General features: G+C 62.8%; 46 protein-coding genes and 3 pseudogenes (1 of these 49 running past the window's edge). 27 read left to right on the top strand and 22 right to left on the bottom strand.

Annotation, left to right across the window (positions count from 1 at the left end):
• Positions 1-54 precede the first annotated feature (54 nt).
• From ACXAEK_RS21920 to qhpG, 10 genes are all read right to left on the bottom strand, one after another.
• Complete coding sequence (locus ACXAEK_RS21920; protein WP_475045152.1) at positions 55-1,755, bottom strand: AMP-binding protein; 1,701 nt, start codon at positions 1,753-1,755, stop codon at positions 55-57.
• A 67-nt stretch (positions 1,756-1,822) separates the two neighbouring features.
• A complete protein-coding gene (locus tag ACXAEK_RS21915; protein WP_475045151.1) occupies positions 1,823-3,226 on the bottom strand; it encodes an aldehyde dehydrogenase family protein in 1,404 nt (467 codons plus the stop codon).
• 15 nt (positions 3,227-3,241) lie between these two features.
• Positions 3,242-4,237, bottom strand: coding sequence for a helix-turn-helix domain-containing protein (locus ACXAEK_RS21910; RefSeq protein ID WP_475045150.1), 996 nt, complete (start codon positions 4,235-4,237; stop codon positions 3,242-3,244).
• The gene (qhpE, locus tag ACXAEK_RS21905) at positions 4,234-4,890 is read right to left on the bottom strand and encodes a subtilisin-like serine protease QhpE (protein ID WP_475045149.1); all 657 of its coding nucleotides are present in this window, start codon (positions 4,888-4,890) and stop codon (positions 4,234-4,236) included. The genes ACXAEK_RS21910 and qhpE overlap by 4 nt, the downstream gene beginning before the upstream one ends.
• Positions 4,887-6,509, bottom strand: a complete 1,623-nt coding sequence (locus ACXAEK_RS21900) for an ABC transporter ATP-binding protein (protein ID WP_475045147.1) — start codon at positions 6,507-6,509, stop codon at positions 4,887-4,889. The genes qhpE and ACXAEK_RS21900 overlap by 4 nt, the downstream gene beginning before the upstream one ends.
• A 113-nt stretch (positions 6,510-6,622) precedes the next feature.
• Complete coding sequence (gene peaD / locus ACXAEK_RS21895) at positions 6,623-7,702, bottom strand: quinohemoprotein amine dehydrogenase subunit beta (RefSeq protein ID WP_475045145.1); 1,080 nt, start codon at positions 7,700-7,702, stop codon at positions 6,623-6,625.
• Positions 7,703-7,715: 13 nt separating this feature from the next.
• Complete coding sequence (qhpC, locus tag ACXAEK_RS21890) at positions 7,716-8,039, bottom strand: quinohemoprotein amine dehydrogenase subunit gamma (RefSeq protein ID WP_019297900.1); 324 nt, start codon at positions 8,037-8,039, stop codon at positions 7,716-7,718.
• Positions 8,036-9,460: a quinohemoprotein amine dehydrogenase maturation protein gene (gene peaB, locus ACXAEK_RS21885; protein ID WP_475045142.1), complete on the bottom strand. Its 1,425-nt coding sequence runs from the start codon at positions 9,458-9,460 to the stop codon at positions 8,036-8,038. The genes qhpC and peaB overlap by 4 nt, the downstream gene beginning before the upstream one ends.
• 17 nt (positions 9,461-9,477) lie before the next feature.
• On the bottom strand, positions 9,478-11,001 hold the full coding sequence (peaA, locus tag ACXAEK_RS21880; protein WP_475045140.1) for a quinohemoprotein amine dehydrogenase subunit alpha: 1,524 nt from the start codon (positions 10,999-11,001) through the stop codon (positions 9,478-9,480).
• On the bottom strand, positions 10,977-12,335 hold the full coding sequence (gene qhpG, locus ACXAEK_RS21875) for a flavin-dependent monooxygenase QhpG (protein ID WP_475045139.1): 1,359 nt from the start codon (positions 12,333-12,335) through the stop codon (positions 10,977-10,979). Before qhpG ends, peaA begins: the two co-directional genes overlap by 25 nt.
• A gap of 160 nt (positions 12,336-12,495) precedes the next feature.
• On the opposite strand from qhpG, the gene qhpR reads away from it, so the two are divergent.
• Entirely contained in the window at positions 12,496-13,548 is a 1,053-nt protein-coding gene (gene qhpR, locus ACXAEK_RS21870; protein ID WP_475045137.1) for an AraC-like transcriptional regulator QhpR, read from the top strand.
• Positions 13,549-13,579: 31 nt separating this feature from the next.
• Here the strand turns inward: qhpR and ACXAEK_RS21865 are convergent, their stop codons facing one another.
• Positions 13,580-14,284 carry a GntR family transcriptional regulator gene (locus ACXAEK_RS21865; RefSeq protein ID WP_475045135.1) on the bottom strand — a complete coding sequence of 235 codons (705 nt, stop codon included), beginning with the start codon at positions 14,282-14,284 and terminating at the stop codon, positions 13,580-13,582.
• 142 nt (positions 14,285-14,426) lie between these two features.
• Positions 14,427-16,715 (bottom strand): annotated as a pseudogene (locus tag ACXAEK_RS21860) (Orn/Lys/Arg family decarboxylase).
• 165 nt (positions 16,716-16,880) lie between these two features.
• Here ACXAEK_RS21860 and ACXAEK_RS21855 point away from each other — a divergent pair.
• Both ACXAEK_RS21855 and ACXAEK_RS21850 read left to right on the top strand, forming a co-directional pair.
• Positions 16,881-17,333, top strand: coding sequence for a MarR family winged helix-turn-helix transcriptional regulator (locus ACXAEK_RS21855; protein ID WP_475045133.1), 453 nt, complete (start codon positions 16,881-16,883; stop codon positions 17,331-17,333).
• Between the two features lie 16 nt (positions 17,334-17,349).
• Entirely contained in the window at positions 17,350-20,547 is a 3,198-nt protein-coding gene (locus ACXAEK_RS21850; protein ID WP_475045131.1) for a 2Fe-2S iron-sulfur cluster-binding protein, read from the top strand.
• Positions 20,548-20,638: 91 nt separating this feature from the next.
• Here ACXAEK_RS21850 and ACXAEK_RS21845 read toward each other — a convergent pair whose 3' ends face one another.
• Positions 20,639-21,031, bottom strand: a complete 393-nt coding sequence (locus tag ACXAEK_RS21845) for a hypothetical protein (protein ID WP_475045130.1) — start codon at positions 21,029-21,031, stop codon at positions 20,639-20,641.
• A 53-nt stretch (positions 21,032-21,084) separates the two neighbouring features.
• On the bottom strand, positions 21,085-22,605 hold the full coding sequence (locus ACXAEK_RS21840) for a sulfatase family protein (protein WP_475045129.1): 1,521 nt from the start codon (positions 22,603-22,605) through the stop codon (positions 21,085-21,087).
• A gap of 72 nt (positions 22,606-22,677) precedes the next feature.
• On the opposite strand from ACXAEK_RS21840, the gene ACXAEK_RS21835 reads away from it, so the two are divergent.
• From ACXAEK_RS21835 to ACXAEK_RS21825, 3 genes are all read left to right on the top strand, one after another.
• A complete protein-coding gene (locus tag ACXAEK_RS21835) occupies positions 22,678-23,559 on the top strand; it encodes a LysR family transcriptional regulator (RefSeq protein ID WP_475045127.1) in 882 nt (293 codons plus the stop codon).
• Positions 23,560-23,735: 176 nt separating this feature from the next.
• Positions 23,736-24,938 (top strand): GTP-binding protein, encoded by a 1,203-nt coding sequence (locus ACXAEK_RS21830; protein ID WP_475045126.1) that lies wholly within the window; start codon positions 23,736-23,738, stop codon positions 24,936-24,938.
• On the top strand, positions 24,874-25,200 hold the full coding sequence (locus ACXAEK_RS21825) for a DUF6525 family protein (protein WP_475045125.1): 327 nt from the start codon (positions 24,874-24,876) through the stop codon (positions 25,198-25,200). Before ACXAEK_RS21830 ends, ACXAEK_RS21825 begins: the two co-directional genes overlap by 65 nt.
• Positions 25,201-25,217: 17 nt before the next feature.
• Here the strand turns inward: ACXAEK_RS21825 and ACXAEK_RS21820 are convergent, their stop codons facing one another.
• The gene (locus tag ACXAEK_RS21820; RefSeq protein WP_475045123.1) at positions 25,218-25,595 is read right to left on the bottom strand and encodes a winged helix-turn-helix transcriptional regulator; all 378 of its coding nucleotides are present in this window, start codon (positions 25,593-25,595) and stop codon (positions 25,218-25,220) included.
• Between the two features lie 114 nt (positions 25,596-25,709).
• Here ACXAEK_RS21820 and ACXAEK_RS21815 point away from each other — a divergent pair, with 114 nt between their 5' ends.
• The 4 genes from ACXAEK_RS21815 (at position 25,710) to ACXAEK_RS21800 (ending at position 30,385) form a co-directional block, all read left to right on the top strand.
• Positions 25,710-26,351, top strand: a complete 642-nt coding sequence (locus tag ACXAEK_RS21815; RefSeq protein WP_475045122.1) for an NAD(P)H-dependent oxidoreductase — start codon at positions 25,710-25,712, stop codon at positions 26,349-26,351.
• Positions 26,352-26,551: 200 nt separating this feature from the next.
• The gene (locus tag ACXAEK_RS21810; protein ID WP_475045121.1) at positions 26,552-27,034 is read left to right on the top strand and encodes a hypothetical protein; all 483 of its coding nucleotides are present in this window, start codon (positions 26,552-26,554) and stop codon (positions 27,032-27,034) included.
• 255 nt (positions 27,035-27,289) lie between these two features.
• Positions 27,290-28,969: a 30S ribosomal protein S1 gene (gene rpsA / locus ACXAEK_RS21805; RefSeq protein WP_271906493.1), complete on the top strand. Its 1,680-nt coding sequence runs from the start codon at positions 27,290-27,292 to the stop codon at positions 28,967-28,969.
• Positions 28,970-29,281: 312 nt separating this feature from the next.
• Positions 29,282-30,385: an aromatic ring-hydroxylating oxygenase subunit alpha gene (locus ACXAEK_RS21800; RefSeq protein WP_475045119.1), complete on the top strand. Its 1,104-nt coding sequence runs from the start codon at positions 29,282-29,284 to the stop codon at positions 30,383-30,385.
• A 57-nt stretch (positions 30,386-30,442) separates the two neighbouring features.
• Here the strand turns inward: ACXAEK_RS21800 and ACXAEK_RS21795 are convergent, their stop codons facing one another.
• Both ACXAEK_RS21795 and ACXAEK_RS21790 read right to left on the bottom strand, forming a co-directional pair.
• Positions 30,443-30,640, bottom strand: a complete 198-nt coding sequence (locus ACXAEK_RS21795; protein WP_475045118.1) for a hypothetical protein — start codon at positions 30,638-30,640, stop codon at positions 30,443-30,445.
• A gap of 114 nt (positions 30,641-30,754) precedes the next feature.
• Positions 30,755-32,128 (bottom strand): ammonium transporter, encoded by a 1,374-nt coding sequence (locus tag ACXAEK_RS21790; RefSeq protein ID WP_475045116.1) that lies wholly within the window; start codon positions 32,126-32,128, stop codon positions 30,755-30,757.
• Positions 32,129-32,762: 634 nt separating this feature from the next.
• On the opposite strand from ACXAEK_RS21790, the gene ihfB reads away from it, so the two are divergent.
• The 5 genes from ihfB (at position 32,763) to ACXAEK_RS21765 (ending at position 36,314) form a co-directional block, all read left to right on the top strand.
• Entirely contained in the window at positions 32,763-33,047 is a 285-nt protein-coding gene (gene ihfB, locus ACXAEK_RS21785; RefSeq protein WP_019298084.1) for an integration host factor subunit beta, read from the top strand.
• Complete coding sequence (locus ACXAEK_RS21780) at positions 33,047-33,397, top strand: lipopolysaccharide assembly protein LapA domain-containing protein (RefSeq protein WP_475045115.1); 351 nt, start codon at positions 33,047-33,049, stop codon at positions 33,395-33,397. Before ihfB ends, ACXAEK_RS21780 begins: the two co-directional genes overlap by 1 nt.
• Before the next feature lie 7 nt (positions 33,398-33,404).
• The gene (locus ACXAEK_RS21775; protein ID WP_475045113.1) at positions 33,405-34,058 is read left to right on the top strand and encodes a phosphoribosylanthranilate isomerase; all 654 of its coding nucleotides are present in this window, start codon (positions 33,405-33,407) and stop codon (positions 34,056-34,058) included.
• Positions 34,059-34,557: 499 nt separating this feature from the next.
• The gene (gene trpB, locus ACXAEK_RS21770) at positions 34,558-35,817 is read left to right on the top strand and encodes a tryptophan synthase subunit beta (protein ID WP_475045111.1); all 1,260 of its coding nucleotides are present in this window, start codon (positions 34,558-34,560) and stop codon (positions 35,815-35,817) included.
• Between the two features lie 230 nt (positions 35,818-36,047).
• Complete coding sequence (locus ACXAEK_RS21765) at positions 36,048-36,314, top strand: hypothetical protein (RefSeq protein ID WP_475045109.1); 267 nt, start codon at positions 36,048-36,050, stop codon at positions 36,312-36,314.
• Between the two features lie 28 nt (positions 36,315-36,342).
• On the opposite strand, the gene hmuQ is transcribed toward ACXAEK_RS21765, so the two are convergent.
• The 3 genes from hmuQ to ychF all read right to left on the bottom strand — a co-directional run bounded on the left by hmuQ (position 36,343) and on the right by ychF (position 38,429).
• Positions 36,343-36,663, bottom strand: coding sequence for a heme-degrading protein HmuQ (hmuQ, locus tag ACXAEK_RS21760; protein WP_475045108.1), 321 nt, complete (start codon positions 36,661-36,663; stop codon positions 36,343-36,345).
• Positions 36,664-36,781: 118 nt separating this feature from the next.
• Positions 36,782-37,159, bottom strand: a complete 378-nt coding sequence (locus ACXAEK_RS21755; protein ID WP_475045107.1) for a DUF2237 family protein — start codon at positions 37,157-37,159, stop codon at positions 36,782-36,784.
• 172 nt (positions 37,160-37,331) lie between these two features.
• Positions 37,332-38,429 carry a redox-regulated ATPase YchF gene (gene ychF, locus ACXAEK_RS21750; protein ID WP_475045106.1) on the bottom strand — a complete coding sequence of 366 codons (1,098 nt, stop codon included), beginning with the start codon at positions 38,427-38,429 and terminating at the stop codon, positions 37,332-37,334.
• Positions 38,430-38,634: 205 nt separating this feature from the next.
• Between ychF and ACXAEK_RS21745 the strand changes: the two genes are divergently transcribed.
• The 11 genes and pseudogenes from ACXAEK_RS21745 to ACXAEK_RS21695 all read left to right on the top strand — a co-directional run bounded on the left by ACXAEK_RS21745 (position 38,635) and on the right by ACXAEK_RS21695 (position 49,418).
• A complete protein-coding gene (locus ACXAEK_RS21745) occupies positions 38,635-39,132 on the top strand; it encodes an acyloxyacyl hydrolase (protein WP_475045104.1) in 498 nt (165 codons plus the stop codon).
• Between the two features lie 84 nt (positions 39,133-39,216).
• Positions 39,217-40,008, top strand: coding sequence for a tryptophan synthase subunit alpha (trpA, locus tag ACXAEK_RS21740; protein WP_475045103.1), 792 nt, complete (start codon positions 39,217-39,219; stop codon positions 40,006-40,008).
• A 140-nt stretch (positions 40,009-40,148) separates the two neighbouring features.
• A complete protein-coding gene (locus tag ACXAEK_RS21735) occupies positions 40,149-41,315 on the top strand; it encodes an alpha-hydroxy acid oxidase (RefSeq protein WP_475045344.1) in 1,167 nt (388 codons plus the stop codon).
• Positions 41,316-41,439: 124 nt separating this feature from the next.
• Positions 41,440-42,078 carry a 50S ribosomal protein L25/general stress protein Ctc gene (locus ACXAEK_RS21730; protein ID WP_475045102.1) on the top strand — a complete coding sequence of 213 codons (639 nt, stop codon included), beginning with the start codon at positions 41,440-41,442 and terminating at the stop codon, positions 42,076-42,078.
• Between the two features lie 113 nt (positions 42,079-42,191).
• Entirely contained in the window at positions 42,192-43,433 is a 1,242-nt protein-coding gene (locus ACXAEK_RS21725; RefSeq protein ID WP_475045101.1) for an NAD(P)/FAD-dependent oxidoreductase, read from the top strand.
• A gap of 76 nt (positions 43,434-43,509) precedes the next feature.
• A complete protein-coding gene (gene pth, locus ACXAEK_RS21720) occupies positions 43,510-44,187 on the top strand; it encodes an aminoacyl-tRNA hydrolase (RefSeq protein WP_475045100.1) in 678 nt (225 codons plus the stop codon).
• Positions 44,188-44,205: 18 nt separating this feature from the next.
• Positions 44,206-45,126 carry a nucleoside hydrolase gene (locus ACXAEK_RS21715; protein WP_475045099.1) on the top strand — a complete coding sequence of 307 codons (921 nt, stop codon included), beginning with the start codon at positions 44,206-44,208 and terminating at the stop codon, positions 45,124-45,126.
• 125 nt (positions 45,127-45,251) lie between these two features.
• Positions 45,252-46,250, top strand: a pseudogene (locus tag ACXAEK_RS21710) (integrase core domain-containing protein).
• 190 nt (positions 46,251-46,440) lie between these two features.
• Positions 46,441-47,376 (top strand): LysR substrate-binding domain-containing protein, encoded by a 936-nt coding sequence (locus tag ACXAEK_RS21705; RefSeq protein ID WP_475045098.1) that lies wholly within the window; start codon positions 46,441-46,443, stop codon positions 47,374-47,376.
• A 168-nt stretch (positions 47,377-47,544) separates the two neighbouring features.
• Entirely contained in the window at positions 47,545-48,393 is an 849-nt protein-coding gene (locus tag ACXAEK_RS21700) for a 3-methyl-2-oxobutanoate hydroxymethyltransferase (RefSeq protein WP_475045097.1), read from the top strand.
• Positions 48,394-48,398: 5 nt separating this feature from the next.
• Entirely contained in the window at positions 48,399-49,418 is a 1,020-nt protein-coding gene (locus ACXAEK_RS21695) for a sterol desaturase family protein (RefSeq protein WP_475045096.1), read from the top strand.
• 304 nt (positions 49,419-49,722) lie between these two features.
• Here the strand turns inward: ACXAEK_RS21695 and ACXAEK_RS21690 are convergent.
• Positions 49,723-50,911: pseudogene (locus ACXAEK_RS21690) on the bottom strand (IS3 family transposase).
• Positions 50,912-51,208: 297 nt separating this feature from the next.
• Positions 51,209-51,865: a GntR family transcriptional regulator gene (locus ACXAEK_RS21685; RefSeq protein WP_475045095.1), complete on the bottom strand. Its 657-nt coding sequence runs from the start codon at positions 51,863-51,865 to the stop codon at positions 51,209-51,211.
• Positions 51,866-52,002: 137 nt separating this feature from the next.
• On the opposite strand from ACXAEK_RS21685, the gene dctP reads away from it, so the two are divergent.
• Positions 52,003-52,125, top strand: partial view of a TRAP transporter substrate-binding protein DctP gene (gene dctP / locus ACXAEK_RS21680; RefSeq protein WP_475045093.1) — the 5' end (the start) only. Its footprint extends 864 nt past the window's final position; the window shows 123 of its 987 coding nt (coding positions 1-123); the start codon lies at positions 52,003-52,005; its stop codon lies beyond the right edge, outside the window.

Below are 52,125 nucleotides of genomic sequence, written 5' to 3'. Positions count from 1 at the left end.
GCAGCGGCGATGACAGCTGCTAACCTGGCGCCTGGGCTGCAGAAGCCCGGGTGCTCAATGAGCGAGCTGCCTGACCATCTCCGCACGCATCTTGAATTTCTGCGGTTTGCCGGTGACGGTCATCGGCAGCGTTGCCACAATCCGCACATATTGCGGGATCTTGAAATGTGCGATCTGGCCTTTGCAATGGCTGCGCACCTCCTCTTCCTCCAGGCTGGTGCCCGGTGCGGGCACGATCCAAGCGCAGACCTGCTCGCCGAATTTCTTGTCCGGCACCCCGAACACTTGGGCATCCGCGATCCGCGGGTGGCGGATCAGAAACTCCTCGATCTCGCGCGGATAGATGTTCTCGCCGCCGCGGATGATCATGTCCTTCACCCGCCCTGTGATGCTGCAGAACCCCTCTGCATCAAAAGAGCCAAGGTCGCCGGTGCGCATCCAGCCGTCCCGGATGGCCTCCTCAGTCGCCTCCGGGTCGTCCCAATACCCTTGCATGACTGAGTAGCCGCGTACCAGCAGCTCGCCGCGTTCCCCTGCAGGAACGGTGTGGCCCTTGTCATCCACTGCCTTGATCTCCAGATGCGGATGCGCGCGGCCTACGGTGGTGCAGCGTTTCTCTGCTGGGTCGGTGGTGAGGCTTTGAAAGGAGACCGGCGCGGTTTCGGTCATGCCGTAGCAGATCGTCACCTCCTGCATATGCATGTCGGTATTCACCCGGCGCATGATCTCAATCGGGCAGGGGGCGCCTGCCATGATGCCAGTGCGCAGGGAGGACACATCACGCGGTGTCTGGTCCAGTTCTTGCAACATGGCGACAAACATCGTTGGCACGCCATAGAGCGCGGTGGCGCGCTCCGCGGCGGCGGCTTTCATAACCGCGACTGGTTCAAAGGCCTCGCCGGGGAAGATCATCGCCGCCCCCTTGGACACCGCCCCCAGCACACCCATCACCATGCCGAAACAATGGTAAAGCGGTACCGGGATCAGCAGGCGGTCGGCCGCGGTCACCTTGATGCGGCTGGTGACGAACCGGGCGTTGTTGACGATGTTGAAATGCGTCAGCGTTGCCCCCTTGGGCAGGCCGGTGGTGCCAGAGGTGAACTGGATGTTGATGGCTTCATCCGGGTTCAGCCTAGCAGTGATCTCGTCCAACGCGGCGGTGTTCGCACCCGCGCCCATCTCCTGCAAGGTTTCAAAGGGCAATACGCCAGGACCGGGATCCGCCGCCATCACCACCGCATGGCGCAACGCGGGCAGCCGGACCGCTGCCAGCTGCCCGGGGGCGGCGGCAGCCAGCTCAGGTGCCAGCTCCCGGATCATGCCCAGATAGTTGGAACTCTTGAAGCATTCCGCTGCGATCAGCACCTTGCAGCCGGTCTTGTTGAGCGCATATTCCAGTTCCGCCAGCCGGTAGGCCGGGTTGATCGTGACCAGAATGGCACCGATCCGCGCGGTAGCGAACTGCGTCAGCACCCATTCGCAGCGGTTCGGCGACCAAATCCCGACCCGGTCGCCCTTGCCAACCCCCAGTTCTAACAGCCCTGCCGCCAGTTCATCCGCCTTTTGCGCCAGTTCCGCATAGGTCATCCGGAGGCCCGCATCCGTGAACACCAGCGCCTCGCGGCTGCCATACTGCTCCACCGCCTGACGCAGAAGGGCTGGAATCGTGACGTGCTGCAACGGCGGTTCACTTGGCCCCTGCACATGCGACAGGCCGTCAATCGGAGCGGTGAGGTCAGTTTGCGGGTCAGTCATTGGTGTTCTCTGCTGGGTAAGCGGACCGGGCCGCTGCAACGGCAACCCGGCCGGGTTTCAAAGGGGGTCAACCGCGGGCGACGTTGATCACCTGCATCTGGGTGTATTCCGCCAGCCCCTCGACCGATTGCTCGACGCCGAGGCCGGAGCCCTTGAAGCCGGCCATCGGGATATGCGGGCCGATGTTCAGCTGCTGGTTGACCCAGATGGTGCCGGATTTAATGCGCCCTGCAATCTCGGTTGCCTTGGCAGTATCGCCCGAATGCACCGATCCACCCAGCCCGTAGTCGGAGGCATTGGCCCGCGTGACCACATCGTCGATATCGTCAAACCGGATCACCGGCAGCACCGGGCCGAACTGCTCTTCGTCGACGATCTTCTGCCCGTCGGTCACATCCCGCACGATGGTCGGCGGCACGAAATACCCCGGGCCATCCTTAGCCGTCCCGCCTGCAATGATCTGGCCGCAGGCGCGGGCGTCCTCCAAGTACCCCTTGATCTTGTCGAACTGCGCCTTGTTCTGGATCGGGCCTATGGTCGTCCCCTGCTTCATGCCGTCATCGACCACCGCCTGTTCCGCGAGGGCGGCCAGTTCGGCACAGAACTCCTCGTAGATGTCGCTGTGAACATAGGCACGTTTGACCGCAAGGCAGACCTGGCCGGCATTCAGGAACGCGCCGCCATAGACCTTCTCCGCAGCCGCCTTCACGTCCACATCAGGCAGCACGATCGCCGGGTCGTTGCCGCCCATCTCCAGCGTCACCCGCTTCATGGTGTCCGCCGCATTCGCCATGATCTGCTTGCCGGTCTCCGACGAGCCGGTAAAGCCGATCTTGGCCACATCCGGATGCGCCGTCAGCTTGGGGCCCAGGTCATTGGCATCGGTGATGATATTGACCAGGCCTGCCGGTAAGATACGCGCGCAGATCTCACCCAGCTTCAGCGCCGCAACCGGGGTGGTCGGCGCAGGCTTTAGAACAATGGCATTGCCCGCCATCAGCGCAGGCCCGATCTTCCAGCAGCACAAGAGCAGCGGGAAGTTCCAGGCGATGATGCCCGCGACCACGCCCAGGGGCTTGTGCCGGGTCTCAATGCGGAACTCCGCGTCGTCCTGGATCACCCGGTCCGGCAGCTCCAGCGTCGCGGTATGCGCCAGGTACCCTTGCGACCAGGCCACCTCACCCTGCGCCTCGGGCAGCGGCTTGCCCTGTTCCCGGGTGATCAGCCGCGCCAGCTCATCCGCCTCCTCGCCGATGGCGGCGGCCAGCGCCTCCACCTTAGCGCGCCGTTCCGCCATAGGTGTCTCTGCCCAGCCCCTTTGCGCTGCCTTGGCGGCGGCAACCGCCTGCTCCAGATGCGCCTCAGAGGCATGCGGCACACGGGCAAACACCTCCTCCGTTGCCGGGTTGATCACCTCGATCATGCGCTCCGCCGAAACCTGTTTGCCGTTGATCAGCATGCCATAGTCCATTGCCGTTCTCCCTGTTTAACCGTCAGCCGGATTTGATTGGGAAAGACAACCACGCCCCGGCGGCGCGGTCTTGGGGACGGGTGCCAAAGAATTTGCGTCCTGCGCCAAAATTCCGCCGCGATTGCAGGTGTTGAGAAACCCGCGCGGCGAGCTGCCGAATTGCTGGCGGAAGCTGCGGTTGAAGTGGGAGATATCGCCAAACCCCGCGCCATAGGCGATCTGGGCAATCGGTACCCGGGCGCCCTGCCGTGCCGCATGGCGCAGCTTGCCCGCCACCGCGGCCAGCCGGGTGCGGGTCAGGCACTCGGTGAAGGTGGTGCCGTTTTCCTGAAACTCCCGCTGCAGCTGGCGCCGTGACAGCCCGGTGCGCGCGGCCAGCGTATCCACCGTCAGCCCCGGGTCGGCACTCAGCAGCTCCAGCGTCTCGCGCACCAGACGGAAGCGGTGCTTGCGGCTGCTCAGGCTGCCTGCGCCCGGTGGCACGCCTGCACCGGCAAAGGCCAACGGCACCAGGTCAAAGATATAGCCCGCGTTGTCCTGTGCTCCGACCGCATCCATCAGCCCGCATAGGCTGGCGTGCAGCGGATGCGCCGGAGTGATCTTGCAGCCTGCAGCGGGCATCTCGCGGCGCCGCTCCAGCACCAGCGCCCGCGGCAGATGTGCGGACAGAAAGGCGGCAGGCGTGCCAGTGATGCAAAGCTCTGCCATGCGGGTGGAATTGAGCAGCAGGAACTCCCCTGGCCTCAGCATGGTCTCGCGGCCTGCATGTTGAATTCCGATTTCGCCTTCCAGCTGGCGCAGCAGAAAGAAATGCTCCAGATCGTCGCGCAGGATGCCCTTGCGGGTTCGCTCGATGCGGGCCGCCGGACAGCGGATCTCGGCCACATCGATGCCGCTGCGCTGGCGAAGGATGAACGATCCGGCCCACTCCCGCGCGGACCGGCCCGGGGTTGCATAGTAATGCCCGCAGCTGGCACGCAGGGTGCTGTTCCAGTGGTCAAAACAGATCATGCGGCTTGCGGGCCTCCCGCCCCGATGCGTTCGCGGCCGTTGAAAGAGGGGGACTGCAGCATTGCGTCTGTTCCGCCTTGCCTGCAGGCTAGGGCCAGCAGTCCAGTGAAATGCGCCGCCGCCAGGCTGGCCCCCCGCACCGGTGTGCCGGGACCGCCCGGGCAGGCTCCATAGCGCGCCGTGGCCAGGTTCAAAAGCGACCACTGGCCAACGCCGCAGCGGGCATCTCCCTGCACGGAAAGCACGCCCTCGTACCCCGCCGGATAGACCGGCCCGCCGCGCGCCGGGGCGGAGGCCACCAGCAGTTTCCCCGCAGCCTGCACCGCCGCCACTGCCTCCGCCAGTTGCGGGCTGGCCTCACCATGGCCAAAGGAGCAGTGGACGATCTCCGCCTCCGTCACTGCGGCATGGCGCAGCGCCTCCGCCACGATGGCGAGCGAAGTGGACAGCCTCCCGGGAAAGATGCTGAGCCCCAGGATCTGCGCGTTGGGCGCATTGGCTCGGATGGCAGCAGCCATGTGGCTGGCGTGCAGCGCCGCCGGGCTTTCGGCGGCCCTCGGGTGCAGCTTGCATACATCTGTGCGCGCGATGAGGCCCGGGGTCTCCGCCGCCAGCGGACCGTCAATCAGCGCTATCCGCGATGCGGGGGTCATTCCTGAGCCTCCTCCAGGTCGATTACCATGTCGAACTCCCCGCCCGCCGCCGCGCCGCCATGGGCAGTCAGGATGCGGGTGGCATGGGGAAAGGCTTCGTCGATATGGGCCAGGATCCGGGCGGCGGTGGCGGGATCCACCTCCGACAGCGCCTCATCCAGGATCAGGACGTTAAACGGCACCAGCAGCGTCCGCAGCAGGCACAGCCGCTGGCGCTCACCGCCAGACAGGGTCAGCCCGTTTTCACCCAGCGGGGTGTCCAGGCCCTCAGCCCTGTGGAACCTGTCCGACAGGCCGGACAGCTCCAGCAGTGCCCAGACCTGCGCTTCATTCTCCGCCTTGGACCAGAAGGCTCGGCTTTGGAACAGGTTGTCTCGCAGGCTGGCGCCAACGGTGAAAGGGCGCTGGCCGGCATAAGCCACCCGCTCCGGCAACATGGCCCCGCTCAGCAGGCCCAGATCCGCGCCACCAAGGGTCACATTTCCGGCTATGGGCCGCGCTTGCCCGCACAGCACCGCCAGCAAAGAGGTCTTGCCCGCCCCGCTCGCCCCTCTCAGTGCCACCTTGGCGCCTTCGGGAATGGTCAGGCACAGCGGCCCCAACGGCGCCGCCGCCCCGCGGGAAACGGTCGCGCCTGCCAGCCGCAGATCATACCCCGCAGGCGCAAAACCGGCCGCCCGGGCGGGGCGATCGGCCTGCATCACCGCATCCAGCCGCGCCGCTGCAACCTTGACCCGCGCCTGCGCGTGCCACAGGCCCAGCAGCGACTGCATCGGCCCGGTCATGAAGCCCATATAGGCGATGAAGGCAATGAGCGAGCCCAGCGGCCACTCGCCGCGGATCACCATCAGCCCGCCCGCCAGAAAGATCGCGGACCGGGTCAGCGCCGACAGCAGTACCGGCACCGCGCGGGTGAATTCCCCCCACAGGTTCTGCGCGATCAGCCTCTGGCTCAGCCCGGCATGATCCCGCAGGCTGCGCCGCTGCGCCCATCCTGCACCGCGGGCGGCCTGCAGCGCGGGCAGGCCGAACAGCGTCTCCGACAGCCCCGCGGAATACCGCCCCTGCATCTCGCGCACCGCTGCCGCGTGGCGCTCGGTCCGGGGCCGCGCCCAGATCAGAAAGGCCAGCTCGGCAGGCGCCAAAAGCGCCGTCAGCAGCCCCAGCCGCCAATCCAGCACCATCAGCATCGCAGAGCCGCCAACCAGCCGGATCAGCGCCGAGGAGCCGCCCAAGACTGCGTTGAATGCAAACTTCTGCACCTCCGCCGCGTCGCCATCAATCCGTGCCAGCAGCTCACCCGCGCGCTGGCTGGCAAACCACCCGGCCGGCTTGGCGGCCAGCCGCGACAGCAGCCTCTGCCGCATCCGCGCCAGCATCCGGACCGAGGCGCGCATATGCAGGATGTTGCTCAGTGCACCGGTGCCGGTTGCCAAAAGACCAACTGCAAACAGCGCCGCGGACCAGGTCACCAACTGCGCCGCATCCCCCGCCATCAGCCCGCGGTCGATCACCAGCTTGCTGATATAGGGCGGCAGCAGGCCAAGCGCGGCAGCGGCAAAGCTGATCAGCAGCAGCACCGCCAGCCGCCGCCGGTGCGGGCGCAGCAGCGGCAGCAACCAAGCGGCTGTTGCGGGTGTAAAAAGCGCCGCACCTGCACGCGAAGGCAGGCGCGGCCAGGCCCGGGCAGCGGCACTGCCCGGCTGGGGGGAAAGTTTGGCAGCAGGCCTGGTCATCCCTGCGGCACGACATGCAGGGTGGAGACAGACATATCCCCGCCCGACGGCATCCGGATTTCGCCCACCCGTTCCAGCGTTTCGCTGTCATAGATGCCGATGTCGTCATTGGTGCCCGCAACATAGATCTCACGCCCGTCGCTGGAGACGTTGACGACGTAGTAGGTGTGCGGCAGGTCCACCCGCTTGACCAGCTCCCTGGTCTCTAGGTTGTGCTTGGACAGCTGAGTATAGACGCCGTACAGATGCTTGGGATCCACAGCACTGCGCACGGCGGAGAACATCAGCACCTCGAAGGAGGCGAAATCGGCAATCTCCGTCTCCCCGGTGGTAAGGTCAACAGACTGATATCCCCACACAAAATCCGCCAGCTCCTGCTGGGATTCGTTCGTAAAGACCGCTGCGGTATACATCAGCAGCATCTCGTCGTTCTGGCTGCCAGTCGGCCAGAACGCCAGCACATCCGGCGAGCTGTAGGTGGGGCGGTCCCAGCTGGCATTGGCAATCGCCACCTCTGTTTCACCGTTGGAGGGATCTACCCGGTAGATCTCATGCCCGGCCACATAGACCTGCCCGTTGCGGTCGCTCGCCATCAAGGTGGAGCGGCGCGGCGCCTCGAAGGTGGCGGACGGCTTCGCCTCCAGCCCGGCGCTGGCGTCATAGACGGCGAATTCCGGCTGCATCACCTCATAGCGGTCGGTTTTCTTGCGTACGGGGTTGCGCACCGTGTAGATCTGGCTGCCGTCCTTGGACACTGCCAGCGAGGCCAGCGAGCGGCGGGTCACATCGCCCTCGGACTGGGCGGCGTGAAAGACCTTTTCGCAGGTTTCGATATCGACCCCGACCACATCCTGCCAATGGTTCAGCAGCACATAGGCAATGCGGTTGTCCGGCGACATGGCAATGACACCGGGTGTTACATTCGCCCCCAGTTCGCAGTCAGCTTTGACTGAGCGGTCCGCTGCATCAAAGACATAGAGGTTGGAGGGCCGGGCCACCGTCACCAGAAGGTCGCCAGCGGCCAGCGGCAGGGCTGACGCGCAAAACGCGGCAGCAGCAAAAAGCGCGGATTTCATGATGCGGGTCTCCTCAGGTTTCTGCGTCGGTGGGGTAGGTGGCGCCAAGCGCGCGCCAGTCCTTGGCGGCATTGGGCGCGCCCTCGTCCCAGTTCGGGTGGTTGACCATGATGTCGGGCACCTGCGCGGGCCACCAGCAGGGGTCGGAGCAGCCGTAAAGGTCCGCCTCCATCGGCTGGCAGAGGGCAGCCAGGCCGCCAAAAGGGTCGACCTCCCAGCCCGGGTCGAATGTGGTGGCGCAGCCTGCGGTCACGGTCTGCATCGCGCGGACCTCGTCCATCTGGCCTTCGGCCGCGGCCTGCTGAACGCGTTCGGCTTTCTGATTGAGCGGTTTCATTTTCCAAACGCCCTCCTCGGCGCAACATGGTGGTGAAAATACTGCGGTGCCTGGGCGATCAGCCGGGCATAGGCGGCGACCCCGAAATCAATCCAGTCGCGCATCAGGTCGCAGTAGTGATAGGTCGGCATCATCGGGTCGCTGAAGTGGGCGTAGCTTTCGTGGTAGCAGCCGCCCGCGCACAGGTTTCGGATGCGGCAGGTGGCGCAGCCCTTCTCTGTGCGGTCAGACCGTGCCTTGATGAAGCTCGACAACTCCTTGCGTTTGATGCCGTCATCGACGGTGCCGAACTGGTCCATTTCCGAGCCGGTGAACCGGTGGCACAGGTTCAGCGCGCCATCGTGATTCACTGCCAGCATCCCCACCCCGGCACCGCATGGCAGCGCCTTGGAACGCCCTTCATAAAGGTCGTTCATCATTTGATGCATGTTGGAAAAGCCGATGTTGCGGCCCTGCAGTGCTTCCGCGACATAGAGCCTGCCAAGGGATTTCATCCCCTCGAACACCTCCAGCAGCTCGGCACCGTTGAGGTTGAAGGCATCCATGTCTCCCGAAGTGACTGGCGAAAATCCCACCTCGGCAAAGCCGATATCGTTGATCAGATGATCCCAGATCTCCACGATATTGGTGATCCCCGCCGTCAGGGTGACGCGGGCGCCCACCGACTTGGATTCATACCGCGACAGCAATAGCCGCGCCTTGGCGGCGACGGTGTCATAGGTGCCTTTGCCGCCGACCGTCTTGCGATTCAGGTCGTGCTGCGCCTTCGGCCCGTCGATGGAGACCGTCAGGCCAAAGCGATGGTCGTCCAGCCAGTCGATCAGCGGCTCCGTCAGCAGCGTCGCGTTGGTCGTCAGGCTGAAGTTCACCTCCTTGCCAAGCCCCGCAAAATGCGGCTCGGCCCAGTCCACCACCTGGCGGATCAGCGGCAGATTCGACAGCGGCTCTCCGCCGAAGAACACAATGTTATAGCTGTCCCGGTCCGGGTTCTCGGCCAGTAGCATCTCCGCCGACTTCCGCGCGGTCTCAAAGGCCATCTTCTGCCCCTTCGACGGCACCGCCAGGTCCTCCTTGTAGCAGTAGGAACAGGCCAGGTTGCAGCCGGTGTTGACGTTCAGAACGATGGTGGTCAGCGGGAAGGTCTCGATCTCGATCGGCGGTCGTTCCGGCTGCAGCGGGCGGCCGTCGTTGACGATATCCAGCCGCACCAGCCCGTCGAGCCTTGCCGCTGCATCCTCCTCTGCAAACCGCGCTTCGAACTCGTCCATGGAGAACGCCTGCTCCTGCGCGGCATAATCAAGGATATCCCGGTCCACCCCGTCCATCTCGAAGATCGAGGTGGTCGGGACGTGGAACAGAACCTCGCGCCCCCCGACCTCAACCCGGTGCGCATTGGCCGGTTGATAGTGAAAGTCTTTCATGGTCTCTCTCCCCTGTCTCAGCGGATCGGCGGGTCGATGAAGCGCTGCACAGTGACGATCAGCATCGCCTCCGCCTGCTGGCCCATCGCCTCGGCCTGGACTGTCAGCTCACCCGCATTATTGGCGCTGAAAGGGCGGTCGGGATTGGGGCCGGCAATGGCAGGCGCAAAGATGCCGTTTGCCTGCATTTCCCCCGCAAATTCAGTGTCTTTCATGTGGACTGCGTGCTCATGCGCGTTGGCCACGGTCCATTGCGCCTCTATCCGTCCGATACGTACGTCGTCCTCGGTGCCTGCTTGGCCGTCGGGGCCGTTCCACATGCCAACCGCGTTGAAATAGGCAGGCACGGCGGCCGGTCCTTCCTCGCTGCCGCCGCCCACGCGGGCGATGGTGAACTCCGGCTCCACCCGCAGGCTGTCGAGCGAGATGTAATGGGCGATCTGCCCCTCGGCCCCGCCTGCGCTGAAGGTGACGACGCCATTGCCCTCAGACGCCAGCGAAAGCGTCGCGCCATAGGTGTTCGCAGCCGCATCGCCACTGGAACTGTCCAACCCGCCCAGCCCGGTGCCAACCACCTGCACCTGCGCCTCCCCTGCTGGAACGGCAGAAGGAACCGTGCCTAGGATGACGCTGCCGGCCCCGTCCCGCACACCGCTTAGCGGCGCGCCCAGGGCGTCGTTGCTGCGGTCGAACTGGCGGCCCTGCAGGCTGTTGCCATCCTCCGATAGCGCCAGCACCTGGCGGTAGGCGGTGCCGCCAATGTCTAGATTGGCGCGCCATTCATAGCCGGTGTACAGGTTCATCTGCCCCGACGCCGGATGCGCAGTGCCGTCCGCCGTTAAGAACGCGCCGCTGACCTGATAGGGCGAGGCATCGCCCGTCACCGTCAGCTTGCCATAGGCCTCGCCGATGCCGGGCAGGTCAGTCATCACCACCCAGTCGCCGACCACCGGCTGCTTGTCCGCCGCCAGCCAGTCCGTCCAGGCCGCAGTCTCCAGCGGGTTCTGCTCCGCCAGATAGTCGGCGATCTCGGTCCGGGCGATCTTGTACCACTCCCGGTCGCGGCCAAGCGCCTGGTATTCGATGGTCGGGAAATGGCCGACATGGAAATCCATATGCAGCTCCCACTCCTCCGCGGTGCGGTTCTGCAGCAGTCCCCTCGCGCCGGTATGGCAACGGGAACACATTGAGGCGAAGGGCTCGTCGAAGTTTTCCTGAGCGTTCGGGTCCTTCTCCAGGGCATAGCGGAAAGGCGCTGCTTCGGAGGGGGCGAGGCCCTGGGTGTCCGCCAAATGCTGCACGATGGCGCGGCGGTCCTCGGCACTGATCTCCAGCCCGTGCGACTGCTGCATCCGGACGATGGTCATCATCCAGCCCTCGGGCGTCTTGCGCTGGCCGCTGATCCGGCTCAGCCCGTTTTCCTCTGCCGTGTGGCAGCTGGAGCAGATATTCTGCAGCAGCTCCTCGCTGGCCAGCGCGGGCACGGCGCCCGCCACTGATATCAGAAGTGCAGCCGTCAGGCCGCGGGGTCGTAGTTGCATAAATCAGTCTCCCTGTTTGTGGTGTCCCAGGGGATCTGCGCCCCCTCGGTAAACCCTTGTGACAAAAGCCATTGATGGATTGCCCGCGCCGCCTGCGGCGGGGCCTCGGGCAGAATTGCGCTGTGAAAGCGGGCCGCGTCCGGCAGCGGCTGGCCGTTCAAGCGGTGCAGCAGCGGCACGATCTCCTGTCCGGCGGCAAAAGCCGCACCGCCCGGGGCATCACGGGTGATCAGCACCTCTCGCCGCGCCAGATGCCCGTCCTGCACCACCACCCGCGTGCCCACATGCGGGCTGATGCTGGTGTCATGGGCTGGCGCATCATCCGGCCAGGCCGCGCGCTTTTGCCAGAACGGTGTCTGAAACCCCGCCTCGCGGTAGAAATCTCGACCCACCCGCGCCTGCCGCCAGAAGGTCTCTGTCACCCGGTTGCGGTAGAAGTCGCGAGCCAAGTCCGCCTCCCCCGCAAAAAGCGTGCGCGCGACGGGCACTGCCATCAGCGCCGAGGACACCGCCCAGAACATCCCGTGCCCCGACAGGGGATCCAGCGCCACCGCCGCATCGCCGAGGCGCGGGCAGCGCGGATCCAGATCCGGCGCCGCCAGCCGCGGCGCAATCGCATGAACAACGGGGCGGCGGGGCAGAGGGAGATCCGTCAGCACTGTCTCCCACAGTGCCGCCACCGCTGTCTTGCCGCGTGCCGGTCCCAGCGAGGCCGCAGCGCCCACTGCCTGCAGCCACAATCGGCCCCGGTCCACCGGAACCGACCAGATCCAGCCACCGGGCTGGGCCTCGATCCGCGGCGTCTCCATTTCGCCCGCCCGCGGCGGCACAAATCCGGCAACGGAGATCGTGTCCGGCCCCACCAGCTCAGCCCGGCTCAGATCCGAGCCCTGGCGCGGTGCGCGGCGGCCGCGGGCCTCAAACAGCAGCCGGGCGGTCAGGCAATTGCCATCGGCCAGGCGGATTTTGCCCGCCTCCGGCCGCACGCTGGACACTGCCGCATAGATAACACTGACGCCTTCAGCCCGCGCCGTCTCCAGCAGCCCGGCATCAAAGGCGCTGCGGTCGGCCAGATGCTCGCTATTCTGGCCGCCTTGAAATGCGCCCCAGTTGACATGGCGCTGCGCCGCAGGGCCGATCCCCGCCAGCGGCAGCCGGTGCCGCGCCAGAATCGCGGCGACGCGGGCTGACATCCCCTCATACCGGGGCGCACGCGGCGGCAGTGTGGCCAGCGCCACGCGGAAGCCGGCCCGCGCCAGTAGAACCGCCGCCACCGACCCGGCCGGGCCGCCGCCTGCTATCGCAATATCAAAGGTGCCATTTTGAGGTGCCATTTACACAAGCTGCACCGCCGGTGCGGCCCTTGTGGCGGACGCATCCGGACAACAACCCGACATTTCCGGACAGAATTGGCGGCTCAGCCCCGGACCGCGGCAATTTTTCTGGAATGACGGATTTTTGCGGTATTCTGGCGCAATCCTGAGGAAATACGCGATGCCACACAATTATCAGCCCCGGATTTCTGCTTCCACTTTGAACGATCCGCTGCGGGCGGTTGAGTTCATGAATGGCGATTCCGCCTCGCTTTGCCGCAATGCCCGGATCACGCCGGAGGACCTGCACGGCGAGATCGGCCTGAAGAAATTCGTGGACTTTTGCGAACATGCTTCCGAGCAGCTCGGCCTGCCTGATTTCGGCTGGCGGGTCGGTTCTGTTTTTGATTTGCAAAACCTTGGCACGCTTGGGGAATTCATCAAACAGGCACCAACGCTGGGCGCCGCTCTGTCGTTGTTCCGCAATGCTTTCCCGATGGTGCAAAGCGATTCTGAAATGCGGCTGGATGTCGATGGGGACAAGGCGCGGCTGACCTACCGCATCCTGGACACCGGCATCTGGCCGCGGCAGCAGGATGCAGAGCTGACTCTGTCGGTGTTCCACAGCCTGATCAAGTCCGCCGCCGGACCGGACTGGCGGCCGGACCAGCTGATGCTGGAGCACGAATCAAGCGCCCTGCACAGCCACAGCACGGCTGGGCCCCGCTGCGCGGTGCAATTCGCTGCGCCCTCAAACACGCTGGTGTTCCACGCAGGCCTGCTGGACCTGCCGCTGTCCAGCAGACAGAATCAGGCGTTCAAGGAAGCCTCCCAGCGGATTGTCAACTCTGCCCGCCAAAGCGAACGCGCCGCGCCGGTGACAATCCGGGTGCGCCGTGAACTGCTGATGCGCATCGGGCAGGAAAGCTTTGAACAGACCACCGTCGCGGCAGCGCTGGGCATGTCACGGCGCACCCTGCGGCGCAGGCTGGAAGACGAGGGTCAGAAATTCTCCCGGCTGCTGGCGGGCTGCCGCATGGAAATTGCCAAGCGCATGCTGATGGCGCCGGGTGTGCAGATTCAGGAGATCTCCGAGAAACTGGGCTATTCCGAGGTTTCCGCGTTTGAGCGCGCCTTTCGCCAGCAGGAGGGCGCAACACCCAGCCAGTACCGAAAGAACGTCTCTGCCGGTGCCGAACGGGTGCTGCAGCCGCTGGGCGATGGCACAGGCTGACGCGGGAAACCGGGCTGGCGGCCGGGGCGGCCTACAGCCGGGTGGTCATCTTGTACCCTGGGGCAAAGAACAGCCGCGCCAGCGTCACGGGCTGATCGCGCAGCCATGTAATCCGTTCTGCAGAAAAGACGGGATCGCCTGCGGGCGCATCCAGGAATTCTGCAATCGCCTGGTCCGCCTTGGCCGCCATAAAGCTCAGTTCCAGGTTTGTGTAGGGTACCTTTTGCACCAGCCAGTCGTTGGGGCCTGACTGGCTGAAGTCTGCTTCCAGAACCCCGGGAATGCTATCCGTTACCACCCAGCGCACTTCGTATTGAAAGGGAGCATTATCCGCGAAATGCATGCATCTGAGGTGCAGCACCTCCTGCTGCGGGGCGATGTCCAGCCGGGCCGACAGCCAGGCAGGTGCGGGCATGACGCTACGCTCGACCAGCGCATAACGGTAATCCGCGCCCATTGCGGCGATCTCGTCGCGCACCAGGGGAATCGCAAATTGGGCCTTGCGCACCGGTGAATTCAGCACCCGGGTTCCAGCCTTGCGCTTGCGCTCCAGATATCCTTCCTCGGCCAGTTCCCTCAGGGCCCGGTTGACGGTGGTGCGGGTGCTGGAAAACTCTGCCGCCAGTTCCGTCTCGCTTGGCAACAGGCTGTCCGGTGCCCAGATCCGGTTCTGGATCCGGTCCAGAACAACCTGCTTGATGTCCCTGTAGCTCATGGTTTCGCGGGCGGATGGCATCGGGCCTCGTTCTTCATTAAAGAATTTTATTGCCTTTATATATACACATAATGCGGGCGCGGGAAAGCGCGAACCCGGCCGTGCCAGCCTGCCCGTGACAGCCCGCCAGTGCCAGCCTGCCCGTCAGGGCAAATTCTCTGCTTCACTCTGCAACGCAATCGGCAAAATACTGAGTTACCCCGTCGGGGCCGGTCTCCTGCACCAGCCCGTGAATGTCGGTCTCGAAACCGGGGCAGTCCCGTGCAAAAGCGCGGTTGAACTTCAGGTATTCAACGATTTTCCTGTTGAACACCTCGCCGGGGATCAACAGCGGAATGCCCGGCGGGTAGGGGGTTACCAGGCTGGTGGTGATACGCCCCTCCAGCTCATCTATCGGCACCCGCTGGGTGGTGCGCCGGGCGATATGGCTGAAGGCCTCGCTCGGCTTCATCGCTGGTGTCAGGTCGCTCAGGTACATCTCGGTCGACAGCCGCGCCACGTTGTTCTTGGCATAAAGCGCATGCACATGCGCGCACAGGTCGCGCAGCCCCATCTGCTCATAGCGCGGCTGGGTTCCGCAGAACTGCGGCATGGCGCGTCACATCGGCAGGTTGCGGGCAAAGTCATCCTTGAACTGCTGCAGCGCCGTCAGCAGCGTGTTCCAGCGGCCCTTGGTGATGCCGATGGTGAACATGATGAAGAAGGAATAAAGCCCGGTCTTCTCCACCACCACGCCATGCTCGGCCAGGTATTTGGTGACGATTGAGGCCGGGATGCCCCAGTCCTCGAACCGGCCATCCAGGTTGAGACCCGGAGTGATGATGGTGGCCTTGATCGGGTCGAGCATGTTGAAGCCCGGCGCCATGTCGCCAAATCCGTGCCAGCTGTCCTCGCCGCCTGCCTGCACACCGTCGGCATCGGTCCCTTTCAGCACCCAGTCCTTGGTGCTGCCGATGCCTTCCTCGGCCAGATCCTCTGGCCCCCAAACTTGGAACCACCAGTCATCGGCGCCGTATTCCTCATCGACCTTGCGCATGGCGCGGCGGAAATCCAGCGCCTCCATGATGCTTTCCTCGACCAGTGCGGTGCCGCCCGGCGGCTCCATCATCGCCGCCGCCACATCGCAGCTGGAGATGATCGAATACTGCGGGCTGGTGGAGGTGTGCATCAGATACGCCTCGTTGAACAGATGCCGGTCCAGCTTGGTCTCTTCACTGTCCTGCACCAGCACATGGCTGGCCTGGCTGATCCCCGCCAGCAGCTTGTGTATCGACTGGGTGGCATAGGTCACCGAATGCTGGGTGCGCCCGCGCTTGCGGCCCATCGCGTGGTAGGTGCCGTAAAACGGATGGAACGCCGCATGCGGCAGCCAGGCCTCGTCGAAATGCAAGTTCTCGGCATAGCCGTCCAGCTGCCCCTTGATCACCTCGGTGTTGTACAGAACCCCGTCGTAGGTCGACTGGGTCAGCGTCAGGATCCGCGGCTTCACCGCATCAGCATCCTCGTCCTTCAGCAGCGGATTAGCACGGATCTTCTCTTTGATGCTGTCAATCGCGAACTCAGAATGCGGGATCGGGCCGATGATGCCCCAATGGTTGCGGGTTGGCTTCAGGAATACCGGGATGGCACCGGTCATGATGATCGAATGCAGGATCGACTTGTGGCAGTTGCGGTCCACCACCACCACGTCGCCCGGCGCCACCGTGTGGTGCCAGACCATCTTGTTGGAAGTCGAGGTGCCATTGGTCACGAAATAACAGTGATCGGCGTTGAAGATCCGCGCCGCATTTCGTTCCGAGGCGCCAATCGCGCCATTGTGGTCCAGCAGCTGCCCCAGCTCCTCAACCGCGTTGCAGACATCGGCGCGCAGCATGTTCTCGCCATAAAACTGGTGGTACATCTGCCCGACCGGGCTTTTCAGGAACGCCACGCCGCCGGAATGCCCCGGGCAATGCCAGGAGTAGGAACCGTCCTCGGCATAATCCAGCAGCTTCCGGAAGAACGGCGGCTGGATGCTTTCAAGATAGCCCTTCGCCTCGCGGATGATGTGGCGCGCCACGAATTCCGGCGTGTCCTCGAACATGTGGATAAAGCCGTGCAGCTCGCGCAGGATGTCATTGGGCAAGTGGCGGCTGGTCTTGGTTTCGCCGTAGATATAGATCGGCACATCGGCGTTTTTCCAGCGCACTTCCTCGATAAATGTGCGCAGGCTCAGCACCGCAGGGTCCAGATCCGGCCCCGGCGTGAACTCTTCGTCGTCAATCGATAGCACAAAGGCGCTGGCGCGGGACTGTTGCTGCGCAAATTGCGACAGGTCTCCGTAACTCGTAACCCCCAGCACCTCAAAGCCTTCGTCCTCAATGGCCTGTGCCATAGCTCGTATGCCGGAGCCTGAGATATTCTCGGAGCGGAAGTCTTCGTCAATGATGACAATGGGAAAGCGGAATTTCATGCTGTTCTCCTGGGAGCATGCCTGAATTGACGATACAGGCTGCCCGCGATGATGCAACGCCTCGCAGGGCGCAGATTGCGTATGTCCATCCGGGACCACCGCAAAGAGAGTATGTGCAGAATTGGCTGGCCTTTGACAGGTATATAGTTGACACTGTCAATTACCATGACTCAGGCACAATTCCACCTGCACCAATCCCTCGGCTACCAGATCACCATGCTGGCGCGTGTGATTGAACGCCGTTTTGAACAGCGCATCGCCGATTACGGGCTGACCCGTGTCACCTGGTGCGTGCTGCTGGCGGCCGGAAAGGAAAGGCTGGCAACCCCGTCGGAAATCGCGGATTTCATTGGCATCGACCGTACTGCCACCTCCCGCGCCCTGCGGCAGATGGAGACGCGCGGGATGCTCACCCGCTGCAGCGGTGAGGGCGACGGGCGTTCTATCCGGGTCGAATTGACCGCTGCGGGGCAGGCGGCGCTGCAGGCGGTGCTGCCCATCGCGCAGGAAAACGCCGCGTATTTCGAAGCCAAGCTGAGCAGTGAAGAACTGACCGCACTGCGCCGGTCCACCGCCAAACTGCTGCAGGACGAGCCGCGCATCGTCGCCAAGCTGTAACTCAAAGGGGCCATCCATGGGCAAACTGTTCTCCTACCGCAACCGGCCAGTGCATCTGGGACCGTACCCGATGGAGACCCTGGCGCGGCAAGCGGCACCTGAAGGGCTGGACGCGCTGCCGCCGATGGCGCAGATCAGTTTCTGCCGCCCGGATGCGCCGCTCTCCATAGTCAACGCAATGCGCGACTATCAGGCAATGCTGGACGCCACCCGCGAAGGCTTGGTGAAGAAGGAGCGCGCCGACATCCCCGCCAGCCCGCAGGAGCGCACGGATCATCTGAAGGCCTTCGGGTATTTCTGCGATGCCTCTCTGGCCGGTGCCTGCGCGGTGCCCTCCTGCGCGTGGCTCGATACACCGCTGGAGAACCCGGACGTGGCGGCGCTGGCGGACACCCTGCGCAGCAAGCAGACCAAGACCTTTGCCTCCGGCATCGACGTGGTGATGGCAAACTTGCGTGAGGCGATGCAGGCCCCGCCCGCGGACTGCAGCCACCACAGCCATGCGCTGGTCTATGTCTACGAATTCCCCCGCGACCCCGAAGCAGGGGAAGATGGCACCGATTGGCTTTCGGACGCCCAGGCCCAGCGCGCCTGCCTGCGGACGGCGGAAACCGTGGTGACGCTGGCAAACTACATCCGCCTTCTGGGCTGGGAGGCGCGCGCCCATACCGGTGCTGCCACAGATGTGCACCTGGGCCAGCTGGCGGTGCAGGCCGGGCTTGCCACCTATGAAGCCGGCGCCGTTATCAACCCGTTCCTTGGCAGCCGTTTCGGCATCGCTGCTGTCACCACCACGCTGGAACTGGCCCCCGATCTTCCACTGGCCCCAGGGCAGGCGCCGGGCCTCAAATACCGGCTGGGCCTTGGCGCCCACGCCAAGAGCGCGGCCACCCGCGACCCTTACGCCAAGCGCCGTTTCATGGATGGCCCGCACCCGTTCGAGACCCTGAAGCGGGTGCCCGACCCCACCACCTACATCGACGAGGTGAATGTCGCGCGGGTTCCGAAGCGCGCCGACATGTTCGCGCGCTCGCTGTTTGGCGACCTCGGCAAAGGCCCGCAAGAAGCAGCAAAGAACGGGAACTACGTCCGCAAATCCTCCTCTGCATTCGCCTTCCGCTCTTCGCTCGCGGCCTTTGTGCTGCTGCAGGACGGCGAGGCTGCGCCGCAAGTGGACCCAAGTGCTGGCGACGCCGCCCGCAACGCCGCGAACATCAAGGCCGCGGCCTATTTCCTCGGCTGTGATGCGGTAGGCATCTCGCGCTGCCCGGACTGGGCTTACTATTCCCATGATGCCGCGGGCCAGCCGCTGGCGCCGTATCATGAGAACGCCATCAGCATCATCATCGACCAGGGCCATGAAACCATGGAGGGTGCCTCTGGCGATGACTGGATCGCCTGCGCCCAGTCGATGCGCGCTTACCTTCGGTTCTCGCTCTTGGGCGGGGTTATCGCGCAGCAGATCCGCAACCTCGGCTATACCGCCCGGGTGCATTCGGTGATGGACGGCGAAGTGCTGCAGCCGCCGCTGCTGCTGCTGTCCGGCCTTGGCGAGGTTTCCCGCATCGGAGAAGTAATCCTCAACCCCTTCCTCGGGCCGCGGCTGAAATCCGGCGCCGTGACGACCAACCTGCCGATGACCCATGACAAGCCGGTCGACTTTGGCCTGCAGCGGTTCTGCGAGGCCTGCAACAAATGCGCCCGCGAATGCCCCTCCGGCGCCATCACTGCGGGCCCTAAGCTGATGTTCAACGGCTACGAGATCTGGAAGTCCGACAGCCAGAAATGCACCACCTACCGCGTCACCGTGCCCGGCGGCGCCATGTGCGGCCGCTGCATGAAGACCTGCCCCTGGAACCTGGAGGGGCTGTTTGCCGAAGCGCCGTTCCGCTGGGCCGCGATGAATGTGCCCGGCAGTGCGCCGCTCCTGGCAAAACTCGACGACGCGCTGGGCAATGGCGAGGTCAACTCCGCCAAGAAATGGTGGTGGGATCTGGAGATGGCGGAGGAGGGACCCTATGCCCCCTCGCAGCATCCTGTGAACGCCCGCAAGCTGTCCAAAGACCTGGACCTGAAGTTTGAAGACCAGACCCTCGCGGTCTATCCCGCACCGCTGGCGCCGCCGCCCTATGCCTGGCCCGCCCCGATGGACCGCGAGGCCGGGATTGCCGCCTATCAGGCCATGATCCCCGCCGCGGAGCACAAGCGCCGCCGCGCGCAGGGCCTGCCGCCGGAGCATGTCTATTCTGCCGATCAGGGCACTGCGCCGGTGATGCGGGTGCGCCTGTCGAAGGTTGAGCAAATGACGGAGACGGTCACCAAGTATGAATTCTCCCTGCCGGATGGCTCACTGCTGCCGCCAGCCGCGGCAGGCGCCCATATCGACGTGGTTGTCGCGCCGGAGTTCTTCCGCCAGTACTCGCTGTCGGGTGACCCGGCGGACCGCACGAAATACCAGATCGCAGTGCTGCGTGAGGATCAGGGCCGCGGCGGCTCCAAACTCATGCGCCGGATCTTTGAAGAAGGCCGGATGGTTTTCATCTCCAAGCCGATCAACCACTTCCCGCTGGTGGAGGACGCCGCCAAGACCTACCTCATGGGCGGCGGCATCGGGGTGACACCGATGATCGCCATGGCTCACCGCCTGCACGCGCTGGGGCGCGATTTCGAATTCCGCTATTCCTGTTCGAAACAGGCAAATGCTGGCTTCCTGCAAGACCTGCAGAACGTCCCCTGGGCGGACAGGGTGCATCTGCATTTCTCCGACCAAGGCACTCGCGCGGACCTGGCGCAAGTGCTGCAGTATGCGCCCGGCAGCCACGTATATACCTGCGGGCCGGAGGCCTACATGCAGGCGGTTCTGGATGCATCCGGGGCAAACGGCTTCCCCGAAGAGGCGCGCCATATGGAGTACTTCTCAGTCCCGGAGCAGCCGGAATATGAAAACCACGCCTTTACTTTGAAGCTGGCAAAATCGGGCCGCGAAATTCGGGTTCCGGCAGAACAGACCGCCACAGAAGCGCTGGCCGAAAGCGGCATCCACGTGGATGTGAAATGCTCGGACGGCATTTGCGGCGTCTGCAAATGCGGGTTGATTTCCGGTGCGGCGGAGCACCGCGACTTTGTGCTGTCGAACAAACAGCGCGAGGGTGCCATCATCCTGTGCCAGTCCCGCGCGCAAGCGCCGGATGGGGTACTGGAAATCGATCTCTGAGCCGCGGGCCGGAGGGTGCAGTGCAATTTTCTTCAGAAAGAAAATTGCCAAAAGTTTTTCTGAAAACTTTTGCGCGCGGGACGGCGGCGGCTCAGAACGGCTGCCGCTCTCCCAGCAGATAGCGGCCAACATCTATGGCATCGAAAACCAGCGACACTGCAATCACCGCACAGATCATCAGGATGATCCGCCGCGGCCAGGCGGGCATCTCAGGCCGCGCCCCCTGCCGCCACAGCCAAATCACCAGCGGCGTCCACAGGATCACATGCGGCAGCCCCAGAAGCCGCACATATCCCAGCTGGCCGTAGATCCAGTAAACCCCGCCCGCGGCCAGGGTGCTTGCCGCGACTGTTATGAGGCCGTGCAGACGGCTGGGCTGCCAGATCAGCAACGTCAGCGGCAGAACAAAGGCCCCTATAAACAGGATGTTGACCCAAATCTGCACCCACTGCGGCTGGGTTGCAATTGCCTCTTCCAATGTCATCGCGCGGCCCTCCTGGCCGCGACCCTAGGCAACGGCAGGGCAGGCGGCAAGGGCTACAGCGGCGATCCTTCACGCATCCTGTCCTGCTCGTCCGGCGTTGGCGTGTGGTTGAAAACATAGGCCGTGCGGCAGGCCTCTTCGCCGCCCAGTTCCTCGATCCTGCGGCGCTGATCGGCGAAAGCACGGGCGTTCACCTCTTCCGGGTCGCAGATTGCGCGCAGCCGCCGCTCGCCCTCAGCCAGCGCCGCCTTGATCTCCGGATCCTTCACCCCGTCCATCGCCCGGTTAATCTGCTCATGCGGATCCGTTTCCAGATTGAACAACTGCGGCTGCATCCCGGCGTAATAGACATATTTCCACTTGCCCCAGCGCACCATGAAGGCACCGGTTTTCGAGCCGCCGTCGTGGTATTCGCTAAAGCCGGTCCGGGCTTCATCATAGTGCGCGCTGGCAACTGAACGCAGGGAGACGCCCGGCAGTTCCGCAGCCTCCGTCATGCCGCAAACCTCGCGCGCGGTGGCGGCGATATCGGTCAGGCTGGTGCAGGTCGCCAACCTGTGCCCGGCCGGAATCCCCGGCCCGGCCGCAATCATCGGCACCCCGGCCGATTGCTCATACATCACCTGCTTGGTCCAGAACCCCTGATCCCCCATCATGTCACCATGGTCCGACACGTATAGGATCACGGTGTTTTCCAGCTGGCCGCCGGCCTCCAGCGCCCGGATCACCCGGCCCACGCAGTCATCCATGAAAGATGTCAGCCCGTAATAAGCCGCCTTGGCCTCGCGCATCTTCTGTTCGTCGAAATAGTCATCGTAGTTGAAGAACTCCGCGATATTGCGCAGCTCCTCATGGTCCGGCAGCCCCTCGCCATAGCCAACCGGCAGGTCCATCTCTGCCGGTTCATACATGTTGTACCACTCCTCGGGGCACGTGAGGGGGTAGTGCGGGCTCACCAAGGAGACAAACGCTGCCCAGGGCTGCTGCTGCCGCTTGGGATCGGCAAGCCAGGCTTCCGCCGCAGCCGTGATCGCGAGGTCATAGTCAGTATAGGTGCTGGACCCGGCGCCGACGTCGCCCGCCAGTTCCGCCGCCGAGTCATAGGGCGGCGGGTTCTCCCGCAAGAGACCAATGGCCCAGCCCACACCGCCCACCACATGCATCGGCACGATCTCCTCGGAAAACCCGTTGTCATCCTCAACTGAGCGGAAATGCAGCTTGCCGATCGACACCACCTCGCGGCCCGCCTCCCGCAGGGCGTGCATCCAGCTGCGGGGGCTGCCGCTGTAGGGCGTGGCGCTGTCCCAATGGCCGGTCTTATGCACCCAGTCCCCGGTGGCCAGCGCCGCGCGGGTGGGAACGCACATGGGCGAGGGCGTATAGGCAGCAGTAAACATTGTGCCACGTTCTGCCAGCGCATCCAGGTTTGGTGTCTTCACAATCGGATGGCCGGCACAGCCCATCGCATCCTTGCGGTGCTCGTCGGAAATAATCACCAGGAAATTCGGCTGCTCGCTCATCGGATCCTCCCATTTGGCCGCCTGCGCCACGATGGTCAGGAAGGCAGGCCACACTGTTCTGGAAATCCGCACGGCAATCCAATAGATAAATTTTCCAACTCCCAATAAGAAAATTAATGGCCTGGCATGACAATACCTCTGAAGTGGCTGCATAATTTCGAAGCCGTGGCACGGCTGGGCAACATGACGCTGGCAGCGCAGGAGGTCGGGCTGACACAAGCGGCGCTCAGCCAGCAGATGCAGGCGCTGGAAACCCACCTGAAATTGCAGCTGTTCACCCGCGAGCCGCGCGGCATGTCTCTCACCGCTTCCGGCGCCCAGCTCTATAGCGACGTCTCGCCGGGGCTGGAGCAGATCAACAACGCACTGAAACGCTACCAGCAGCCGCAAGGCAGCCGCCTTCGCATTCTCTGCAACGCTAGTTTCGCCCTGCGCTGGCTGATCCCCAATCTGCCCAGGTTCCACGCCCTCTATCCTGAAATCCAGGTGGAAACCCGCACTGCGCTTTGGCGGCCTGAGCGGCACGGCTACGACCCGGATGCCGAGATTTTCCTCGCCGGCCCCGTGCAGCCGGCGCTGGCCAAGGCGATTGTGCATTGCGAAATGGCTGCGGTCCGGGCGCCAGGCTGCGCTGATGAAGGGCCGCTGCCGGTGATCCGCATCAGCGGTCAGGAAAGCCTGTTCGAGGAATGGCTCAAGACGCCGCGCTTTGCGGCCGGAACGATCCGCCAGACCCTTGAAGTGGACAGCGTGCACGCGGCGGTAAGCCTGGCCGCCGATGGCCTGGGCTGGACCCTGTGCCCGTCGTTCCTAGTCCGCGAAGAATTACGCACGGGGCGGCTTCTCGCGGTTGATGCCGGTGTGGCTGTGCCCAAACGGGCCTATTGGCTGCAGCTGAAAGACCGCCCCAGCGCGGCAGCCGAAGCCTTCTATGATTGGATTTCTGCGGCGGCGCCCGCCGCTCAAACCGGAAATTGCGCCGCCGCCCCGGCGCCGCGAGGGGATTGAGAAGGTGCACAGGAACCGCACCTTCTTCTTTGCAGAAATACTCAAAATTCCGAGGCCGGCCACAGGCATTGCGCGGCGATAGATGGCGCTTGCCCGGTTTCCTTCTTGCAGGCGCGCAGATGGGCTGCTATTCCCGCCGCGATAAATGTTATGATATAACATAAATGGAGATCTGCATGACGGACAACAGGCTGCCGGTCACGGTGCTGTCGGGCTTTCTTGGGGCGGGCAAGACCACGCTCTTGAACCACGTTCTGAACAACCGGGCAGGCCGCCGGGTTGCGGTGATCGTCAACGACATGAGCGAGGTGAACATCGACGCAGACCTGGTGCGCGGCGGGACGGAACTGTCGCGCCAGGATGAGAAGCTGGTGGAAATGACCAACGGCTGCATCTGCTGCACCCTGCGCGACGACCTGCTGCAGGAGGTGCGCCGCCTCGCGGGCGAGAGGAGGTTTGACTACTTGCTGATCGAAAGCACCGGCATCGCCGAACCCTTGCCGGTGGCGGCGACCTTCGATTTCCGTGATGAAGAAGGGGCCAGCCTCTCCGACGTCGCCCGGCTCGATACGATGGTCACGGTGGTCGACGCTGTGAACCTGTTGCGCGACTTCGCCAGCCATGACTTCCTCAGCGACCGTGGCGAAAGCCTGGGCGAGGAAGACGACCGCACATTGGTCAACCTGCTGACCGATCAGATCGAGTTTTCCAATGTCATCATCTTGAACAAGGTGTCGGACGCAGGACCGGATCAGACCGCTGCGGCGATGGCTGTTATCAAGGCGCTGAACCCGGATGCTGAGGTAATTCACACTGATTACTCCGAAGTCGACGGAAACCGAATTTTCGACACTGGCCGCTTCGATTTTGACAAGGCGCATGAACACCCCCTGTGGGCCAAGGAGCTCTATGGGTTTGCGCACCATGTGCCGGAAACCGAGGAATACGGCATCTCCTCCTTTGTCTACCGCGCCAAACGCCCCTTTGATCCCGCCAAAATCCACGCGCTGCTGAATGGCGACTTGCCCGGGGTGATCCGTGCCAAGGGCCATTTCTGGCTGGCCACCCGCCCGGAATGGGCCGCTGAGTTCTCGCTGGCCGGGGCGATCTCTTCTGTCCGGCCGCTGGGCCTGTGGTGGGCGGCGGTGCCAACGGAACGCTGGCCAACGCATCCTGAGGCCCGGCGCGAATTCCTGCAGAACTGGGATGAGACCTGGGGCGACCGGCGGCAGGAGTTGGTGTTCATCGGGGCAGGCCTCGACAAGGAAGCCTCCACCGCGCGGCTGGACGCTTGCCTGATGCCGGAAATGGCGAATGGCTTCGACCCGGCCTGGGCTTCCTTGGATGACCCCTTCCCAAGCTGGCGCCGCAATGGCTGACCGCAGGGCGCGCCGTAATCTCAACTCGCGCCTGAAAAGGAGGCGCAGGGCGGGGGATCCGATGCAAGCCTATGATGCCTTGCCGCCGGCATTGCGGAAGTGGCTGGCGTCCGCCTGCCTGCCTTGGAGCCCGGCCTCGGCGCTCAGGCTCTGGAGCAAGGCGGGCGGCCGCCGCGATCCTGCTGCTGCGGCCGCGCGCCTGGATGCGGCCGAACAGGCAATGCTGAAACGGGACGCACGCGTCTGGGCATTCCGGCAATAACCGCAAGGGCCGCCGCCTCAGGCGGTCTTCTTCTCCGCCTCCGCCGAGGCATCAAACTCTGCCCGCGCCGCATCAATCACAGGCAGATGCTCCAGCGCCCACAGCCCCAATGCCCTGACCGGTTCGCGGAACGACTCGCCTAAGGGCGTCAGCGCATATTCCACCTTGGGTGGGATCGTCGGGTAATAGGTGCGGCTCACCAGCCCGTCACGCTCCAGCTCGCGCAAGGTAAGGCTCAGCATCCGCTGGGAAATCCCCAGGTGCCGCTTCAGCTCATTGAATCGCAGCACGCCGTATTGCGCCAAGGAGATCACAATCAGCACGCTCCAGCGGTCGCCGACCCGCGACAGCACCTCGTTGATGCGCCCGCACTCCGGGCATTGCGCCTCCGCCATGGTGGTTCCTTCCGTGTAACCGGGGCTCAGGAATGTGCCTTCTTGCGCCCTTTCCAGTGCTGATTATATAGCCGGTTACAAATTTATACTACCCTTTCTGAAAGGACTGGACACATGAGCAAGAGCACCCTGATCGAGAAGCTGAACTGGCGTTATGCCACCAAGAAAATGGACCCGGCCAAGGCCGTCCCGCAGGAGAAGGTTGACCAGATCATCGAGGCGATCCGCATGGCGCCGACCTCGTCGGGCACCCAGCCGTTTGAGGTTTTTGTTATCACCAACCCGGAGATCCGCGCGCAGATCCGTCCGCATGCCTGGGACCAGGCGCAGATCACCGACGGCTCGCATCTGATCGTCTTTGCCGCCTGGGACAACTACTCCGAGGACCGGATCGACGCAGTCACCCGCCAGATGACCGAGGAGCGCGGCGAGATCCCGATGCTGAACCAGTATTACGATAACCTCAAGGCGACCTACCTGCCGCGGGAAGAGCGAACCAACCACGACCACGCCGCCCGCCAGGCCTATATCGCGCTGGGCTTTGCCCTGGCCGCTGCCGCCGAGCTGGAGGTGGACAGCACCCCGATGGAAGGTTTCACGCCTGAGAAAGTCGATGAAATCCTGGGCCTGCGCGGCAAGGGCCTGCGTTCTGTCCTCTTGCTGCCGCTTGGCTACCGCCAGGAAGACGGCGACTGGCTCTTGCCGATGAAAAAGGTGCGCAAACCCCGTGAAACCATCGTGACAGAGATCGCCTGAAGGCCCAATAAACACTGGCGGTAGGCGGCCCAGGACGGCGCCGCCTGCTGCCACCCTCCTGGGAAATGCAAGGAAAGAACCTTTAATATACTGATTTCATGCTACATTAGGAAATGAGCGCCATTTTATGTTTACGAGTCCCTGCGGCATCCTGAGGGCGGCTGCCGCTAGGAGCGACATTACCGGGGGCCGCCTGAGGCATGTTTACTGCAGACTTTTCCGTCAGCGATCTGGAGCCTGAGCTGAAGTTCATCTTCCTGCTTTGGAAAAGCGCTGCGGAGGGCGGGCGCTTCCCGCGGCTTACGGAATTCGGCCTTCCGAATGCCGAAAAAGCCCCGAATGTCCTATCTATCTTTGAAATTGAGCGCACAGACGCCGGCAGTCTGTCCAATTTCAAGGCCATCTATGCCCGCAGTAAGCTCAGCAACACGCTCCGAAGCAAGCTGGTGGGTACCAGGCTGACCGAACACCCCGGCAAGGGCCCCGGGTCGCTGGTCTGGAGCTGCTTTGCAGAAGTGGCCGGCAATCCCCGCCCGCTGATGGTATCGCTGCCCTATGTCGGTCCGCTGCCGGGCTTCCGAAGCTCGAACGAAGTGTTTCTGCCGCTCCTGGGGGAGAAGGACGCGGTTGAGTTCGTTCTGGTCGGTGTGGTGCTGCTGGAGCGGGAATACTGGCGGCAATAGCAGCGCAGCCCTTCTCGCCGCCTTGCGGGGCTGGGCTTTCCCCTTGCACGCTCATGGGAATCCGCCTATACGCGCGCTGTCAGAACATGGGCGGCAAACGTCCGGGCGGCATATCTGAGCAGGGCTGGGGAATACCTCGGCCCTTTGTGTTTGTTTGATCAGATCTGCTCCGGGCCACGTTCTGGACTGGCTTAACCAAGACCGGCGGAGACAACCGCCCGGCCAGAAACACTAGTAAAGGAAACCTGAGACCTCATGGCTCAAAACGCATCGATGGAGGAATTCGAAGCCCTCCTGAACGAAAGCTTCGAAATGGACACCCCGGACGAAGGTTCGGTTGTCAAAGGCAAAGTGCTGGCAATCGAAGCCGGCCAGGCCATCATCGACGTCGGCTACAAAATGGAAGGCCGCGTTGATCTGAAAGAATTCGCAAACCCCGGCGAAGCGGCTGAAATCGCAGTCGGCGACGAAGTGGAAGTGTTCCTGCGCGCCGCTGAAAACGCCCGTGGCGAAGCCGTCATCTCCCGCGAGATGGCCCGCCGCGAAGAAGCCTGGGACCGCCTGGAAAAAGCCTACGCAGACGATCAGCGCGTCGAAGGCGCGATCTTCGGCCGCGTCAAAGGCGGCTTCACCGTCGACCTGGGCGGCGCTGTTGCCTTCCTGCCCGGCTCGCAGGTTGACGTGCGCCCCGTGCGCGACGCAGGCCCGCTGATGGGTCTGAAGCAGCCGTTCCAGATCCTGAAAATGGACCGCCGCCGCGGCAACATCGTTGTCTCCCGCCGCGCGATCCTCGAAGAGTCCCGCGCCGAGCAGCGCGCCGAAGTCATCGGCAACCTGTCCGAAGGCCAAGCAGTGGACGGTGTCGTCAAGAACATCACCGAATACGGTGCGTTTGTTGACCTGGGCGGTGTTGACGGCCTGCTGCACGTCACCGACATGGCATGGCGCCGTGTGAACCACCCCTCCGAGATCCTGTCGATCGGCGAAACCGTCAAGGTTCAGGTCATCAAGATCAACAAAGAGACCCACCGTATCTCCCTCGGCATGAAGCAGCTGCAGGAAGACCCGTGGGATCTGGTTGGCGCCAAGTACCCGCTGTCCTCCGTGCACAAGGGCCGCGTCACCAACATCACCGATTACGGTGCATTTGTTGAGCTGGAGCCGGGCGTCGAAGGTCTGGTCCACGTCTCTGAGATGTCCTGGACCAAGAAAAACGTCCACCCGGGCAAAATCGTCTCCACTTCCCAGGAAGTCGACGTCATGGTTCTGGAAATCGACGGTGCCAAGCGCCGCGTCTCCCTGGGCCTCAAGCAGACCATGCGCAACCCGTGGGAAGTGTTCTCCGAGAACAACCCCGAGGGCACCCAGGTCGAAGGCGAAGTCAAGAACATCACCGAATTCGGTCTGTTCATCGGCCTCGACGGCGACATCGACGGCATGGTTCATCTGTCCGACCTGTCCTGGGACGAGCGTGGCGAAGACGCGATCCAGAACTACCGCAAAGGCGACATGGTTTCGGCCGTTGTCTCTGAAGTGGACGTTGACAAAGAGCGTATCTCGCTGTCGATCAAAGCCCTGGGCGGCGACAAGTTCGCCGAAGCCGTGGGCGGCGTGAAGCGGGGCTCGATCGTGACCGTGGAAGTGACCGCAATCGAAGACGGCGGCATCGAAGTGGAATACGAAGGCATGAAGTCCTTCATCCGCCGCTCCGACCTGTCCCGCGACCGTGCCGACCAGCGCCCCGAGCGTTTCTCGGTTGGCGACAAGGTCGACGTGCGCGTCACCAACGTCGACTCCAAGACCCGCCGCCTGGGCCTGTCCATCAAGGCGCGCGAGATCGCGGAAGAGAAAGAAGCAGTGGAACAGTATGGCTCCTCGGACTCCGGTGCATCGCTGGGCGACATCCTGGGCGCCGCACTGAAGTCGGGCGACTAATCTCCCCGGCCTCACGGCTGACAATCGAAAGCCCCGCAGGTGACTGCGGGGCTTTTTTTGTTGGGGCAGGCTCAGTCCCTGCTGCAGGTGCGTGGCCGCCTTTCAAAACCAGGCGAAGGCCTGCCCTGGGTTCTCGAGTGTCTCACACAGCGATCAAGAGAATTCACAAGTCATTGATTTAACTTCTGAAACCGACCCCTCTGCCGCATTTGAGCAGCCTGAAACCGACCTGAACGGCGGATGTGAAGGCGAAGCAGACGCAGGCCTGATGCAGATTCGGCATCAAGCCAAAGATACCCGGAGGAGGCAAAAATGGGCGAAATGAGCTTTGCGGGCGGTGTCTACACCACCTTGCCGGCCCGCAGCTACACGGATGAGCCGCTCTTTGCGCAGGAGAAGGCGCAGATCTTCCGCCGGTCCTGGCAGCTGATCGGCCACGCCAACGATATCCCCAATGCAGGCGATTATGTGGTGGAGGAGGTTTCGGGCACTTCCGTGATTGTGATGCGCGGTCAGGATGCGGAGATCCGTGCGTTTTACAATGTCTGCATCCACCGCGGCCATGAGCTGCTGGAGGGCAAGGGCTGCGCCAAGAAGATGACCTGCCCGTATCACGCCTGGACCTATGACACCACGGGCCAGCTGCGCGCCGCGCCCAATGCCGCGAACTTCCCCGGGTTCGACAAGTCGCAGCACAAACTGCGCCAGGTGCGGGTGGAAGTGTTCTTTGGGCTGGTGCTGGTCAATCTGGATGCAGAGGCCGCACCCTTTGCCGACTTGGCCGCGGACGCCATACCCGAGATCCAGGACTATGCACCGAATCTTGCCAGCTACCACAGAGCGGCGCGGACCGAACGGATGGCTTCGGCGAACTGGAAGGTGGTCGCCGAAAATTTCAACGAATGCTACCACTGCGCGGTGGTGCATAAGACCCTGACCACTGGTGTGGTGGACCCGGACGCGTACCGTACGCGCGGTTATGGTTACGGCATTCGCCACGTCTCGCCCGCACGGCCTGACGAGAAGAAGAGCTATTCCTATGTGGCCGACCCGGAGGCAAAGACCGACAAGTTCCTGACCTGGTGGTTCTTTCCGCTGGTGGCGCTGCAGGTTTATCCCGGCGGCATCGTCAACACCTACCGCTGGAAGCCGTTAGGGGTGAATAAAACCAAGATCGAAGTCGATTGGTGGCTGCCCGAAGCCACGCCGAACCCGGTCGAGGAAGAGATCATCCTGCAGCACCGCCACACCACCTTTGCCGAGGACGGGCCGATTGTGGATTCCGTGCAGCGCGGGCTGGAATCCGGCGGTTTCGACACTGGGCCGCTGGTGGTGGATGCCGTCTGCTCATCACAGTCGGAACACCCGATTATGGCCTTTCTGGAACACTACCGGAACGCGATGGCAAACGGTTGATGAAGGGCAGACGACTGCGCGGGTTCTTCTGGTTGCGCGGCTGCTCTGCTCCGGTCACTAGTTCGGCCGGACGGCCACCAGCACCACGCCAAGTTCCTCTTCCAGCTCCTGCAGCCTTTTCAGCTGGTCATCGGGCAGGGCGGCGGTATCCGCTTCGACGCCGGCCAGTGCCACCACCGGGCTGCCGATGTCCTTTTCGAGGGCCTTGATCGCGTCCAGTTTGTCAGCCTCAAGCGAGGCAAGCGGGTACAGCATGGTCGTCTCCTCATTGTTGATGAGGTCAACTATAGCCAATTCTTTGAACTTCAGGCCTGCAGTCACGAAAAAAGGCCCCGGCAGCAACCGGGGCCTTCTGCAATTCAGCCGCGATCAGGCGCGCTGTGCGCTGTCCGCGTGAGTGACAACATCCGGCTCCAGGTCCCAGACTTTGCCGTCCAGCCCGTCGATCTGGTCGTCCTCAGAGACCCGCAGGCCCACGGTGCGTTCCAGGATGAAGGACAGGATCAGCGCGGTGACCACCCCTGTGCCGATGCAGACCGCGGTGCCCGCCAGCTGCATCACCAGCGAAATCTCACCATGCTGGAACGCATAGGCGCCTTCCTTGATCCCGAAATAGCCGCCGCGCGGGGTGCCGGCCTTGAACAGGCCCAGCAGCACCATGCCCAAAGTGCCGCAGCCCAGGAACAGCGGGAACAGCTTGTGCTCGTCGATGCCGCGCTTCAGCGTGAACTCATAGACCGCATAGGCCGCGAAAGGTGCCGCCAGACCCACGATGAAGGCCTGCCAGGGCAGGTAGACATCAAAGCCGGACGCGCCGGCAACATAGCCTGCCAGCGGACCCAGCAGGGTATATGCGTATTTGCCGGTGGCATAGGCAATCAGCAGCCCGGTGATGGCGCCGCCGGCCCAGACCATGGCGTAGTTGTTGATGGCGATGCCGACGCTGGTGTCGGCCATGGTGACGCTCACGGCCAGTGCTTCGGGATCAAAGAAGAACAGGCAGGACAGGATCACCATCGGCAGGCCCGCAAAGATCAGCAACAGGCCCGGCGCGCACAGCCCGATGCTTGGCGCCAGATAGGCCGAGATCCGCGGATGCGGCGCCATCATGCCGGGCCGTGCACCCAGTTTCGGGGTGAACACCAGCGCCATGCCGGCCGGGAACAGGTAGACAAAACCCACACCAAAGAAGTCGTGAAAGCCCGCATTGGTCAGCGGCCCGACAGAACCCCAGGTCGCCCAGCTGAGCGCCGAAGAAACCACTGCCGCCACGATGCAGGTGATGAAATAGGCCGAGGCCTTCATCCGCTCGGACACCGCGAAATGCAGCAGGATGTTGATGATGCCCGCAAACACCGCCAGGAAAAAGATGAAGATCTGGAAGGTGTTCAGCCCCGGGAACGTCGCCGGGTCGGTATGATGCGCCAGCGCATTGGTCAGGGCGCCGCCCAGCCACCAGTCCTTGATCGAATCCATCATGGTCGCGCCTTCCATGATGTAATATTGCCCGGCCCACAGGCCGAACCCGATGACGTAATAGGTGGCAAAGCCGAGGAAGAACCCCAGCGACTTTTCAATGGTCGAGTTGAACAGGTTCCGGCGCCGCGCCGTGCCCGCGTCGATCAGCAGCAGGCCGACCACAACCAGGATCGCGCCCACGATCCCCGAGGCGTACAGAATATTCTGTACCAGCGAATTCAGGGTAACTTGCTGAGCATATATTGTGCTCACATCCAGTGACATTTCCAGTTTTCTCCATGTTGTCTTGTTATTGTGCCGGTTGTTGTCCACCGGCTTAGGCTGGCTGGCCCGCGCTGCTGCCAGCAGCGGCACGGGGCCGGGTTTTGGATCACCGGATCAGGCCAGATGGCCCGGCCCGCCCGGTTCCAGGGAATGATGAGTGATCCGGGCCTCTTTACAAAGGTAAATTTTATCATCATGAATAAATATTTCACCACACGGCGCATATGGCCGAGTCGCTGCCGCATCCGGCGCAGGTCGGGGCAGGGGCTGCCCGATTTCGCGGCAGACGGTGGCTGAGGAAGGGCGCAGATCCGGCACCGCCCCCCGGCGGTCCCGACTCTGATGCACCGGCCTGGGCGCGGGCAATCCTCCGGGAAAAGGCCGCCCTGGGGCCGGTCCGCAACGCTGACAGCGCCTGCGAATCAAATCTTGCGCAAAGATCTGCGGTCTGCCGTTGCCGCACTGCGGCGGCGCCGTGCGGCGCCGGAATGGCGCCCCGGGGGGCAAAAACCTGGTAATGCGGTGCCGATTTGCCGCCCGGAGCCGCGGCATTTTGTTCCCCCATGCGGGGATTTTTCCTATACTCTCAGAATAATAGCCAAAGCATAATGCTGTCCTGGGAGGAATTTGGATCATGATCCGCTCTGAGCTCATTCAGAAGATTGCAGACGAAAACCCGCACCTGTATCAGCGGGATGTGGAGAGGATCGTGAACACGGTGTTCGAGGAAGTAACCGATGCCATGGCCCGCGGCGACCGGGTTGAACTGCGCGGTTTCGGTGCCTTTTCGGTCAAAAAGCGGGATGCGCGCACCGGCCGCAATCCCCGCACCGGTGAAACGGTCGAAGTCGAGGAAAAACACGTGCCGTTCTTCAAGACGGGTAAACTCTTGAGGGACCGCCTGAACGGGAAAGCCTGATGCGTTACATTCGCTACGCAATTCTTGGGGCACTGGCCATCGGGCTGGTGTCCGTGGCTCTTGCCAACCGCGCCGTTGTTGAGCTGAAACTGATGCCCGATGCCCTGGCAGAGCTGTTCGGCTTCAACCACGGCATTTCGCTGCCGTTGTTCGTGGTGGTGCTGGGCGGTGTTGGCACCGGGCTGGTGATCGGCTTCCTGTGGGAGTGGATGCGCGAGCACAAGCATCGCAGCGAAGCCGCCCAGAAGGCGCGCGAAGCCCGCAAGCTGAGCCGCGAAGTGACCCGGCTCAAGAAGCAGAAGAACGAAGGCAAGGACGAGGTCCTGGCGCTTCTCGAAGACGCGGGCTGAGCCACTCATGACTGACATCCGGGTAAAGATCTGCGGGCTCAGCAGCCCGCGGGATGTGGCTGCCGTTGCCGCGGCAGGGGCCGCCTATGCGGGTTTTGTGTTCTTCCCGAAATCGCCGCGCAACGTCTCCATCGCCCAGGCGGCCGCGCTGACTGTCGAAGCGCCCATAGGCCTGTGCAAGGTGGCGCTGACAGTGAACGCCTCGGACGCGGAACTGGACGCCATCACCGGCGCGGTGCCGCTTGACATGCTGCAGCTTCACGGCAAAGAAAGCCCTGAGCGGGTGGCAGAGGTGCGGACCCGCTACGGCCTGCCGGTGATGAAGGCGGTGGGCATCGCCGATGCCGCCGACATCCCTCAGATTGCGCTGTTTGAACAGGTGGCAGATCAGCTGTTGATCGACGCCAAGCCGCCGAAGGAGGCAGAGCTGCCCGGGGGCAACGGCCTCGCCTTTGACTGGCGGCTGCTGGCGGGGCGCAAATACTGGCAGAAGCCCTGGATGCTGGCCGGCGGGCTGACACCTGAAAACGTGGCAGAAGCGATCCGCATGACCGGCGCTCGGCAGGTGGATGTCTCCTCCGGCGTCGAAAGCGCACCAGGCGAAAAGGATGCGGGTCTGATCGGGGCTTTTACCAGGGCGGCCCACGCCGCCCGCGGCTGACGCCTTGCATTTCCCATTGGCAGCGATCGCGGCTCCGCCGGGATTTGAGTATTTGGGGAAAGATGAAAACACCGGGCCTGCACCTTCATCTTTCCAAAAATACTCACTGCGCGGCATCAGCGGCACACGCAGCGCCCAGGGTGTTGCGCACCCTGCGTACGCTGGTCTCACGGGATCTTAAGCGGCGTGCGGCAAAGTCCCAATTGATCGCGGTCACCGCCGGGCCTGACACCCCCGGCACCTTGGAACAGGGCCCTTTGGCAAGGGCACGCAGAGACAACGTTTAGCGTGCGGGAGGTTCCTCCCGTCCCGCCTCCGCCCTTTGGCGGCGCCGCCATACTTATCCTTCCGCCTCTTAAGGCAGGCAGCACAGCAAAGATCAGCAGCACACCGGCAGGGCAGGGGCCTTGGCCGGACGCAGCTGGTTGCGCAATCTCCCTTTACCAAGCCGCTGCCGCGCTATAGTCATTGCGGGCGCTGCGAAAGTGAGGGAAGAACCATGGCCGACGATCTTTTCAACAGCTTCATGAACGGTCCGGACGAACAGGGCCGCTTTGGCATCTTTGGCGGGCGTTTCGTTTCCGAAACCCTGATGCCGCTGATCCTGAGCCTTGAGGAAGAATACAACAAAGCCAAGGACGACCCCTCCTTCTGGGCCGAGATGGAGAACCTGTGGAAACACTACGTCGGCCGCCCCAGCCCGCTTTATCATGCGGAGCGCCTGACGGCGGAACTGGGCGGCGCCAAGATCTATATGAAGCGCGACGAGCTCAATCACACCGGCGCGCATAAGGTGAACAACGTGCTGGGCCAGATCCTGCTGGCGCGGCGCATGGGCAAGACCCGCATCATTGCCGAAACCGGCGCGGGCCAGCACGGTGTGGCCACCGCTACCGTTTGTGCCAAGTTCGGCCTCAAATGCATTGTTTACATGGGCGCCCATGACGTGAAGCGCCAGGCGCCGAACGTCTTCCGCATGCGCCTTCTGGGTGCCGAAGTGGTCCCGGTCACTTCTGGCCGCGGCACCCTGAAGGACGCGATGAACGACGCCCTGCGCGACTGGGTGACCAACGTGCGCGACACCTTCTATTGCATTGGCACCGCAGCCGGCCCGCACCCCTACCCGGCGATGGTGCGCGATTTCCAGTCCGTGATCGGCAAGGAAGTCCGCTGGCAGCTGGCCGAGCAGGAGGGCGAAGGCCGCCTGCCGGACACCGTGATTGCCGCAATTGGCGGCGGCTCCAACGCCATCGGCCTGTTCTACCCGTTCCTCGATGACCCCTCGGTAAAGATCATCGGCGTCGAAGCAGGCGGCAAAGGTGTCGACGACCGGATGCAGCATTGCGCCTCGCTCACCGGCGGCCGCCCCGGCGTGCTGCACGGCAACCGCACCTACCTTCTGCAGGACGAGGACGGCCAGATCCAGGAAGGCTTCTCAATCTCTGCGGGCCTCGACTACCCGGGGATCGGGCCGGAGCATTCCTGGCTGCATGACACGGGCCGCGCCGAATATGTCTCGATCACCGACAAGGAAGCGCTGGAGGCCTTCCAGCTCAGCTGCCGCACCGAGGGCATTATTCCGGCGCTGGAGCCCAGCCATGCGCTGGCCCATGTAACCAAGATCGCGCCGGACCTGCCCAAGGACCACATCATCGTGATGAACATGTGCGGCCGCGGCGACAAGGACGTGTTCACTGTTGCCAAGCATCTGGGCTTTGACATGTCCGACACCGAAGAGGGGCGCACCTTCGAAGAGTGACCCGCCCCTGCGGAGCACGAATACCCTATTGAAACGGCATCCCGCCACGGGGTGCCGTTTTTCGTTGCCGCAGAAGATTCCTGCGCACCCGGCATGGTCTGCGCGCGGATTAAACCCTTGGTCTACGCCGGCTCTGCCGCCGGACACAGGCCGATAAACCAAAGTTCAATGGCCTGTGAGCGGCCTGCGTGGCTTCATGAGGGGACAGCGAAGACCCTGGAAGGATGCCCATGACCCCGCAGATGCCCTGCCTGAAACTGACCCCCGGTCCCGGCCCGCAATGCCCCAAGCGGCTGCGTAGCGCGCTGGAGGAGAAACTGTCGCGCCTGGGCTATGGCAGGATTTCGTTCATCGAGGAAGGGCCGGATCTGCTGGTTACGGCCCGCAAGGGAAATGAGGTGCTGGGCGCGGTCTATGACATGCCCAGCGGCGCGCTGATGGCGCAGGATATCTGGCAGGCGGGCAGCACGGGCGATCCCGGCCAGCTGGCGGGGTGAGGCTGGCACGCGGCCAGCCCCGGCGGCTTCAGGCCTCGTGCAGGACGGTCTCGAAACCCTCGAACTGCGGATGGCCCAGGATCGGGCTTTCGCCTTCGCGCTTGCCGGCATTGCGGTGGGCGTCTCGGAACTGCTCGGATTTGGTCCAGGCTTCGAAATCTTCGCGGCTGTCCCAGATCACATGGCTGGAATAGAGCCGGTGATCCCCGCCTTCCGGCCCCTTCAGCAGGCGGAATTCGCGGAACCCCTTCAGCTCTTTCAGTCGGCTTTCCCGCGCCTTCCAGATGTTTTCGAAATCTGCTTCGCGGCCCGGGCGGATCTTAAAGCGGTTCATGGCGATATAGCTCATGGGCGAGCCTCCTTGTAGTGGGATGATGTGCAGGGAGGCTGGCAGCGCCGGCGAGGGACCGGCGGGCTGGCTGGGTGCTGCCATAGCGGCAAACCCGGAGGCGGGTCAATGCGGCAGTTCAGGCCGGGTCGGCAGCATAGCTTTGCAGGACGCTCAGCGGCACGATGTCCAGCGCCCGGGCATGGGTGGCTTCCAGATGCACCTTGGGGGCGCAGCCTTCATCCGCGGCCTGCAGGAACCGCGCGGCGCACAGGCACCAGCGATCGCCGGGCTGCAGGCCGGCAAAGTTGAACTCCGGCCGCGGCGTCGACAGGTCGTTGCCGACGTATTTGGAGAACGCCAGGAATTCCGCCGTCGTCACTACGCAAACCGTATGGCTGCCGTGATCCTCGGCGCAGGTATTGCAATGGCCGTCGCGGAAGAAACCGGTCAGCGGCGCGGCGGAGCAAGGCGCAAGCGGGCCGCCCAGAACGTTGATGCTGTCGTCTTTTTCCATGGAAGGCCTGCCCTTGCTGCGTGCATCTGTAACTGTAGCGCGATTGCGCCGCCCGTCCCGGGAATTCCGGCAACGCGTTTGCTGCCTGCAGCATTGCCCCAGGCCAAGACAAAAAGCAAACCGCCCGCCAGCGGGGCTGACGGGCGGCAGGAAAAATCACCGGAACAAGGGATCAGGTGTTGAACAGGAAGTGCAGCACGTCGCCGTCTTTGACGACATAGCTCTTGCCCTCGGCGCGCATCTTGCCCGCTTCCTTGGCGCCCTGTTCGCCATTGCAGGCGATGAAGTCGTCATAGGCGATGGTTTCGGCGCGGATGAAACCTTTTTCGAAATCGCCGTGAATCACGCCGGCCGCCTGCGGCGCCGCGGTGCCGGTCCGGATAGTCCAGGCGCGGGCTTCCTTGGGGCCGACGGTGAAATAGGTTTCCAGGTGCAGCAGCTCATAGCCCGCGCGGATCAGCCGGTCGAGGCCGGCTTCTTCCAGACCCATTTCCTCCAGGAACATCTGGGCTTCTTCGGCGTCCAGCTGGCTGATCTCTTCTTCGATCTGGGCAGAGATGATCACATGGGAGTTGCCCTGCGCCGCGGCCATTTCGGCCACTTTGGCGGAGTGTTCGTTGCCCTCGACCGATTCCGACTCGCCTACGTTGCAGACATAAAGCACCGGTTTGGTGGTCAAGAGCTGCAGCATCTTCCAGGCCTTGGCGTCCTCGGCATCGACCTCGACCAGGCGGGCGGGCTTGCCGTCTTCCAGCATCGCCTGGGCGGCGGCCAGCAGGCGGTCCTGCTGCTGGGCCTCCTTGTCGTTGCCCTTGAGCTTGCGCACCAGGTTGGCGCGGCGCTTCTCGATGCTTTCGAGGTCGGCCAGCATCAGCTCAGTCTCGATCACCTCGGCATCCGTGACCGGATCGACACGGCCGTCCACATGGGTTACGTCGCCGTCTTCAAAACAGCGCAGAACATGGGCAATGGCATCCGTTTCACGGATGTTGGCCAGGAACTGGTTGCCCAGGCCTTCGCCCTTGGAGGCGCCTTTGACCAGGCCCGCAATATCGACAAAGGTCATCCGGGTCGGGATGATCTGCTTGGACTGCGCAATTGCCGCCAGCTTGTCCAGCCGCGCGTCCGGCACGCCGACCTCACCCACGTTGGGTTCGATGGTGCAGAACGGAAAATTGGCCGCCTGCGCCGAGGCGGTTTTGGTCAGCGCGTTGAACAGCGTCGATTTGCCAACATTCGGCAGGCCGACGATTCCCATTTTAAAGCCCATTTCGGCCTCCTGATGCCACTTGGGAGCTGCTTCTAGGCAGCATTGAGGCCCCGTGCAAGCCATGTAAGGCTGGCAAAAGGGCCACAAAGCCCAATGTGCAAGGCTGCACAGTAAGCCCTCATATTGCTTTTTCGTGAGGCGGCTTGGAAAAGAAACGCAAAAAAATATCTTGGTGCAAAGAAAATATTACTGCGAGGGGCTTGATATGAAACAGACAGCTTTGCTGGCGGCAGCACTTTCGGCATCCATGGCCGTGCCGGCGGCGGCCCAAGAGGTGACGCTGGGTCTGGGATATTCCGACTTCCACCGGGAAACGGCAGAGGACAGCGCGCTGTTTGCGGTGGACTATCTGCATGCGCCGTTCCATCAGCGCGGCCGGCTGTCGGCCCGTTTCGGTGCCACGCTGGAGGTGCAGGCCGAAGGCGATGTCTTTGCCGGTGTCGGCATCAGCGGTGTCATCGACCTGAACAACGACTGGTTCATCGAAACCAGCGTGATGCCCGGCGCCTACCACGAAAGCTCACCGGAAAACGATCTGGGCTCTGCCTTTGAGATCCGCAGCCTGCTGGCGGTGGGCAAGCGGTTCCAGGACGGCAAGGCCGTGTCGCTGGCGATCAGCCACAAGTCCAACGCCTCCACCGCGGATGAAAACCCGGGTGTGAACTCCCTGACCCTGCGCTGGCATATTCCGCTGGGCAGCTGAGCCGGGCAGCCGGACCTCGCGCGGGATTGATTTCCCGCGCAACATTCGGCACACCGGGACGGACAGATTTCAAAAGGCCCGCCCATGACCCGTATTGATGCCAAATTCGCCGAACTGAACGCCGCCGGCAAGAAAGCCTTTGTCACCTATGTGATGGCGGGCGACCCCGACTACGAGACCTCTTTGGAGGTGGTGAAGGGGCTGCCGGGCGCAGGCGTGGACATCATCGAGCTCGGCCTGCCGTTCACCGATCCGATGGCAGACGGGCCGACCATTCAGCTGGCGGGGCAGCGTGCGCTGGACGGCGGTATGACGCTGGAAAAGACGCTGCAGCTGGCTGCCGATTTCCGCAAGGGCGACGACACCACCCCGATCGTGCTGATGGGCTATTACAACCCGATCTACAGCCGCGGCGTGGACAAGTTCCTGGAGGACGCCAAGGCCGCGGGCATCGACGGGCTGATCGTGGTCGACCTGCCGCCGGAAGAGGATGACGAGCTGTGCATCCCGGCGCAGCAGGCGGGGTTGAACTTCATCCGCCTGGCGACCCCCACCACCGACGACGCGCGCCTGCCCAAAGTGCTGCAAAACACCTCCGGCTTTGTCTATTACGTGTCGATCACCGGCATCACCGGCGCCGCAGAGGCCGAGGCCGGCGATGTCGGCCCCGAGGTTGCCCGCATCAAGGCGGCGACTGATCTGCCGGTCATCGTGGGCTTTGGCATCAACACACCGGAGAAGGCGCAAAACATCGCGTCTATTTCGGACGGCGCGGTTGTGGGCAGTGCCATCGTCAGCCAGATCGGCGCGGGCAAATCCCCGGCGGAGGTGCTGGCGTTTGTGAAGTCACTGGCGGATGGCGCCCACAAGGGCTGACGCACGGACATAAACAGGTTTGGAAAAACCGCGCCTTCGGGCGCGGTTTTTGCGTTTCAGGGGTGCGGCAAACCGGGCGTTGCTTTTGCTGGTTTGAATTGGTAAAGAAACTTTACCAAATGAGATCGGGAGAGAATCCAGTGCCGGTGATCACCAATATCAACGACCTGAAGCGCATCTATGAACGCCGTGTGCCGCGGATGTTCTTTGACTACGCCGAAAGCGGCAGCTGGACCGAACAGACCTTCCGTGAGAATACTTCGGATTTCGAGCAGATCCGCCTGCGCCAGCGGGTGGCGGTGGACATGACTGGGCGCACGACCGCGGCCCAAATGATCGGCCAGGACGTGGCGATGCCGGTGGCGCTGGCGCCGGTGGGGCTGACGGGGATGCAGCACGCCGATGGCGAGATCAAGGCGGCCCGCGCGGCGGAAGAGTTTGGCGTCCCATTCACGCTGTCGACCATGTCGATCAATTCGATCGAGGAAGTAGCGGAGGCCACGGACAAGCCGTTCTGGTTCCAGCTTTATACGATGAAGGACGAGGACTACATCCGCCGCCTGATCCAGCGCGCCAAGGATGCCAAATGCTCAGCCCTGGTGATCACGCTGGACCTGCAGATCCTGGGCCAGCGTCACAAGGACCTGAAGAACGGGTTGTCCGCACCGCCAAAGCTGACGCCCGCGACCATTGCCAACCTGATGACCAAATGGGCCTGGGGCATCGAAATGCTGGGCGCCAAGCGGCGCAACTTTGGCAACATCGTGGGCCATGTGCAGGGGGTTTCCGATACCTCGCAGCTGGGCGCCTGGACGGCAGAGCAGTTTGACCCGGCGCTGGACTGGGGCAAGGTCGAAAAGCTGATGGAGATGTGGGGCGGCAAGGTGATCCTGAAGGGCATTCTGGACGCCGAGGATGCCAAAATGGCCGCCAAGCTGGGGGCAGATGCCATTGTGGTGTCGAACCACGGCGGGCGCCAGCTGGATGGCGCGCTAAGTTCGATCCGGGTGCTGCCGGAAATCATGGATGCCGTGGGCAGCGATGTGGAGGTGCATCTGGATAGCGGCATCCGTTCCGGCCAGGACGTGCTGAAGGCGCTGGCGCTGGGCGCCAGGGGCACCATGATCGGGCGCGCCTTTGTCTATGGGTTGGGCGCACGGGGTCAGAAGGGTGTCACCGAGGCGCTGGAGGTGATTCGCAAGGAACTGGACACCACCATGGCGCTGTGCGGTGAACGCTCTGTCGAGGGGCTGGGGCGCCATAATCTGCTGGTGCCTGAGGATTTTGGCGGGCGCTGGCAGGAATAGTGCCTTCAGACCGGCGGGCAGGGGGCTTTGCCCCTTCCCATACTGCGCGTTCCGGTCTATAGGCACGGCTTCACACGGGGTGACAGCCTTGGAGGCGCCCCGATAGTCATATTGGAGAATTAAGATGGCAAAAGAAATTCCTGATCTCGTAGCCCAGGAACGTGCGGGGACGGGCAAGGGCGCCGCTCGCGCTGCGCGCCGCGCAGGCATGGTTCCGGGTGTGGTTTATGGCGGCGACGTGGATCCGGTCGCGATCCAGATCCCGTTCAACGAACTGCTGAAAAAGCTGAAAGCCGGCCAGTTCAAGTCCACCCTGTGGAACCTGAAAGTGGAAGGCCACGACGACGTGCGCGTGATCTGCCGCGACGTTCAGCGCGACGTTGTCAAAGACCTGCCGACCCACCTGGACCTGATGCGCCTGCGCCGCACCTCGAAAATCAACCTGTTCATCCCGGTTGAATTCGTCGGTGAAGAAGCTGCACCCGGCATCAAAAAAGGCGGCATGCTGACCGTTGTCCGCCCCGAGGTGGAACTGGTTGTGACCGCGGGCGACATCCCGGAGAAGATCACCGTCGACATCACCGGCCTGAACATCGGCGACGTTGTCACCATCTCGTCGATCGAGCTGCCGAAAGGCACCAAGCCGACCATCGACCGCGACTTCGTGATTGCGAACATCGCCGCACCGGCCGGCCTGTCCTCTTCCGATGACGAAGACGGCGAAGGCGAAGAAGGTGAAGCAGCGGAAGCCGCTGAAGCATAAATCCACAGCCCCTTCGGGCGAGGATGGGAACGGGGTCCTTCGGGGCCCCGTTTTTCGTTTGACTTTCCGCTGCTTGGCTGCCCCATTTCCCTCTGAGGACAGGGGAGGCAGCCATGGCGGATTACGACATTGCCATTGCAGGCGCAGGTGCGGTGGGCATGAGTTGTGCGCTCTGGGCGCAAATGCGCGGCCACCAAGTGGTGCTGCTGGATCCTGAGCCGCCGGGGTCGGGCACCAGCTATGGCAATGCCTGCACGCTGGCGACCTATGCCTGCCTGCCGGTGAACGACCCTTCGGTGTTGCGGTCGCTGCCCAGCCTGATGTTTTCCAAGGACAGCCCGCTGTCGCTGTCTTATGCCTATGCGCTGCGGAACCCGCGCTGGATGCTGTCTTTTCTGGCCAACTGCCGCAGCGGCCCGTCGCGGCGGATTGCCGGGCATCTGGCGGATCTGCTGGTCCATGCGGATGCCGGGATCAACCCGCTGATCGAGGCCGCAGGCGCCCAGGATCTGGTGGTGGAGCGCGGCCAGCTTTCGGTTTGGTCCACTGCGCAAGCTGCGAAAGCGGCAACCGCCGGGCTGGAGCGCCGCCGCAGCCTGGGCGTGCCCTGGCGCGAGGTGGCGCCGGACGAGGCTTATGAGATGGAGCCGGGACTGCGGCTGCCGGTGGCGCGGGCGGTGCATTTCCACGCTGCCCGGCACCTGCGCGACCCGCTGGAGTTCATCACCCGGATGCACAAGGTTTTCACGGATCTGGGCGGAGTGACGTTGCGGGCGCCTGTGGGCGCGGTGCGGGCCTCGGGCACAGGCGTCGAGCTGCAGGCCGGCGGGCAGAGCCTGACGGCAGAGCGCGCTGTGATTGCCAGCGGCGCATTCTCGAAGCAGATCGCGGGGGCCGGGACGGAGAAGCTGCCGCTTGGCACCGAGCGCGGCTATCACCTGATGTTTGACGGCGAAGCGCAGAGGGTGACGCGGCCTGTTGGCTGGGGCGAGGCGGGGTTCTATGCGGTGCCTCACGCAAAGGGTCTGCGGCTGACCGGCACGGTGGAGATCGCCGCGCTGGACGCGCCAATGAACCGCAGCCGCCTGGATCACATCGCCCGCAAGGGGGAGGAGATGCTGGGGCCGCTGCCGGAACCTGCCAGCGAATGGCTGGGCTACCGTCCGACGATGCCGGACTCGCTGCCGGTGATCGGGCCAAGCCCGCAGTCGGACCGGCTGCTCTATGCCTTTGGCCACCAGCATATCGGCCTGACCCTGGGCGGCATCACCGGGCGGCTGATCGCGGATTTGGCGGAAGGGCGGCAGCCCAACCTCGATCTGGCGCCTTTTGCTGCGGACAGGCGCTATGCCTGATCCCGCCTGCCTCTGGATTCCGGCGGGTAAATGAGGCATCACTCGGGGTCTGTAGAAACGCAAGCGGGCAGATCCCATGAAACTCTTTGTCGGCCTGGGCAATCCCGGCGGAAAGTATGAGCGCAACCGCCATAACATCGGCTTCATGGCGCTGGACCAGATTGCTGGCGATCACGGCTTCAGCCCCTGGAAGTCCAAGTTCCAGGCGTTGATCTGCGAGGGCAATTTGGGTGGTGAAAAAGTTCTGCTCTTGAAGCCGCAGACCTTCATGAACCTCTCCGGCCAGTCGGTGGGCGAGGCGATGCGGTTTTACAAGCTGACGCCTGCCGATGTGGTGGTGCTGCATGATGAGCTGGACCTGGCGCCGGGCAAGGCGCGCATGAAGCAGGGCGGCGGCCATGCCGGCCACAACGGTTTGCGCTCGATCCATTCGCATATCGGCGCAGAGTATGCCCGGGTGCGGCTGGGGATCGGCCATCCGGGCCACAAGGACGCGGTGGCGGGTTACGTGCTGCGCGACTTTCCCAAGGCGGATGAGGGCTGGCTGGACGACCTGATGCGCGGCATCTCGGACGGGGCGGCGGAACTGGCCAAGGGCGATGGCGGCAAATTCATGAACGCGGTTGCCCTGCGGGTGGCGCCGCCGCGGAGCTCGGCCAGCAAGCCCAAGGCAGAGACCAAAAAAGCCGCCAAGGAAGAACCGGCGCCGGATACCCGCTCGGCGATGGAAAAACTGCTCGACAAGTTCAAATAGGCCAGAGGATTCAGGCAGATGGTAAAGCTGATTATCGACACCGATCCGGGCATCGACGATGCGATGGCGATCTTCTATGCCGCCGCAGCGCCGGATATCGAGCTGTTGGGCCTGACCACGATCTTCGGCAATGTGACCACCGCAACCGCCACCCGCAATGCGCTGCGGCTGCTGGAAGCGGCGGAGCTGGAGGTGCCGGTGGCGGCCGGTGCCGCGGCACCGCTGGTGCTGCCGCCCTTCGCCCCTTCGGCGCATGTTCATGGGGAGGAGGGATTTGGAGACATCCCGGCGGCAGAGCCCAAGGGAAAGGCGCTGGAGGAAGAGGCTGCGGATTTCCTCTGCCGCATGGCGCGCGAACATAAAGGTGAGCTGGTGGTCTGCCCGATCGGGCCGCTGACCAATATTGCGCTGGCGATGCAGCGCGACCCGGATTTCATCAGCAATGTGAAATCCATCGTGGTGATGGGCGGCTCGCTGGAGGAAGGCGGCAATATCACGCCTCACGCCGAGGCCAATATCTATCACGACCCGCATGCGGCGGATGTGGTCTGCCAGGGCGGCGAAAAGGTGGTGTTTGTCGGGCTTGATGTCACCCACCGCATTCTGTGCCTGGCGGAGGATTTTGAGGCGATTGCCGCTAAGTCGCCGGAACTGGGCGGCATGCTGCAGGAAATGTCGCATTTCTATCTGAAGTTCTATTTGGAGGTTGCGGGCAAGACCGGCTGCTCGCTGCATGACCCGGCGGCGGTGATTGCCTGCACCAACCCCGAGTTGTTCGGGATGCGGGAGGTGCCTTTGCGGGTGTCCTGCGAGGGCGAAACCTCCGGTGCCACGCTGGCGGATCCGGACAACGGCCGGGCGCCGGTCAAGGTCTGCATGACGGTGGACGCCGATGCGGTGAAATCCCTGTTCCTCAAGCGTTTGGCGCTGCTTCCCTAAGGCATTGATAACATGCGCCGCCTGGCAGGAGGCCGGGCGGCAGCTGATGTGATCCCCGAACACGCCTCCGTTTTTGATTAGAGTTTTCCGCAGAGAACCCCTGGCTGGAAGAGGAGCGGAAACACATGAAGGCATCGAAGTTCACGGACGCGCAGAAGGCGTTCATATTCAAGCAGGCGGAGGACGGCACCACGGTGGCCGAGGTCTGCCGCAAGGCTGGGATCAGTACGGCGGCATTCTTCAACTGGAAGAAAAATATGCTGGCCTGATGCCATCCGAGATGAAACGGCTCAGGGAACTCGAGCAGGAGAACGCGCGCCTGAAAAAGATCGTCGCGGATCTCGCCCTCGACAAGGCAATGCTGCAGGACGTCATTAAGCGAAAGCTTGGAGGCCAGCCCGGAAAAGGACGCTGGTCGACGGGATGCGGGCGGATTTGAAGGTGCCGATCCGCCGGGCCTGCGAGGTGATCCGGTTCGATCCGAGGATCTATCGCTACAAATCCCGCCGGCCTGGGCAGGCCACTTTGGAACAAGACGCCCAAGCGCCGGGTGAAGGCCGGGCTGCGGGATGACCGCAAAGAGGCTGTCAGCCCCAATGACGTTTGGGCTATGCGTTTTCCGAAAGGCGATTGCGCATGCGCAATCTGCCGGAAGGGACTTCGTTCATGATCAGCTGGCGACAGGCCGGAAAATTCGGGTTCTGACGGTCGTCAACACCTTTTCACGCTATGTCCCGGTGCTTGATGCGCGGTTCACATATCGCGGGGAGGACGTGGTCGCGACGCTTGAGCAAGTATGCAAACGCACCGGCTACCCAGCCACCATCCGTGTTGACCAGGGCAGCGAGTTCATCTCCAAGGATATGGACCTTTGGGCCTATGCCAACGACGTGGCATTGGACTTCTCCTGTCCGGGCAATTCTACCGGCAACGCCTTCATCGAGGCGTTCAATGGCCGGTTCCGGGCGGAGTGCCTGAACGCGCACTGGTTCATGAGCCTTGAAGATGCAGCCGAAAATTTGGAGGCTTGGCGTAGAGACTGCAATGAGGAACGCCCGCACGGGGCTATCGGGAACAAGGTCCCGGACGACCAGATGAAATCAGTTCACAACACCAGCCCGTGAACCTGATGGAACCGCGGAAATTCTAACAACGGCCGTGGGCGCGTTGGGTAGCGCATCAAACCCTGAACAGAGCGAACTAATATCCGCGGACTTTACGGGAAGCACGTCAATACCAATCCTGACTTGCCGCCTCGCGGGTGAACTGAAATGATCACGTCGTCTTTCCCGTGACCCAAAAGCAAGGAATTTCATGCAAACGAAACGTCTCTACCGGAACATTCAAAGGCTGCTGCCAGCCTTTGAGGCGGCAGCCCGGCTGGAGAGTTTCACACTCGCAGGGGAAGAGGTGGGGCTTTCCCAAAGCTCAGTCAGCAAGCAGATCAAGGAATTGGAAGAACGGCTTGGCCAGCCCCTCTTTGCACGCAGCCACAAGAGCATCAGCCTGACTTCGGCAGGCCGGAAACTGTTGCGCGCATATAGTTTTGCGGCGTCGCACATGGCCGACACGCTTGAAGATATTCTGCAGGAGAAATCAAGGCACCAGATCGTGTTGTCGACTTCGACTTCAAACGCGGCTTTCCTGCTGTTGCCGCGCGTAGCCGAGGTCAGAGACTGCTTTCCCGGGGGCGAAATCTTTGTGGTGACCTCAGACCCGCAAGGGATTGAGCCCTCCGGCAAGGTTGACTTGGCCCTAGTGTTCGGAAAACCCGATTTCCCCGGGTTCAAATCGCAACCGTTGTTCAATGACATCCTTACTCCAGTTTGCACACCGGAGTATCTGCGGCAAAACGGGCCTATCGAGAGCGTCCAGGATTTGCTCGGCTGCGAGCTTTTGCACATGCAGGCGCAGCATGGCTCATGGGTGGGCTGGCGGCGCTGGCTGCGCCACTTTTCGCAGGAGATGCCCAAGGACCGCCAGCCGATGGGTTTCAACAACTACTACCACGTCATTCAAGCCTGCCTTGCCGGGCAAGGTGTGGCGTTGGGCTGGCTGCGCATGCTGGGTGACCTTACGGCCGCCGGGCAGTTGATCACTCCGCTGGCTGAGCGTCTGGAAACTGAAGACCAGTACCACCTGGCCTGGCCCGCGCACCAGCACCCCGCGTTCGACACGGCCCCGTTCAAAGACTGGCTGAACCGGCAATTCAGTGGCTGCCCGCCCTCAGAACCAGCTCCTCTCCCGTAGACTCCGCTCCGGCATCCACGCTCTGACCGCAGCAGTTGCATTCCCTCAAGGAATGCAAAACGGCAACAGCTTTCATTTGAGAACGCAAGCTTCAACCAGCATTTTGTGCGGGTCACTTGTGCAGGCTGTTTAGCCTGCCCCTTCACCACACCCAGGAAGACCCAAGGAATGCAAAACATATTCACTTTCGGCCACCAGCCAGCGCAGCGGAACTGGACCGTTGCAAGCCTGCGCGCCAACAAGGGAAAGATTCAGCTCACAGAAGTGACGGCCATGAATGCCGGGCAGGCAGCGCGGGCTGCCGCCGCCGGGGTTGATACGCTGATTACCCGTGTTCACACTCTGGGCGAAGTCCGGGCAGCCGCGCCCAATACCTTTGTTACTGCTGCGCTGATGCTCGTGGACCATCCGACAGAAAAAGATGTGCTGGAAGGGGCAATGCGGGCTATGGATCAAGGCGCCGACGCGCTCTACACTACCCGCAGCCTCGACACGGTCAAGATGCTGGCCGATCTTGATTTCCCGGTCATGGGGCATGTTGGCCTGGTTCCGCCCTACAGCACTTGGATTGGCGGTTTGCGTGCTTATGGCACCACCGCCGGCGAAGCCATGAAGCTATGGGAACGCTTCCGCGCAATGGAAGACGCAGGCGCTTTTGCCGTCGAGGTTGAATTGGTTCCCCAGCAGGTTCTGGAGGAGATCAACAAGCAGACCAGCCTGATCACCTTCTCAATCGGATCCGGGTCCGGCGGTGATGTCACCTTTCTGTTTTCCGAAGACATCTGCGGCGAGACCGAAAACCCGCCGCGCCACGCCTGCGCTTATGGCAATGTCCTGCGCCTGCAAAGGCAGATTGAGGAGGAACGCATCGCAGCACTGAGCACCTTCCAATCTGCCGTGCGAAGCGGCGCCTTCCCGTATGAGGATGTCTCGGTTCGGATGAATCCCGATGAGCTTGAGGCGTTCCGCGCCCGGCTGGCAGAAGCTGCCCCCCTAGGGGCCGAGAGCAAAGGATGACCGGCATGGCACAGGAAACCGCAAACGCCGCGCCCGGCGCCACACTGCCCCGCAAATCCACCTGGAATTGGCATCCGGAGCTGCCCCTTCAGGATCATTCAATCTTCAATTTGAAGCGTGGGCCCATTGCCGCGCTGAAAGTCCTGTGGGGGTCCTGGCTGCCTGTTTCTGATCGTCTGATTGTTGTAGCGCTCTCGTTTTTGACCTGGTTCTATCTGTCTCCGTCCCTGGAGACTGCGCAGACTTTTGCTGTGGATTGGGTGGCCGCCGTCTACTTTCGCAACCTCGCACTGATGGTGCTGCTGGCAGGCGGGATGCATCTCTATCTCTATACGTTCAAACGCCAGGGCAACCATTTGCGCTATGATACGCGTCCGTTCCACAAAAAGAGTGCTCTGTTTACCTTCAACAGCCAGTTCCGCGACAATGTGTTCTGGTCGGTTGCCAGCGGCGTGACGGTCTGGACAGCCTATGAAGTCATTGGCCTCTGGGCCTATGCCAACGGGTTCATGCCGGTGATGGAGTTCGCCAGCAGCCCGGTCTGGTTTGTGCTGTGGTTTGTCTTCCTGCCGGTTTACGGCGTGTTCCATTTCTACTGGATTCACCGGCTGCTGCATTGGGGCCCGCTCTACATCCAAGTGCATGCGCTGCATCACCGCAACGTCAATGTCGGCCCTTGGTCTGGCATGTCGATGCACCCGGTTGAACATATCGGTTATCTGAGCTCGGTCCTGATCCATCTCGTGCTTGCTTCACACCCGATCCATTTCATCTTCCAACTGCAGCAGAAAGTGCTCCTCGCTGTCAGTTCGCACGCCGGATACGACGCGGTTACGGCCGGGGAAGGCAGCGATAAAGGGCTGAAAGTTGGGGATTTTTTCCATCAGCTGCATCACAGGTACTTTGAGTGCAACTATGGCGAGCCGGAAGTTCCCTGCGACAAGTGGTTCGGCACCTTCCATGACGGCACCGAAGAAGCCACCGCGCGCACACGCGTGAGGCTGAAAGAGATGCGCAGGAAGTAAACAGCTGCACCGGCAGGCAATGCCCGCCGGTGCCAAGGTCTTGAGAGACTGGACAGCCCCTCATCGCCGGGCAAGAAACGAACGCTATCAGTGTGGGTGTCCCGGTTATAATCCGCTTCCTGCGCAAATCGGACACGCTGGCATGCCCAGACTGCAACCGCACGAATGGTTGAAAGGTCCCGCGGTGTGAGAGTTCGCCTGATCCTGAACCATGCACCTCCTCTGACAGGCCCCATCGCGCAGCATCGGCACGCACCGGTGGAAGGCAGGGCGGCTGACGTGCTCCCCTTAAAGTCCGCGTTTTTCAGTTAGCTCTGTTCAGGGTTTGGTCCTCTCTCGAGCGCTGGTGATACTCCCGCGGGGTGAGCCCGTCGAGGCTCGAATGCGGGCGTTGGTGATTGTAGTCGTCGCGCCAGGCGTGGATCAGGTGGCGGGCATGGCGCAGGCTCGCAAACAAGTGCTCGTTCAGGCACTCATCCCGAAGACGGCCATTGAAGCTCTCTACGAAGCCGTTCTGCATCGGTTTGCCGGGCGCGATGTAGTGCCATTCGACCTGCCGGCCCTGCTGCCATTTCAAGATCGCGTTGCTGGTCAGTTCGGTGCCCCTCGCCATTGTTTCTCGGACCAATGGCGTTCCAATGGCTCGATCGGACACCACCAAGCAGGGATAGCCACGCAAATCCGCGATCCTGTCCAGTTCCCTGGCGACACGCAGGCCCGACAGAGATGTGTCCACGACAGTAGCCAGGCATTCCCGGCTGAAGTCGTCGATCACACACAGAATGCGGAACCGGCGCCCGTCCGAGAGCGTGTCTGAGACGAAGTCCAGCGACCACCGCTGGTTCGGCCCCTGCGGGATCGCCATAGGCGCCCTGGTTCCGATTGCGCGCTTGCGGCCGCCCCGTTTGCGCACCGTCAGCCCCTCTTCCCGGTAGATGCGATAGAGCTTTTTCCAATTCACTTCCCAGTCTTCCCGCTTCAGAAGAATGTGCAGGCGCCGATAGCCGAACCGCCTGCGCTCACCAGACAGTTCACGCAGCCGGTGCCGCAGGTCCTTGTCTTCCGGCCTGACCGGCCGCCGCCGGTACAAGCGCGGATCGATCCCGGCCAGCGCACAAGCCCGCCGCTGCGAGTAGCTTTTCTCTTTCATGGCCCAGTCCACGGCGCGCCTCCTTGAACCGGGCTTCAGAAGTTTTTTCCAAGCATCTCTTTCAGCGTGGCGACATCAAGCATTTGCTCCGCCAGCATCTTCTTCAGCTTGGCGTTCTCGGCCTCCAGCGCCTTCAGCCGCCGGGCATCCGAAACTTCCATGCCGCCATATTTCGACCGCCACTTGTAAAAGGTCGCATCGCCCCCTCTCGGGACATTGCTGCGCAATGCCCTGCCGGGCGGTGGATGCCGTGCTTGCGGCACAACTCTTTCACGCCCATCCCGGCCTGGTGCTCCTTCAGAATGCCTATGATCTGCTCTTCGCTGAACCGGCTTCTTTTCATCGTCTGTCTCCTCAGTTGGAGAACAGGCTAACCTCAAAGCGAGGACATTTCAGGGGAGCACGTCACGGCAGGCGCGTATGGCTGTTAGGTTTGCGATAGTCGTGGCGGCTCTTCCAATCCGCCACGTTCCGCCGCATCGCCAATCCGTCATTGGCAATTCAGAGCAACACGATGAAGGCCGATCCATTGATGACTACTAACAGCCCAAGCCAGACAATAGCACTATTCTCTGCAGGCGCAGCACTTCGTGAACTGCGTCAAGCAGACGTTGACCTGGGGTGGAAGCTTGGCGGCATTCTATTCAGCGGCATTCTTTAAAGTGGCCATCAACTGATGGAATTTCTCACCTTGGACAGCCACGTGTTCCCGGAGCGTATCAGCAGCAAGATCTGATGTGCCCATTTCCAGCGCTCGAACAATATGCTCGTGTTCGGCCATCGACTGTGCCATCCGGCCGCGGAAGCGCAGTTGCTGGCGGCGGAACGGCTTTAGCCGTTTGTGCAGCTTGGCGGCCTCCTGGGCCAAGAAGCCGTTGCCTGACTGCTGATAGATGATTCTGTGGAACCGCTCGTTCTCGGCATAGTAGAAGTCTGAATCACGGGCATCGACTGCGGCCTGGCACTTGGAATTCGCCTCCCGCAGCTCCTCAAGCGCCTCCTCGGAAATCCGAAGCGCAGCAAGCCTGCCGCAAACCGCCTCCAGTTCCGCCATCACTTCGAACATCTCCATCAGCTCCACCGGTCCGGGCTGGCGCACAAAGGCGCCGCGGCGGGGGATCAGCTCAACCAGGCCGGACAGGGCGAGCCGTTGAAAGGCTTCGCGAAGCGGTGTGCGCGAGACGCCGAACTGTTCGGCCAGCCGGACCTCGTCCAGCCGGTCGCCATCGGCAAAAGTCCCGTTGAAAATCAGCTCTTCCAGCTGCTCGGCGATGTTGTCGGCGCGGCGTTGTTCCATGCTTTCAGGTTTACTCATGGCGTGGTGAAAATTCAACCTTGGCATTCTTGTATACAAAAATGTTGACTTGAAAAACATATAGCGTTTACCCTTTTGCCATCCCCTGGTCCGCCAGGAGAGTTTTTAGGGAGGAAAAAATGAAATCTGTTTTGAAGGCCGCCGTGGCCGGACTGGCGCTGGCTGCTGCGGGCAGCCTGGCAAATGCAACCGAGCTGCGCCTGTCGCATCAATGGTCTAACAAGGACATCCGCCATCAGGTC

It is taken from the genome of Leisingera sp. ABM4_101 (genome assembly GCF_056158725.1).
This window is presented reverse-complemented; position numbering and strand designations above follow the sequence as displayed.

Coding starts and splice junctions, on each gene's coding strand:
- ACXAEK_RS21920 (WP_475045152.1), bottom strand. CDS start 1,755: ATGACTGACCCGCAAACTGACCTCACCGCTCCGATTGACGGCCTGTCG.
- ACXAEK_RS21915 (WP_475045151.1), bottom strand. CDS start 3,226: ATGGACTATGGCATGCTGATCAACGGCAAACAGGTTTCGGCGGAGCGC.
- ACXAEK_RS21910 (WP_475045150.1), bottom strand. CDS start 4,237: ATGATCTGTTTTGACCACTGGAACAGCACCCTGCGTGCCAGCTGCGGG.
- qhpE (WP_475045149.1), bottom strand. CDS start 4,890: ATGACCCCCGCATCGCGGATAGCGCTGATTGACGGTCCGCTGGCGGCG.
- peaD (WP_475045145.1), bottom strand. CDS start 7,702: ATGAAATCCGCGCTTTTTGCTGCTGCCGCGTTTTGCGCGTCAGCCCTG.
- qhpC (WP_019297900.1), bottom strand. CDS start 8,039: ATGAAACCGCTCAATCAGAAAGCCGAACGCGTTCAGCAGGCCGCGGCC.
- peaB (WP_475045142.1), bottom strand. CDS start 9,460: ATGAAAGACTTTCACTATCAACCGGCCAATGCGCACCGGGTTGAGGTC.
- peaA (WP_475045140.1), bottom strand. CDS start 11,001: ATGCAACTACGACCCCGCGGCCTGACGGCTGCACTTCTGATATCAGTG.
- qhpG (WP_475045139.1), bottom strand. CDS start 12,335: ATGGCACCTCAAAATGGCACCTTTGATATTGCGATAGCAGGCGGCGGC.
- qhpR (WP_475045137.1), top strand. CDS start 12,496: ATGCCACACAATTATCAGCCCCGGATTTCTGCTTCCACTTTGAACGAT.
- ACXAEK_RS21865 (WP_475045135.1), bottom strand. CDS start 14,284: ATGCCATCCGCCCGCGAAACCATGAGCTACAGGGACATCAAGCAGGTT.
- ACXAEK_RS21855 (WP_475045133.1), top strand. CDS start 16,881: ATGACTCAGGCACAATTCCACCTGCACCAATCCCTCGGCTACCAGATC.
- ACXAEK_RS21850 (WP_475045131.1), top strand. CDS start 17,350: ATGGGCAAACTGTTCTCCTACCGCAACCGGCCAGTGCATCTGGGACCG.
- ACXAEK_RS21845 (WP_475045130.1), bottom strand. CDS start 21,031: ATGACATTGGAAGAGGCAATTGCAACCCAGCCGCAGTGGGTGCAGATT.
- ACXAEK_RS21835 (WP_475045127.1), top strand. CDS start 22,678: ATGACAATACCTCTGAAGTGGCTGCATAATTTCGAAGCCGTGGCACGG.
- ACXAEK_RS21830 (WP_475045126.1), top strand. CDS start 23,736: ATGACGGACAACAGGCTGCCGGTCACGGTGCTGTCGGGCTTTCTTGGG.
- ACXAEK_RS21825 (WP_475045125.1), top strand. CDS start 24,874: ATGGCTTCGACCCGGCCTGGGCTTCCTTGGATGACCCCTTCCCAAGCT.
- ACXAEK_RS21820 (WP_475045123.1), bottom strand. CDS start 25,595: ATGGCGGAGGCGCAATGCCCGGAGTGCGGGCGCATCAACGAGGTGCTG.
- ACXAEK_RS21815 (WP_475045122.1), top strand. CDS start 25,710: ATGAGCAAGAGCACCCTGATCGAGAAGCTGAACTGGCGTTATGCCACC.
- ACXAEK_RS21810 (WP_475045121.1), top strand. CDS start 26,552: ATGTTTACTGCAGACTTTTCCGTCAGCGATCTGGAGCCTGAGCTGAAG.
- rpsA (WP_271906493.1), top strand. CDS start 27,290: ATGGCTCAAAACGCATCGATGGAGGAATTCGAAGCCCTCCTGAACGAA.
- ACXAEK_RS21800 (WP_475045119.1), top strand. CDS start 29,282: ATGGGCGAAATGAGCTTTGCGGGCGGTGTCTACACCACCTTGCCGGCC.
- ACXAEK_RS21795 (WP_475045118.1), bottom strand. CDS start 30,640: ATGCTGTACCCGCTTGCCTCGCTTGAGGCTGACAAACTGGACGCGATC.
- ACXAEK_RS21790 (WP_475045116.1), bottom strand. CDS start 32,128: ATGTCACTGGATGTGAGCACAATATATGCTCAGCAAGTTACCCTGAAT.
- ihfB (WP_019298084.1), top strand. CDS start 32,763: ATGATCCGCTCTGAGCTCATTCAGAAGATTGCAGACGAAAACCCGCAC.
- ACXAEK_RS21780 (WP_475045115.1), top strand. CDS start 33,047: ATGCGTTACATTCGCTACGCAATTCTTGGGGCACTGGCCATCGGGCTG.
- ACXAEK_RS21775 (WP_475045113.1), top strand. CDS start 33,405: ATGACTGACATCCGGGTAAAGATCTGCGGGCTCAGCAGCCCGCGGGAT.
- trpB (WP_475045111.1), top strand. CDS start 34,558: ATGGCCGACGATCTTTTCAACAGCTTCATGAACGGTCCGGACGAACAG.
- ACXAEK_RS21765 (WP_475045109.1), top strand. CDS start 36,048: ATGACCCCGCAGATGCCCTGCCTGAAACTGACCCCCGGTCCCGGCCCG.
- hmuQ (WP_475045108.1), bottom strand. CDS start 36,663: ATGAGCTATATCGCCATGAACCGCTTTAAGATCCGCCCGGGCCGCGAA.
- ACXAEK_RS21755 (WP_475045107.1), bottom strand. CDS start 37,159: ATGGAAAAAGACGACAGCATCAACGTTCTGGGCGGCCCGCTTGCGCCT.
- ychF (WP_475045106.1), bottom strand. CDS start 38,429: ATGGGCTTTAAAATGGGAATCGTCGGCCTGCCGAATGTTGGCAAATCG.
- ACXAEK_RS21745 (WP_475045104.1), top strand. CDS start 38,635: ATGAAACAGACAGCTTTGCTGGCGGCAGCACTTTCGGCATCCATGGCC.
- trpA (WP_475045103.1), top strand. CDS start 39,217: ATGACCCGTATTGATGCCAAATTCGCCGAACTGAACGCCGCCGGCAAG.
- ACXAEK_RS21730 (WP_475045102.1), top strand. CDS start 41,440: ATGGCAAAAGAAATTCCTGATCTCGTAGCCCAGGAACGTGCGGGGACG.
- ACXAEK_RS21725 (WP_475045101.1), top strand. CDS start 42,192: ATGGCGGATTACGACATTGCCATTGCAGGCGCAGGTGCGGTGGGCATG.
- pth (WP_475045100.1), top strand. CDS start 43,510: ATGAAACTCTTTGTCGGCCTGGGCAATCCCGGCGGAAAGTATGAGCGC.
- ACXAEK_RS21715 (WP_475045099.1), top strand. CDS start 44,206: ATGGTAAAGCTGATTATCGACACCGATCCGGGCATCGACGATGCGATG.
- ACXAEK_RS21705 (WP_475045098.1), top strand. CDS start 46,441: ATGCAAACGAAACGTCTCTACCGGAACATTCAAAGGCTGCTGCCAGCC.
- ACXAEK_RS21700 (WP_475045097.1), top strand. CDS start 47,545: ATGCAAAACATATTCACTTTCGGCCACCAGCCAGCGCAGCGGAACTGG.
- ACXAEK_RS21695 (WP_475045096.1), top strand. CDS start 48,399: ATGGCACAGGAAACCGCAAACGCCGCGCCCGGCGCCACACTGCCCCGC.
- ACXAEK_RS21685 (WP_475045095.1), bottom strand. CDS start 51,865: ATGGAACAACGCCGCGCCGACAACATCGCCGAGCAGCTGGAAGAGCTG.